Source organism: Flavobacterium zepuense (assembly GCF_007097145.1).
Classification (GTDB): domain Bacteria; phylum Bacteroidota; class Bacteroidia; order Flavobacteriales; family Flavobacteriaceae; genus Flavobacterium; species Flavobacterium zepuense.
On the sequence record NZ_VJVZ01000002.1, the window covers coordinates 461,371 to 519,041 of the forward strand.

Genomic DNA, 57,671 nt, shown 5'->3' on the forward strand with positions numbered 1-57,671 from the left:
GGTAATCACGGTAAGGTCTTTTTTACGGGAAGCCTCAAGGTTCTCCTCCATAACGGCCTTGTATTCTTTCTCCAGCTTGCCTACATAATCTTTATCTATAACACCGGCACCTAAGAGCACATCGGCATACAGGTCGCGCGGGTTTTTATGCTTGGCAATTAATTTATAAAGGTTAGGCTGGGTAAAACGTGGCTCATCGCCCTCGTTGTGCCCGTATTTACGGTAGCCTAAAAGGTCTATAAATACATCAGTACCAAACTCCATCCTGTATTCTAAAGCAAAAAGCATGGCATGTACCACAGCCTCGGCATCATCTGCATTTACATGCAGTACCGGAGACAAGGTTACCTTTGCCACATCGGTACAATACGTACTTGAGCGGGCATCAAGGTAATTGGTTGTAAAACCTACCTGGTTGTTAACCACTACGTGAATGGTACCACCTGTTTTATAACCGTCCAGCTTAGCCATCTGAACAATTTCGTATACAATACCCTGGCCTGCAACGGCAGCATCGCCATGCAGTGCTATAGGCAGTACTTTGCTAAAATCATCCGGGAAATATTTATCCTGTTTTGCACGGGCAATACCCTCTATAACCGCACCAACAGTTTCTAAGTGCGATGGGTTTGGCGCAAGGTTAAGGTTTATTTGCTTGCCCTCTTTAGTTACCTTATCGGCTGTAAGCCCAAGGTGGTATTTTACGTCGCCATCAAAAAGGGCGTCATCATCATAATCTTTACCGTCGAACTCGCTAAAAATATCTGAAGTTGACTTACCAAATACGTTAGCAAGCACGTTAAGGCGGCCCCTGTGTGCCATACCCATAACAAACTGCTCTACACCTTTAGAGGCTGCTGCTTCTATAAGCGCATCGAGCGCCGGTATAAGCGATTCGCCACCCTCTAACGAGAAACGTTTTTGGCCTACATATTTGGTATGAAGAAAGTTCTCAAAAGAAACTGCATCATTAAGTTTACCAAGGATATTTTTCTTTTGGTCGGCATTAAAATCAGGCTGGTTTTGGTTAACCGATAGCCTGTTTTGTATCCACTGCCTTGTTTTAGGATCGCGGATGTACATGTACTCTATGCCTATGTGGCCGCAGTACACCTTTTGCAGGTGCTCTACAATCTGGGCAAGGGTAGCATTTTCCAGGCCTACTTCTTTACCTGCATCAAAAACAGTGTTAAGGTCGGCATCGCTAAGGCCAAAGTTAGTCAGGTCCAGCGTGGGGCTAAACGTCCTGCGCTCCCTAACGGGGTTGGTCTTGGTAAAAAGGTGGCCGCGGGTGCGGTACCCCTCTATAAGGCTGATAACCTTAAATTCTTTTTGAAGTTTTTCGGGTACGCCCGAATAATCAGAAACCGGGGCAGAGGCAGTAGCCTTGGCGGTTTGTGGTTGCTGTTGCAGTGCAGAAGTTACTTCTGTTGCGCCGGTTCCGTAATCTGAAGCGGCAAAATCAAAACCCTGAAAGAACGCGCGCCAGCTTGGCTCTACGCTATCCGGATTTTCAATATATTGTTCGTATAAATCTGCAAAAAAAGCAGTATGTGCTGCGTTTAAAAAGGAAAACCTGTCCATACGTGTGTGTTTGTGACCGTGTTTTTAAAAAATTCAATGCAAAAGTACAATAATTGTAAACATCTTTCAACGATTTTTATATATTTATGCTTAGTAAATATACACAGCAGCCACTATGAAATCATACTTTGTATTTTCCTTAACAAAATTGCTCACAACAGCAGCCTTTGCGCTGGCCGTTAGCACTGTTAGCGCACAGGAAACCGACTTTTGGAGCCATGTGCGTTTTGGCGGTTCGCTGGGTGCGGGTTTTGGCAGCGGTTATACCGATGTTAGCCTTGCACCGGGCGCTATTTACCAGTTTAACGAGTATGTGGCTTTAGGCGCCGGTTTACAGGGTACCTATGTGCACCAAAAGAGCTATTATGATGCTTATTTATACGGCGGATCTGTAATAGGGCTTTTTAACCCGATACCGGAGGTGCAGCTATCGGTTGAAGTGGAGCAACTGCGCGTTAACCTTGATGTGGATGAGCGCTACGCCGAGTATTATGGCGACCTGAATTTTAAGGACCGTAATTTTTGGAATACTGCCCTGTTTGTGGGTGCAGGCTATGCCATGGATAATGTAACCATTGGCGTGCGCTATAATGTGCTTTTTAACGACCGCGACCTGGTGTACAGTGATGCCCTTATGCCTTTTGTACGGGTTTATTTTTGAGGAAGAATGGAACGCGGATTGCACGGATGCTGCGCAGGCGCGGGTTTGCACGGGTTTCTTTACGCCCCGTCATTGCGAGCGGAGTGCAACGGAGCGCGGCAATCTCACAGGTAGCTTAATAACGTTTTTCCATACCATTCTAAATTAGTTACGAATGAGATTGCCACGCTCCGTTGCACTCCGCTCGCAATGACGAACCGGATAAATTTCTTTTGGTAAGATAACATAAAAATTATCGTTTAATAAATCACAAAAGAAATTTTACAAATTTGCTTGCGAAACTTTGTAATTTGTTTTTTTAAATAACTTTTACAAAAAAGTGCGAAAGAAATTTCAGTTTTTATTGAAGAAAAAATTCCTGAAAAATCCCACTTTAAATTTAATTATGAAAAATAACCATCTCAAAGTCCAAAAGTGAAATATTAAGGCATTTGTAAGTTTAACGCTACTTATTATAGCGAAAAATCATGCTTTTTTAGGCAATCCAAAATCCAAAAGTGAAATATTAAGCCCTTTTTGGGATAAATTTTCCCATTTTAAGCAAAATTGAAAATCTAAACTGCAATCGAAAATCAATACTTATTCCTGAACCATACTTTTTGCCATTCCCTTTTTAAGATCAGGAACGAAACCTGCTCGGCAAGGTCGGCTATATCGCTGCCGTTTAAGGCTTTAATGTCTTTTTCGGGCACATCTATAATGTATAGCAGGTTAAGGTATTCGGCAAATTTATGCTGGATAAGGCTGTATATCTTATCCTGAAGCGTTAGTTTTAAGTTGATTGGCGAAATTTCTTCATCCATATCAACCGATTCGTTGGCCAACGTAAGGTCTTTATTTAGCTGCGCAACTAACTGAATATAAAGCTTTTCCTTTTGTGCTTCACTAAGCAGGAGGTCGGTATTGGGCGGTGGTGTAAATATCATACTTTTCTGAGCATCAGGTTCTCGCCAAATTTGCGGAGTAACTGTTTCTTATCGGATTCAATATCCATGCCATCTAATGTGGCGAAAGCTTTTAAAGTGTATTGTTCTATAGCACTGGTAGTTAGCTCATCGGCCCCCGTAGCGATAAAGATGTCTTTAACCGCTGCTATCTTAGTTGTATTGTCCTCAGGCTGAGTGGCAAACCATTGTAGTAAGTCGTTTTTATGTTGGTTATGCTCCAGTGCTTTTAGGTATAAATAGGTCTTTTTATTCTCTATAATATCGCCACCTACCTGTTTCCCAAAGGTTTCCGGGTTGCCAAAGGCATCCAGGTAGTCGTCCTGTAGCTGGAACGCTATCCCTAAATTAAGCCCAAAGTTGTAGATGCGCTCGCAGTTTTCCTTAGATGTACCGGCTACAATGGCCCCCATTTTCATAGCAGCACCTACTAAAACCGCTGTTTTGTACTCTATCATTTTAAGGTATTCCGGCAACGAAACATCGCTACGGGTCTCAAAATCAACATCCCACTGTTGGCCTTCACAAACTTCGAGCGCCGTTTTGCTGAATAATTTTGCCAGCTCTTTAAAGGTAGCAGGCTCATATTGTTCAAAATACTGGTAGGCCAATATGAGCATTGCATCGCCGGAAAGTATCCCCGTATTGATGTTCCACTTTTCATGAACCGTCTGATTACCACGCCTTAACGGGGCATCATCCATAATATCATCATGAACCAAAGAGAAATTATGAAAGATCTCTACCGCAACGGCGGCAGGCAAGGCAGCACGGCAATCGGCATTAAAGATCTCTGCAGCCATAAGGGTAAGCACCGGGCGCATCCTTTTACCGCCAAGCGATAAAATGTAATTTACTGGATCATAAAGGTTTGCGGGTTCTTTATTTATAGTTGCATTTGCAAAATAGTCTGTAATAACTTGCTGGTAGTGCCCAATGGGTTGCATGAAGTATTTTTTTGCTAAATTAAGTCATTCCAACTTCTTATCAAAAACTGCGCTGCTATTCTTAACACCAAACAGGGGTTTAAATAACTAACAGCCATAATTATTATACAAACGCCATTGGTATAATACCACAGTATTTTAGGCTGTTAACGAATACAAACTACCAATTTTGTATTGTTAAACATTTAAAATTTAATAAAAACTTTGGAAACTATTTAGGTTTTTAAAGTTTCCTTATTTACCTTTGCGCCTCAATTTGAGAACTATAATGAAAGAGACCATATTAATAAAAGCTACTGAAATGTTCCTATCGCTTGGTTTTAAAAGTGTGACAATGGATGATATTGCTGCCGAACTGGGCATCTCTAAAAAAACCATTTACCAGCACTTTGAAAACAAGAATGATTTGGTTGAAGCCACTGCTAATCATCTTTTTGAAACCATCTCTACAGGTATTGATGCCATTTGCCAGATAGACCAAAGCCCTATACAGGAGTTTTTTGTAGTTAGGCAGTATTTGCAGGGAGTATTAAAGAACGATACTGCATCGCCCGATCATCAATTGCAAAAATTTTACCCTAAAATTCATGCCTGCCTCCGTATCAAACAATTTGAAAAACTGCATGGCTGCATGTTAAACAATTTAGAGCGCGGTGTAAAGGAAGGGCTTTACAGAGCCGGCCTTAATATTGAGTTTGCAGCACGAATTTACTTTACCGGCCTTACCGGAATTAAGGATGACGAAATTTTCCCTAAAACCATGTATAACATGGAAACCCTTACAATTCAATACCTTGAATATCATTTACGAGGCATCGTTTCCGAAAGAGGACTGGCAGAGCTTACGAAAACCATTGCGGAAAATAATTTTAAAAAAAATTAAAATATTGATTTGCGTTTCGAAAAAAGCAATAATTTTGCATTTGACAATTATGTCAAACATTAATGTTAAACAAATATGTCAGCGAAAGCCACAGATACAGATACCGAGCAATTAATTAAAGACACCGCTAAGAAAGTGTTCTTTAGCGAAGGCCGCTTTAATGCTACCACCCAGGAAATTGCAGATGCCGCAGGAGTAAACCGCACACTGATAAACTATTACTTCCGCTCGCGGAACAACCTCTTTGATATTGTTTTTCAGGACGCACAGGTACAGGAGCATGACATGATGGAGAAAATTATTTTTTCTAACCTGTCATTCAAAGAGAAGCTGAGTCAGCACCTTGATGTGTTTTTTGAACAGACCAAAAAATACCCTTACCTGGAAATTTATATGGTTACCCAAATGAACCAGGGTAACTGCTATAAAGACAAGGAGCACATGAACATGCTACTGGATAAGTTTTACCTGGAAGTAGCTGTAGAAATGGAAAAAGGCAATATAGAGCGTATGAGGCCGGAGCAGTTTGTACTCAACTTTGTGTCGCTAATGTCGTTCCCGGTTTCTATGAGGCCATTGTTGCAGGAAACCATGGGCTTTACTAAAGAAGGCTACGACAAGCTTTTAGAAGAGCGTAAAGACGTGATTATGAATACCCTTTTTATAAAATAAATACATACATCAATTCAATTAACAACTGTTATTATACAATGAGAACCATCAATCAAAAAACGGGCAAAATCTTAAAGAGCATCGCATTGCTGATGGCTTTTTTAGCCGCCCCTACCCTACGGGCGCAGCAAGCCCAGGGGGAGGTGCTTACGCTAAAAGACGCCGTTAACTATGCGCTGAAAAATAAGGCCGATGCCAAAAAAGCAAAACTTGAGGTAGAGAATGCTGAGTACCAGATACAGGAAGTACGCGCACGTGCATTGCCTAACATTGCAGGTAGTGCAGGCCTTACCTATAATCCTATACTACAACAAAATGCGTTACCTGGCGACTTTTTTGGAGCGCCGGGCACTACCATACTTGCTCCGTTGGGGCAAAAATGGACCAGCAACGCCGGGGTAAACCTTACTCAGACAATTTTTGACCAGGCTGTGTTTACCGGCCTGCAGGCGGCACGTACCACCCGCGAGTTTTACCAGGTTAACGCCCAGCTTACTGAGGAGCAGGTTATAGAACGCGTGGCTAATAATTACTACCAGGTGTATGTGCAGCGCGAACAGCTAAGGGTTTTAGACAGTACCTATAAGAATACCGAGGAGGTGCGCAACGTGATTAAAGGCCAGTTTGATAACGGGCTTGCACGTAAAATAGACCTTGACAGGATGACGGTTAACCTTAGCAACATTAACACACAGCGCCAAACGCTTATCAATGCAGTAGCGTTACAGGAAAACACTTTAAAGTTTTATATGGGAATGCCTATAGAAACCCCTATCGTGATCCCGGATACGCAGTTTACGGTTACACCATTAAACTTGGAAGAAATGCCGGATACAACTATAAGATCAGAGTATCAATTGCTGAAAAAGCAGGAAAAATTGTACTACTATAACAGGAAAGCCATTGTTGCAGAGTATTACCCGTCATTATCTATGAGTGCAGGATATAACTATTTGGGTCAGGGCCCGGAAATGCCGTGGTTTAAAAAACCGGCAGATGGCGTATACTGGACCGATTATTCTACCATAAGCGCCAATCTTAAAATTCCTATTTTCAGCGGTTTTGGTACGCGTGCCCGTGTAAGGCAAGCTACTATAGACCTTAAAAAGACCGAAGAGGACATTAAGGATACTAAACTGTCTTTAGACAGGGACTATAAAAATGCGGCTACCCAGATTAAAAACAGCCTTATTACCATAAGCAACCAAAGGGAAAACGTAAAACTGGCTAAAGAAGTAATGGATGACACCCAAAACAACTACCAAAACGGGCTTGCCACACTTACCGACCTTTTAGATGCAGAAAACTCATATATAGAAGCCCAAAACAATTATACCAATGCACTGCTTGACTTTAAACTGGCCGAAGTGCAGCTTATAAAAGCCAAAGGCGAACTTAAAACACTAACTAATTAAATCCTTGTCATGAAAAAAGTATTATATATAGTTATAGGCGTTGCCGTAATAGGGCTAATTGCTTACATACTAACCAACAATAAAAAGAAGAACGAAGCCGAGACCGAACTTATCTCTAAAAAGAATGCTACGGTTGCGGTAAGGATAGCTACCGTTAAAAACGAAGTACCTAACCTTGATTATACAACTAACGGTACGTTTGCACCGTCACAGGAGTTAAGCTTTCCGGCAGAAAATAGTGGCCGTGTAATTAAAGTATTGGTAGATGAAGGCGACAGAGTGCGCATAGGCCAGGTGCTTGCGGTTATAAAAGGCGACCAGCTTAACATACAGCTTCAAAATACAAAAGCAGCTTACGAAAATGCAAAGGCAGATAGCCAGCGCTATGAAAATGCTTTTAAAACAGGTGGTGTTACAAAGCAACAGCTGGATCAGGCAAAATTATCACTTACCAATGCTAAGGCACAGTATGATGCAGCCCGTATTAACGTAGGCGATGCCAGCATAAAATCAAGCATTAACGGTATTGTAAACATGCGTAACATAGAGCCGGGTAGCGTAGTAGCTCCTGGTACTGTTTTGTTTGAGCTTGTAAATGTATCTACCCTTAAACTTAAGGTAAATGTAGATGAACAACACGTTGCAGGCCTTAAAGTAGGCAACACCATTAAGGTAAAAGCAAGTGTTTATCCTGATAAAGAGTTTAGCGGCAAAATTACGTTTATTGCCCCTAAGGCAGACGGTTCGCTTAACTTCCCAGTAGAAATTGAAGTTGCCAACAATCCTGACAACGAGCTTAAAGCCGGTATGTACGGAACAGCAACCTTTGGCAGTAATTCTGCTCAAAAAGCGGCTATTAAAACCATACCTCGCACTGCATTTGTTGGTGGTGTAGCAGGCAACCAGGTATTTGTAGTTAAAGACAGCACTGCGCGTATGGTTAAAATTGTATCAGGACGCATATTTGGCGACCAGGTAGAAGTGCTTAACGGCCTTAACGAAGGCGAAGTTGTTGTAACCAGCGGACAGATAAACCTAACCGACGGTACTAAAGTAAACACAATTAAATAACTGCCCCCTAACCCCCCAAAGGGGAATAAAAGTAGAAAATGAAAATAGCAGAAATATCCATAAAACGGCCAACGCTTATTATAGTGTTGTTCATTATACTCACGCTGGGAGGGCTTTTTAGCTACAGCAGCCTGAGCTACGAGCTTATCCCCAAGTTCGAGATCAATGTGGTAACTATTACTACCGTATACCCCGGTGCATCGCCCGGCGAGGTAGAAAACACCGTAACCAAAAAGATAGAAGATGCGGTATCATCGCTGGAGCTGGTTAAAAAGGTAGAATCTAAATCATACGAAAGCTTATCAGTTGTAATGGTAACGCTGGAGGCTGAAGCCGATGCCGACTACTCCCTTAACGATGCCCAGCGTAAGATAAACGCCATTGAGAAAGATTTACCGGAGGATGTAGACCCACCTTCGTTAAGTAAATTCTCCCTGAGCGACTTGCCTATCATTACTATAGGAGCAACATCTAAAATGGACGAGGTTGCCTTTTATGACCTACTTGACAAAAAGATTGAGCCTATACTTGCCCGTGTAAACGGGGTGGCACAGGTAAACCTTGTGGGTGGTGAAGAGCGTGAAATACAGGTAAGCCTGGATCAGGACAAGCTAAAAGGCTACGGCCTTTCGATACCCGAAGTACAATCGGCTATCATCAGCTCTAACCTTGATTTCCCTACCGGTAACATCCAAACGAGGGAAAACTCTATGCTGGTACGTTTATCCGGTAAATACAAAAATGTAGAAGAGATGCGCAGCCTTGTGGTATCGTCTAAAAACGGTATACAGATACGCCTCGGCGAAATTGCCGATGTGCAGGATTCGCAAAAAGAAGTAGAAAAAATATCGCGTGTAGACAGTAACGGCGCTATCATCCTCCAGATCATCAAACAAACTGATGCCAATGCCGTATCGGTAAGTGAGGAGATCCAGGCAGCGGTTAAAAAGATAGAAAAGGATTATGCAGCCAACGGCCTTAAACTTCAAATTGCCGATGATAGCAGTGAATTTACCCTTACTGCGGCAGATAATGTAATACACGATTTGTTCATTGCGGTGTTCCTTGTGGCCTTTGTAATGTTGTTCTTCCTTCACAGTATACGTAATGCGTTTATTGTAATGGTATCTATACCGGCATCGCTTATAGCAACATTTATAGGTATTTACCTTATGGGCTATACGCTAAACTTAATGAGTTTACTTGGCTTATCTCTTGTGGTAGGTATCCTTGTGGATGATGCCATTGTGGTACTGGAAAACATTTACCGCCACATGGAAATGGGCAAGAACCGTGTACGCGCCGCTTATGATGGTACTGCCGAGATAGGTTTTACCGTAACGGCCATTACCATAGTAATCATCGTAGTATTCCTGCCAATTGCAATGAGTACAGGCCTAGTATCTAACATTATATCGCAGTTTTGTGTCACCGTAGTAATTGCAACGGCGCTATCATTATTATCGTCGTTCACGCTTATACCGTGGCTTTCATCACGTTTTGGTAAACTGGAGCACTTAACCGGCAAAAATTTATTTGAAAGGATCATCCTTGGTTTTGAAAGAGGCCTTGACAAATTTACCCATTGGGTAACTGATATCCTTAAATGGTGTATTGCATCGCGCTCACATAAAGTGATTACTTTAATTATTGTAGTTGTAATGTTCTTTGGCTCTATAGGTCTTTTAATGGCTGGCTTTATTGGTGGTGAGTTCTTCCCTAAGTTAGACAGGGGCCAGTTCCTTGTACAAATGGAGCTGCCTAAAGATGCATCGGTAGAGCAATCCAACTTCATCGCTCAAAAAGCAGAAGAATACCTTAGAAACAAGCCGGAAGTTACAGGTGTTATTACAACCGTTGGGCAAACCAGCGAGGGTATGGGTGCAACGCAATCTACCGCTTACAAAGGCGAGATAAAAGTAACCCTTGTTGATGCCGAAGAGCGTGACGACAATACGTTTGTATTTGCCGCTAAGGTTAAACGCGACCTGGAGCAAAAACTGGTAGGTGCAAAAATTAAAACCGTACCGGTAAGTATAATGGGTGGTGCCGATGAAGCTCCTATCTCATTAACCGTAACGGGTCCGGATTTAGAATCTGCATCAAAATTCGCATCCGAAGCCGCTAAAAAGCTGGCTACAGTACCGGGTGCTACAGCAATTAAACTAACTAACGAAGGTGGTAGCCCAGAGGTTAACGTACAGGTAGACCGCGATAAAATGTCGTCTCTTGGCTTATCGCTTCAAACGGTAGGACTTACCATGCAAACTGCCTTTAATGGTAATACCGATGGTAAATTCCGCGCCGGGGAGTATGAGTACGATATCAACATCCGTTTTAACGAATACAACCGTTCTAATATTAACGATGTAAAAGACCTTGTATTTATTAATGATGCAGGCCAGCAGATAAAACTATCGCAGTTTGCCGATGTTACCGAAAGTTCGGGGCCGAGCTTCCTTGAGCGTAGGGATAAGAGTGCATCGGTAACCATACAGGCACAAACTGCAGGCCGCGCCAGTGGTACGGTAGCACAGGAATGGGAAGCCAATTATCTTGTAAAAATGCAAAAACCAACAGGCGTAAACTACGTTTGGGGTGGCGATATGGAAAACCAGAGCGAAGGTTTTGGTACGCTTGGTATTGCGCTACTTGCCGCTATTATATTGGTGTACCTTGTAATGGTAGGGCTTTATAACAGTTTTGTATACCCGTTTGTGGTATTGTTCTCAATACCGCTATCATTTATTGGGGCTCTGCTTGCATTAGCGTTAACAAACAACTCGCTTAACATCTTTACCATATTAGGGGTTATTATGCTTATCGGGCTTGTGTGTAAGAACGCGATATTACTTGTAGACTTTACCAACCACCGTAAGGAAGAAGGTGAAAGTACCTACAACGCTCTTATACAGGCCAACCACGCCCGTTTAAGGCCTATCCTTATGACAACTATTGCGATGGTTTTTGGTATGATACCAATTGCCCTTGCAACAGGTGGTGCCGCACAAATGAATAACGGGCTTGCATGGGTAGTTATTGGTGGATTAACAAGTTCACTCTTCCTTACCTTAATTATTGTACCGGTGGTGTACTCTATCTTTGACGGACTTATACGCAGGTGGAGCAAAAAAGATCCGCCTAAATATGACGAACTTATGGTTGCTGATTATAAGCATACCGAACTTAGTGATGACGGTTTTACCGCTAAACACTAAAATTATTAATTCAGTTCCTTCAAAAACCCCAACTCAGTTTGGGGTTTTTTCATTGATATAAGTAACTAATTGCATTAAAATTTTTAATGTATAAAATAATTTTAAGAAAATTTTAAGGCTTTCGCAAAACAGGCATTGATTCTTAATTTTATTTAGAATAATTAAAAATAGTATTGCGTAATACTATTTTGGTTTTTACATTTGTGCCACCATAAATCCACACAAATGAACACAAATATTTTAAAAAATGTAATTTTTAGTATAACCCTGCTGTTCTCATTGACGACATGGGCGCAGGACAGGGCTACGCTAACAGGTACTATTAACCTAAGCGGCAACACTCCGGCCGAAAATATTTCGGTAGCGCTTAAAGGCACTTCGCACGGTGCTATTACCAATGCACAGGGCCAGTATGAAATTAAAAATGTAAAGCCGGGCACCTATACCTTAAGGATTGCTGCCATTGGCATTACACCTGTAGAAGAAAGTGTAACGCTGGCTTCCGGCGAAAAACAAATAAAAGACTTTACCCTTTCCGAAAGTCAGGAACAACTTAATGAGGTGGTTATTAACGGTAACGCAAACAGGTTTGCAAGGACTAAAAGCGATATCGTTTCTAAAATGCCCTTAAAAGATATTGAGAATCCGCAAGTTTATAATACCGTTACTGCTGAACTTTTAAAAGAACAGGTAGTTACTAATTTTGAGGATGCCCTTAAAAACGTACCTGGCTTAGATAAGCTTTGGGAATCAACAGGCCGTGGCGGCGATGGCGCAGGTTACTTTTCACTTCGCGGTTTTGCCGTTCAACCAACTATGGTTAACGGTTTGCCAAGTATAACAAACGGTAGTCCGGATCCTCAGAATGTTGAACGTATTGAGGTTTTGAAAGGCCCATCGGGAACTTTATTTGGCGGTACGCTAACCTCTTATGGTGGCCTTATAAACATTACCACTAAAAAGCCTTATGATGCCTTTGGTGGAAATATATCGTACACAGGCGGTACCTACGGATTAAACCGTTACACTCTTGATGTTAATACACCATTAAACGAAGATAAAACAGCAGCGGTAAGGCTTAATGCGGCGTACCACACGGAGAATAGCTTTCAGGACGCAGGTTTCAGGAAATCGTTTTTCGTAGCACCATCCCTGTTTTACAAACCCAGCGAAAAGCTAACATTTTATGTAAATACCGAATTTTACAACAACAGGGGTACCAACCAGACAATGTTGTTCTTAGACAGGGGCGCCGAATTAAGGGTTCATAACATAGATGAGCTTAAATACGACAACAAGCGTTCTTACACAGGTAACGACCTATATATGAACACGCCTACTTTCAGCCTTCAGGCGCAAATGAATTACAAGATCAACGAGCATTGGACATCTCAAACAGTGTTTTCAAGAACATCGGCCAAATCAGACGGTTACTATTCATACCTTTATGAAGGTACACAGTATACCGATGTTACCGATGGTATCGTTCTTGGCCGCTACATAAGCAAACAAAACTCTGAAACATACGGAACCGATATCCAGCAGAACTTTATTGGCGACTTTAACCTAGGCCAGTTTAGGAACAGGATCATTGTAGGTGTTGATTACTTTAACCGCAACACCGTAAACAATAGTAGCAGCTATGTAGGTAACGGAAGCATTTATATAGGCGATAACCTGCAACAGTTTAATGAGCTTGTTCTTGGTATTACAGATCCTACCCAGTATGTAGATGAAACCGGAGTTCTTAACCAGGCAGGCACCGATGCTCTTATTGCAGGCACCCCTATCAGCCCATTAAAAACTAAAGAGGAGATATTTAGTGCTTATGCATCGGATGTATTTAACATTACACCGGCAATATCGGCAATGGCAAGTTTAAGGGTTGACCGTTTTTCTAACAAAGGCAACATCAACGTAAGCGAAGACGACTATAACCAAACGGCTTTTTCTCCTAAATTTGGCCTTGTGTATCAGCCAATATTAGATAAGGTGTCAATCTTCGCTAATTACATGAATGGCTTTAGCAATGTTGCACCTGTTATTACAGGTAGCCGTACCTTTACTTTTGAAGCAGAACAAGCCAACCAGTTTGAGGTAGGTACTAAATTAAACCTGCTAAACGACCGTATTACAGCTACATTTAGCTATTACGATATTAAGGTAGATAACACCGTATTAGAGATCATTCCGCAGGTTGAATATACACAGGGCGGTAAACGTTACAGCAAAGGTTTTGAAGCGAGCCTTGCGGCAAACCCTATAGATGGCCTAAACGTTATTGCCGGATACAGCTACAACGACAGCGAATTAACGGCGAGTACAGCTACCGACGAATTTGCTAACAGGAGGCCGGAAAGTGCAGGCCCGCAAAACCTTGTTAACTTTTGGGCAAGCTACAGGTTCCAGAATGCTACTTTAAAAGGTTTTGGACTTGGTTTTGGTGGTAACTATGCCAGCGAGAACAAGATATTTAACCGAACGCTTGCAGGTACCTTTACCCTGCCGGAATATACTGTGCTAAATGCATCGGCTTTTTACACTGAAAAAGCCTTTACCATTACACTTAAATTAGATAACATTACCGACAAGGATTACTACAAAGGCTGGTCTACTATAAGCCCGCAGAAACCACGCATTTTTGCAGCTAACCTTACCTACAATTTCTAATAAATTTAAGCTCCTTAATTATTAAGGGGCTTTTACAATTTACCGTATCTCAAATTTGTTAAATTGCAACAACATGAAAAAGTATCTTTTTTTATTGCTAATGATAGTTGCCTCAGGCAATGCTTTTGCCCATTTTATGTGGGTAGAAACCAACCCTACCGGCAAAATAAACCAAAAACAGGAAGTAAAGGTTTTCTTTGGCGAATATACCTACGGGCTTCAGGAAAAAGTTGCTGGGGAAGCGTTTGCTAAAATGAAAAATTTTGAAGTTTGGGCCGTGGCACCTAACGGTGAGAAAACCATTTTGCAATTACAGCCGGGCGAATTATACTATAGTGCCTACTTTATACCAAAAACTAACGGCACGTATACCATAGTGCTTAACAACAATAAAATTGATGTGATAGATTATACGCAGTATGATTTTGGCATCTTTAAAACGCATTACCATGCTACGGTAAAAACCGAGATAGGTGGCAAGCCAACCGAAACCGCTGCTGTAAATGCAGACGGGCTTACCGTTGTAGATGCTACTGCTAAAGAAGCTAAAGCAAAAGGAGAAACCACCCTTAAAATTTTATACAAAGGCCAGCCCATTAAAGAGGCAGAGGTAACTGTTTTTGTAGCCGACCAGTGGTCTAAAAAATTGTATACTGATGCTAATGGAGTTGTGAAATTCACAAAGCCCTGGGATACAAAATATGTAGTAGAAGTTACTAAAAAAGAACAAGTGCCGGGTAAATATAACGGTAAGGATTATCAGTTTATATGGCATTGTGCCACCTACACCCTACCTTTGGCTAAAAATTAGCAGCAGCCTATGACTACTAAGAAAAAGAAGAAAAAAGATTTTAAATACTGGGCAGGCAAAGCCCACTTATGGCTCGGATTAACCTCCGGGCTTATTGTTTTATTTTTGGCAGTAACGGGCTGTATCTATGTTTTTAGCCAGGAGATAAGCAATTGGGCACGCCACGACGAAATTTATGTCCCCAAGATTACGCCATTCCGCATACCGGTAACGCAATTGTGGCAACAGACACAAAAAGCTGTAGGCCCTATTACCATTACGGGAGTCACTACTTATAATGACCCGCAAAAGGCGGTAGTCTTTAACAGCTACAAAGCTGGCGAAGGATCCATTTGGTATTTTGGGAATATTGAGCAATATTATTCTATATATACCGATCCTTACACAGGTAAGGTATTAGGTGTTTATGATGAGGAACTCGACTTTTTTCATATCGTAAAAATGCTGCACTGGAGCCTGCTCCTGTCGCATCCTATTGGGCAGCAAATTACTGGATGGGCTACTTTTATATTTGTGATAATGCTAATTACAGGCATAATACTCTGGTGGCCTAAGAACAAAGCGGCACGCAAGCAAAGAATATGGTTTCAATGGAAAAGCACTACTAAATGGCGCCGTAAAAATTATGACCTGCATAATATACTGGGTTTTTACATAGCAACCATAGCATTGATTATCGCCTTAACAGGTATGGTTTGGGCATTTAGCTGGTTTCAGGCAATAGTGTATGTGGCAGGATCGGGTAGTATAACACCACCGGAAAACGTTCAGAAAAAATCGGTAATGATACAAAAAGTCGATAAGGATACTGCTATAGAAAACGCATACGTGGTAATTAAGAAAAAATATGCCGATGCAAGCGCTTTTTCTATGACGCCCGCTGCCGACAGTACGGCTGTTATAAGCGCCTATATTCAGCAATATGATGGGGTTTATTATGTAAACCACAGCCTTCAGTTTGACCAGTATACCGGCAAACTTTTACATGAACGCAGGCAGGAGGAAAAAAACTTTGGTGAGAAACTTATTACCGCAAATTACGATATTCACGTGGGTGCCATACTGGGCATACCCGGCAAAATAATTGCCTTTATAGCCAGTTTTGTGTGTATGCTGCTGCCTATATCGGGCTTTTTAATATGGTATGGGCGCACCTATAAAAAAGGTGCTGCTGCAAAAGCATAATACAAACAATTTATATACTAAAAGAGCGGCCCTTAGCCGCTATTTTTATTTCCTGAATTTCTCGGGGGTAACCCCATATTTCTTTTTAAAGGCTGTAATGAATGATTGCACATAGGCATACCCGCAATATTCTGAAATTTCAGAGATGCTCCTGCTGTTATCCAGCAATAGTTTTTGGGCGGTTTCCATACGCTGGGTGTGCAGGTAGCCAAATACGGTATCGCCATACACTTCTTTAAACCCCTTTTTAAGCTTAAAGTCGTTAAGCCCGGTTTGGCGCGACAATTCGGCTAAAGACCACGCAGTGCTAATATTACTGTCTAAAAGCAGCTTGGCACGGCGCAGTTTCTCAATATCATAATCTTTTATCTTTGGATGGTTTAGCCCACCAAAAACCATTTCAAATTGCTCGAACTGCAATTGCAGAAGCTTTAGTACACTGGTTTCTATAAACAGCTGTTTTATAATGCCCTCTTTTTCGCAATGCACTATATCATCCAGCACCGCATACATTTGTGGGGTAATCTTTAAATCAAAGCCGCTCAAAATTGAGAATTGCTTTTTACTTATATTCTCTATAAACGAGACTAAAAGCGGATGGTTTATTTGGGTAAAGCGGCTAAAATAAGCCTCGGTAAATTGTATTTGTAAAGTAATGTTCTCTTCATCGTTTATGGCAGGTTCAATATAAAATTCGGTATCGGGTATATAAAATAAGTTGTGGTGGCCACTGGCTACATTGCAGCGTGCAGCATTTTGCGTAAACACCATCCGGCGGCAGCCCGTGAGCGAAAAATACATCTCAACAAACGGCTCGGAGTTTTCTATCTTAACCGGAAACGGCTTTTTAAAACGCAGTTTGCCGTAAAGGAGCCTTACACCGCTAAAGCTTATTTTTTTAAACGATGTCCTGCCGTAGCCGTAGGTAAATGATATATCCCGTTCGGTCAATTCTTTAGGCGTACCTACATCTGCCGGAAGGTTAATCCGGCAAATTACTTCATCTATAAAAGCTGCTGTATCCATACCAATTTAAAAATATCCGTTTTACAAACATCAAAATCCGTTTATCAAACAACAGATTTTAATTAGTTTAAGAATTTTGCACAAATCTAACTATTATTATTTAGACTAAATACATATAGAGGCTATTAAAATGTTATAACTACTACTACAATAACAAAATTAATGGCTGTTGTTACGTACATAATCAATTTTAAATAATTCTATGAAACATTCTTTACTAAGTACAGCCAAAGCTATGGCCGTGCTCTTTATGCTTGCGTGCACGCCTGCGCCTGCACAGGATTGTGCAACACCCCAAGAGCTGACACTAAACGCCAGCGGTATGGCTCACGGCCTGTTTAACTGGACAGCCCCCGCCACTTTACCTGCCAACGGCTACGGCTGGGAAATTAAAGTTACAGGTACCGATACCGCCATACAGCAAGGCACGGCACAAACCAATAACCTGCTTGTATTAAACCTTACTACAGATACTGATTATACATTAACTGTACGCTCGCTTTGTGGTACGGAAGATACAAGTGAATGGGCTACACAAACGTTTAGCACACTCCCCTCTGCTACGCCTCATACCGTACAAATTGGTGAGGGTACCGGGCAGGATCTCTCGTTGTACGGCCCTGTAATGTATGTTATGGTAACTACAAGAAAAGGTGGTGTCTCTAACATGCTATACTCTGCTGAAGAATTGCAGGCAACTGAGATACCACAAGGCGCAATGATAACCGGAGTTGCCTATAACAAGGTAAGCAATGCATCCAGCGATGGTTTTGCACCGGTGCGTGTAAAGCTACTTGTAAAAAATTCTACCAATACAGCACCGCTGAGTATGGAGACAACATTAGCCGATATAGAAGTATCACATACCGAGGTATATGACAATAGCGAATTTACTTTGTCTGCCGCACAGGGCTGGGTTGATTTTAATTTTGAAGAGCCCATAGAATATACCGGCAACGGACTTGAAGTAGCATCTGTATTTTACCATACCAATTATCCCGCAGCGCAATTCAGCAGCTTTGTTGCATGGCAGTTTACACCGGGGTACAAAGATTACATGACCGGCGCATGGCCTTTGCCATCTATAGATATGGATGCTACCGAAACAATAATTCTAAACCACAATAGTGGTGGCGGACAGTTTAAAGACCGCCCAAACATTAAGATACACTACGAAGTTTCTAACATGGTTGAAGATGTAACCGTTGCTACTTTACAAGAAGCTGCACCGGAAATTACTGAAAACCTGGGCAGCCTGCCACTAACGGCTGTCGTTACACCGGTAAATGTAAGCCAGCTGGTTATATGGGAAATTGTATCAGGATCTGAATTTGCAACAATAGACCAGAACGGGCTTGTATTCGGCTTTGCTAACGGTACTGTAGTTGTTAGGGCAACATCTGCCGAGAACGGCAACATATTAGATGAAATAACCATCACTATAAGCAACCAGCATCCTTGCGAAGTAAGCTTCCCGGGTAACGTTGAGCCTATCACACTGGTTTCTTTTGGAGGGCTAAACAACCAGTCATCGGCTACAGTGGGAGGAACTACACCGGCACAGGAAGATTTTACAAACCTTATGGCAAATATAGCCCTTGGCGAAACACTACCAATAACCGTTAAAGGTAACACTAACGGTAATTTTACGCATCATATTACAGCCTATGCAGACTGGAACAGGAACAACAGCTTTGAAGACGAAGGCGAAATGTTTGAAGTTGGCACCATTACAAATTCAACCGGTGGCGATGCCATTACTGCAACGGGTTCTATTACTGCCCCGGCTGATGCCCCACTTGGCACAACAAGCCTGAGGGTAATTAAAAAGTTTAACGGCACAGCGCCATCCTGCAACTCATTAGGTTACGGACAGGCAGAAGACTACACTATAAACATTACCGAGGAAAGTACATCGGGCCTTGATGATATCTATAAAAACAGCCTTGCACTTTATCCTAACCCTACATTGGGCACTATAACTATTACACCCGCAGATGCCATTAACAGTTTAGAGGTTTACAACGCGTTAGGCCAAGTGGTGCAGTCTGTAAAAGGTAACACAGCAAGCCTCGAGGCATTTGGCAACGGTATTTATATGGTTAAAGCGAGCCTTGCTAATGGCAGTTCTAAAACATTTAAAGTAGTAAAGCAATAACCATTTAATGGCAGCTGCTTAATTTCTTATATTTTCTTTCAACATGAAAAAATTTGCTATATTATTCTTTCTACAAGCATTATTTGCCTGTAGTATATATGCACAGGGGTCTGAAATTTGCGACAACGGCATAGACGATGACGGTGATGGCCTTATAGACCTTAACGACCCGGAATGTACCTGCCAGTTGCCATCGCTTATCCTTAACTCTTCTTTCGAGAACCATTCGCAATGCCCCACGACCTACGGGCAAATGAGTTACAGCACGCCATGGGTATCGGGTAATTTGTTTACCAGCACCGATTATTATAATTCCTGTGGCTTTTTGCTGCAGGATTTCCCTGCTACAGGGCTATACCCCTTTCCGCATGGCGATGGTGTTGTGGGTGCCGCCTTTATAAACGATTATAAAGAGTACCTGGCTACCTGCCTGCCGTCCGATTTAATAGCGGGCACAAACTATACCCTTAAAATGCTGATTGCATGCTTTCCGCTAACTAATACATCATACCATCCGGCAGGCATAACCTGCGGCAATACACCGGATTATGAACCGGTAGAGGTTACCATATACGGGTCGGCTACCTGTACTAATCTGATGGTAGCCGGTGTTAATGCGCCTACACAAAATCTGGCATGGTTCGTTTTGGGGAGCGCAACCTACGACCCCGCTGTAGAGTGGTCGCAACTCACGCTCAACTTTACTCCGCCCACTAACATCAGGGCGATAAGCATTGGCCCTCCGGAAGGCATATTGCCTCCCAATTACCCTGTATTCACGTCGCTATATCCTCCAAACCAATGCTCACCCTACTTTTTGTTCGACAACCTTGTTTTGAATGAAACACCGATCTTTGAAGTAGACTACGGGGACATCTGCATTAACGGTAATGTACTTACAGCCACACCTGCGCAGCCTTTAAGCAACAACACCACTTACCAATGGTATTATCAGGGTATCGCAATTCAGGGTGCAACAGGGCCGCAATATACTGTGATAACAGGGAATGGTATTCAGGATTACGCTGTAAAAATTACCGATAATGGCACCTGTATGGTATTGTATCCTTTTACTGCGCCAATGGATACACCCGTAATAACACAAACCGATGCCTGTAATCCTGTTATTGCGGCAACACCGGGCATGGCACCTTACCAATGGTATTTTAACGGTATAGCTATTACGGGTGCAACGGAAGCTCAACATACACCTATTGCAACGGGTAACTATACAGTAACAGGTACTTTAGCATGTGGGCCTACAAATCAGTCGGATGCTGTGGCTGTAACGGTATGCAGCGATTTACAGATTATTAAAACCATTACCGATGTAGTAAACGGGCAAGTTACCTTTAAGTTAACCGCGAAAAATGCAGGCCCGCAAAATGACAACAATGTGGTTGTTACCGATGTGCTGCCTACAGGATATATTTATACATCGCATACTACAAATACCGGATCGTACGACCCAATCACAGGTTTTTGGAATATTGGCGATTTAGCAGTAAACAATGAAGATGAACTGTTTATAACGGCAACCGTAAATGTTAGCGGTGATCACACCAACACTGCTACCATAACCGGACTTAATAATGACATTGAACTGGCTAGTAATACATCATCAGTAACGCCTAACGGAGAATTGTATTTAAGCAAAGCTGCTGAATATACTACCTATTACAACGAAGGTGAAATTATAACGTATACACTTATACTTACTAATACAGGCAATATAACGGTACATGATATTGTTATTGACGACGATAACGCCGATGCAGGAAGTATAATTCCAAGTCAAATTGTGCAATTAACTCCCGGAGAAAGTATTACCATTACGGCCCAGCATACTATTACTCCCGCCGATGTTGCTGCAGGTGTTGTGGTTAACCAGGCTACCGTTATTGGCGAAACGTATAACGATATCTTTGTAAAGGCAAGTTCAGACGATCCGGCTACAGCCGAAGAGGAAGATGCCACTATAACTAATATTGTTGTAGAAGCCGACCTTCAGGTTACAAAAACCAACGATCAGGAGGTGTATCAGGCGGGAACTATCGTTACGTATACCATTACAGTTACTAATGATGGGCCATCTATAGCTTATAATGTTGATATCCATGATAACCTTCCAGCTGGTATAACTATTATGGAATGGACAGGCAGTAACGCAACTGCAGGTAGTAGCGCGCTTAATGAAACGGTAAATAACCTACTACCGGGCGAAAGTGTTACATACACCGTAACCCTTACGATACCGGATAATTTTGAGGGAAATCTTATTAATGTAGCTACAGCCGAAAGCGATATTTTTGATCCCGTTCTTGGTAATAATAAGGCTGTTGACACAGATACACCATGCCTTGACTGCGCTACCGGGCCGGAGCCGTGTACTACCTGCCCGCCGTTTTTTATACCAAAAGGTATATCGCCTAATGGTGATACCATGAATGATAGGTTTGACCTTACCGAATTGGGCACCATAAATAAGCTTGAGATATTTAACCGTTATGGCAGGCAGGTATACAGCCATACTAATTATACCAATCAGTGGGAAGGCCAGGACAACAGCGATAACGAACTACCTATCGGCACCTACTATTATATTGTTTACTTTGAAGAAAAAGCAGCCCAAACAGGTTGGGTTTACATCAACCGGAACAATTGATACTAAACAAAAACAGGCAGCCAATTGGCTGCCTGTTTTATTATAAAAGGGTAATTTTATTTATTCACTGCAATTGCATCTTTAGACCATTTTTTAACATCGGCTATCCTGCTGTTGTTATAATCTACTTCGTTAAGTACTGCGCCTGTCCAAAAGAACCATTTACCGGTTTTTTGCCCGTTTACATACTCTCCCATAGATTGCTTGGTGCCATCTTCATTATAGGCAACCCAGCTTCCGTGAAGCTTTCCGTCTTTATAGTATCCGGATTGCTTAACGTTGCCGTTATCGTAATAGTAAGTAGATTTTATAATATTGTTCTCTATTTCGTGAGTAGGCTTAACTGATTGGGCTGATAAAACACCTGCAAAAAGCAGCATTCCGGCAACAATAATCTTTTTCATATCTGTTTAGCGTTTAAGGTTATACATATTCTTAAAACAAATATATGTAAATTAATTTACACAAAAGACACGTTGGCTTAACAATTTGGTAACATTGAGAAAAACTTAACATTGAAAAAATCAAAAAACCCTGCGAGTGGCAGGGTTTATAAGGGTTTTAAGCGTTTTGCTTATTTTAGCAATTTATCAAGTTGTTCCTGTAACGCAGGGTCAGATGGGCGTTTAGCATCGGCTTCAACTACTTTACCTTGTGGGTCAATTAATATAAATCTTGGTATAGAGTTAACACCATAAGCCTGCGTAAATGCTGATTTCCAGTCGTTATCAGCAATAATTTGCACACCACCTAATTTTTTATCGCCTACCATTTTCTTCCATTTTTCATAATCTTTCTTGGTATCTATAGAAAGGCTTACAAACTCAATGTTCTTACCGTGGTATTTCTCTTCTACCTTTTGTAAAAAAGGTATTTCCTGGCGGCATGGCCCACACCAGGTAGCCCAAACATCAATATAAACATATTTACCTTTAAAATCTTCAAGCTTGGTTGTGCCGCCTTTAAAGTTTTCATAAGCAAATGTAGGCGATTGCTGGCCTTTCATCTTATTAGCCTGAATGCTTTGCAGCGCCATACCTTTTAGTTGCTCAGCCTCACCTTTAAGCTGCTGGCCCATCATGCTTTTAAAATTGGCATCAATATCTTTATCGTTAAGGGCAGCCTCGTATTTGGCAGTCCTTGCTGCAAGGTATTTATCTACAGCAGCTTCATCGCCGGCAGCGCCAACTTCAGCCAATATATTCTCATCACCAATCGTTTTTTGCGCAAGAAAATTGTTCTCTTTAGAGCCTGCACCTTTAAAGGCAATGGTTTCGTCAAACTTTTTAGCATCCATCGTCATGCTAAGGTCATAACCGTTTTTTAGGTAAAGGGTAGCATATTCAGTACCGTCAAACAACTGGTAAATGCCCGGCTGTGCTTCAAAAGAGTCGGTAAACACACCTTTTTTATCAGCAATTATGTTTTTTGTAAAGGCACGCGACCTTATAACAAGGGTATCGCTATTGCGGTTTTGTATCTTAGCCGTAAACTTTACTTTATCAGCCTGGGCATAAGTACCGGTAGCTGCAAGGAGTAACAGTAACAGGATTTTTTTCATATCAGTATTATTTTTTAATGAATGTAAAATTAAAGATTAGTATGACATATAACCACAAAATGCCTCAATTATTTTAGCTGCCGTCCTAAATACAAATAATGAAAAACAATTAGATTACTATAACATCTTACTTTATTGCTTTTTGTTACTTTAGTAGCTACAAACCAATCTCTTAAAAATGAAATTAAAATTACTTTTAGCCCCACTTGCCCTGTTGCTGTTCATATCGTGCGATGAAGGTACCCAAACCGTTAATATAGATGGCCGCTACCGTGTAGACCTGCCCTCTTTTTTAACTGAAGACAAAGAACTCCACGACGATGCGTCGTTAGAATATGCCAATACTTTTAGGGAGTTTTATATTATTGTACTGGATGAGTCTAAAGAAACGGTGCATGATAGTTTTGAAGAAAATGGCCTGGAATATACCTCTACCCTTAAGGGTTATGCCGATTTACTTGTTGACAATATGAAAGAGAGCAGCTCTATTACCACAGCTCCTGTGCTAAAAGAAACTAAAATCAACGGCCTTAATGCCATCGTTACTAGTGCAAGCGGCGTTGTAGATAAAATTCCGGTATACTGGCAGCTTGCTTTTATAGAGGGCAAGAACACGTATTACCAGATAGTGGTGTGGACGCTTGAAGATAAAAGAGAAGACAATCAGGAAAAAATGGCACAGATTATAAACACTTTTAAAGAAACTGATAAGGCTAAAAAACAGCCTTAAAAATGTTTTTGGGCAGCTCTTATACATTATTGGTAATAGTTACTAAATTTGCAGCACAAAAAATTACATGTAATGTACAGAAGCTACAATTGCGGGCAGCTTAATGCCTCGCATATTAACCAGGAAGTAACCTTAGCAGGATGGGTGCAAAAATCGCGTAACAAAGGATTTATGATATGGGTAGACCTACGGGATCGTTACGGTATAACCCAACTTATTTTTGATGAGCAGCGCACTCAAAAAGAGGTGTTAGAGTTAGCTACTACACTGGGCAGGGAATTTGTTATACAGGTTAAGGGCATTGTTATAGAGCGCGAAAGCAAAAACGCTGCTATGGCAACCGGAGATATTGAGATACTGGTAAGCGAGCTTACTGTACTTAACGCATCTATTACCCCGCCTTTTACTATCGAAGATGAGACTGACGGTGGCGAAGACATCCGCATGAAATACCGTTACCTTGATATTCGCCGTAACCCGGTAAAAAACAGCCTGCTGTTTCGCCACAAAGTAGCTATGGAGGTACGTAACTACCTTTCTGCACAAAACTTTGTAGAGGTTGAAACACCGATACTTATAAAATCTACCCCGGAGGGGGCACGTGACTTTGTAGTGCCAAGCCGTATGAACGAAGGCCAGTTTTATGCCCTGCCGCAATCGCCACAAACTTTTAAGCAGCTGCTTATGGTAGGTGGTATGGATAAGTATTTCCAGATCGTAAAATGTTTCCGTGATGAAGATTTGCGTGCCGACCGCCAACCGGAGTTTACACAAATAGACTGCGAAATGGCTTTTGTAGAGCAGGAAGATATTATACAAACGTTTGAAGGCCTTGCCAGCCACCTGCTTAAACAGGTTAAGGGTGTTGAAACAGGCCCATTCCCACGCATGACGTATGACGAGGCAATGAAAAAATACGGTAATGACAAACCGGACATCCGTTTTGGGATGGAGTTTGGAGAGCTTAACGCCGTTGCCCAACACAAAGACTTTACAGTATTTAATAACAGCGAGCTTGTTGTGGGTATTGCAGTACCTGGGGCAGCATCGTACACCCGCAAACAAATTGACGAGCTTATAGAGTGGGTAAAACGCCCACAGGTAGGTGCCAGCGGTATGGTGTATGCCAAATATGAAGCTGATGGTTCTATAAAATCATCCGTAGATAAATTTTATGATGCCGCTGATTTACAGCAATGGGCACAAATTACCGGCGCACAACCGGGCGACCTTATATTAGTACTAAGTGGTGATGCGCACAAAACCCGCACGCGCCTTAGCGCCCTGCGTATGGAACTTGCCACACGCCTTGGCCTGCGTAATCCGGAGGTTTTCGCACCGCTTTGGGTGGTAGACTTCCCGCTATTGGAGTGGGATGAGGAATCTGAGCGTTTTCACGCGATGCACCACCCGTTCACTTCCCCTAAACCGGAAGATATCGCCTTATTAGAGACCAATCCAGGTGCTGTACGCGCTAACGCTTACGACCTTGTACTTAACGGTAATGAAATAGGCGGCGGATCGATACGTATACACGATAAGGCTACCCAGGCACTTATGTTTAAATATTTAGGCTTTACAGAGGAGCAGGCAAAAGCACAGTTTGGCTTCCTTATGGATGCCTTTCAGTACGGTGCACCGCCACACGGTGGCCTTGCTTTTGGTTTTGACAGGCTTGTTGCCATACTGGGCGGCCAGGAAACCATACGCGATTTTATTGCCTTCCCTAAAAACAACTCCGGCCGCGACGTAATGATCGATGCACCATCTGTAATTGATGATGCACAGCTCAATGAGCTTCATATTAAATTAAAATAGCTTATAAAACAGCTATAAGTAGCCACGCCTGTAATTTATAAGCGTGGCTATTTTATTTAAGTTTGTTATCAATTATACACCTCAATAATAAATATCCATGAAAAACACTTTACACATTTTACTATGCGCCCTGTTTACAACATTAATTGTTGCTCAGGAAAAAGATAAGGTTAAAATAGGCATAAATGCAGGTGCTACCCTGGCTAATTTTACCGGCAACGATGTAGCAGATGAATACAAATACGGATTTGATTTTTTAGCCGGATTATCGTTAGAAGTACCCCTCAACAATAAATTTAGCGCCTTTATGAACATAAATTATGAGCGTAAAACACCAAAGGCTACGTTTATGGAATATGGTTATGATTACAACACTGGTTTTGAAGGTATGATGCGATACGAACAAAAGGTAATTTTACAATACATAACGGTTCCTCTAAATATTCGGTATTACATAGGATCCAAGAAAAACTTCTTTATAAATGCCGGTCCGTATGTAAGTTTTTACGTAGATGACATTATAAAGGTAAATGGCGAAACGATAAGAGAATGGAGAGGTTCAAGCGATTTTAAACCTGTAGACTTCGGGGTAAATCTGGGCGCAGGCACACGCTTAAAGGTTGGCAATACATCCGATATAAATATTGAGCTGAGAAATAATTTCGGATTATCTAATATAGACGACACTGAGGGATATTCAGATGTAATTAAGACAAACGCCTTCAACCTAATTGTAAACTGGGCATTTGAACTGTAATAATTTTTGCAACATAATAAAAAACAGGAGTTTAATTTAATTATTATTTAATTTTTTTAACGTTTCGCTTTGTAGTGTCAATATTAATTTTACCTTTGAAGCATTATTAATTATTTTTTTTATTGCATAATGCGAACAGGCAAAGTAAAATTTTTTATTGAATCTAAAGGTTTTGGATTCATTACAGACGACGAAACAGGCAAAGACATTTTTGTACACGCTACAGGACTTCAGGTTGAAGGCCTAAGAGAAGGTGACAAAGTGAGCTATGTTGAAGAAGACGGCAAAAAAGGTAAAGTAGCTGCTAAGGTAGCTGCCATTGACTAATATTCTATATATTTATCATTACCTCCAACGAATCAAGCCACCCAAACGGGTGGCTTTTTTTATTAAACGCTCCATAAAAGCATCTTTTTAATTGTTTTTTTAACAAATTGACAAACATTAAAAAAGTAATATAGTAAATCTGCATATAAGCCCTATTTCATTACGAAATCAGCTTTTATTTAGAACCAGTAAAAATTGGGGTTATATTCTTTTTCTCTCAACAAAACGTTGAATTTGTTTCATTATGACGTGTATATTTGTGAATTGTTTCACAAAATTAAACATCTGTTTATGCAAACAAGTCAGGTAGATTACTTCCCTATATTAATGCAAACGCTGCTGGCAGTAGGTTTTGTAGTAGGAACCATCTTTGTATCAGGACTTTTGGGCCCTAAAAGAAACTCACTAAACAAGGATAAAAACTTTGAGTGCGGTATAGAATCTGTAGGTAATGCACGTATTCCTTTCTCTGTAAAATATTTTCTTGTAGCCATACTTTTCGTTTTGTTTGACGTAGAGGTTATATTTATGTACCCGTGGGCGGTTAACTTCCGTGCGATGGGTTTTGAAGGATTAATGAAAATGGGCATATTTATGTTCCTGCTTATTGTAGGCTTCTTCTACGTTATGAAGAAAAAAGGCCTTGAGTGGGAATAAAGAAAGAGCTATTGGGTATGCTTATTGCATTATATACCTGATAATCAAAAACTAAATTACAATGAGCAATTCAAAAGATATTAAAATAGTTGATGCCCCTCCGGGAGTGGAAGGGAGCGGCTTTTTTGCCACCAAGCTTGATACCGTTGTAGGTATGGCACGCGCCAACTCGCTTTGGCCATTGCCTTTTGCAACATCATGCTGCGGTATAGAATTTATGGCTACCATGGCATCGCATTATGATGTGGCCCGTTTCGGGTCGGAGCGTATGAGCTTTTCTCCACGCCAGGCCGATATGCTTTTGGTAATGGGTACCATTGCTAAAAAAATGGCCCCTATTTTACGTCAGGTGTATGAACAAATGGCCGAACCACGCTGGGTTATTGCCGTAGGTGCGTGTGCATCATCGGGTGGTGTGTTTGATACGTACTCTGTACTACAGGGTATCGACAAAGTTATCCCGGTAGATGTTTATGTACCAGGATGCCCGCCAAGGCCGGAGCAGATACTGGATGGTATCATGACGCTTCAGGACATTGTAAGGAGCGAATCGGTTCGCCGCAGGAGTTCGCCGGAGTATCAGGAATTAATGGCTTCTTATAACATAACATAATGGCTTTAGAGACATCTGTAATAGAAGAAAAGCTTACCGGCAGGTTTGGCGACAAAGTTACCGGCTTTATACAGCTTAACGATATATTTTCATTTGAGGTAGAATCAGGATCAATGGCCCAGGTAATGGGTTATCTTAAAGAAGACCCTGTACTGCGTTTTAATTTTCTTACCGATGTTTGCGGTATACATTATCCTGATAATGATATAGACAGGCAGTTTGCCGTGGTATACCACATGCACAACTGGTATGATAACGCAAGGATCCGTTTTAAATGTTTCCTTAACGGAGAAACCCCTGAGATAGAAACTGCTACCAACCACTTTTTAAGCGCTAACTGGCAGGAACGCGAAACGTATGATTTTTACGGAATCATATTTAAAGGCCACCCGCAGCTTAAAAGGATCCTTAATATGGATGAGATGGTATCGTTCCCTATGCGTAAGGAGTTTCCGCTGGAAGATGGCGGCCGTACCGATAAAGATGACCGTTTTTTTGGCCGCAAGCCGGATAACGTAAACAATAATTAACCGGGAATAAATTTTTATATAAAATGTCAGACCTGTTATTACCACCAGAGCACCGCTATGCCAAGATGATTGAGCAAAAGCAGAATGAAGACGGCAGCGAACTCTCTATATTAAACCTTGGGCCCACACACCCAGCTACACACGGTATCTTTCAAAACATCCTTTTAATGGATGGCGAAAGGATACTTGATGGCGAAGGTACCGTAGGCTACATACACCGCGCTTTTGAAAAAATTGCCGAAAACAGGCCATTTTACCAAATAACCCCGCTTACCGACAGGATGAACTATTGCTCATCGCCTATTAATAATATGGGCTGGTGGATGACTTTAGAGAAAACCCTGAATATTGAAGTTCCTAAACGTGTGCAATACCTTAGGGTAATTGTTATGGAGCTTGCCCGTATTGCCGATCATATCATCTGTAACTCGGTACTTGGTGTAGATACAGGCGCATTAACCGGTTTCTTATACGTTTTTCAGTACCGCGAAAAAATATACGAAATATATGAAGAGATATGCGGCGCCCGCCTAACTACAAACATGGGCCGCATAGGCGGTTTTGAAAGGGACTGGAGCCCTGCCGCATTCAAAAAAATAAATGACTTTTTAGACGAATTCCCTAAAATATGGCAGGAGTTTGAAAACCTGCTAATGCGTAACCGTATTTTTATGGACCGTACTATTGATGTAGGCCCTATATCTGCCGAAAAGGCAATGAGCTACGGTTTTACCGGCCCTAACCTTAGGGCTGCCGGTATAGATTATGATGTGCGTGTAACAACGCCGTACAGCTCTTATGAAGACTTTGAATTTGATGTTCCCGTAGGGAAATCAGGCGATACATATGACAGGTTCTGCGTGCGCAGTGCCGAAGTATGGGAAAGCCTTAAAATTATAAAACAGGCGTTAGAAAAACTGCCCGAAGGGCCTTTTCACGCTAATGTGCCTGATTATTACCTTCCTCCAAAAGAAGAGGTATACAACAACATGGAGGCGCTTATTTACCACTTTAAAATTGTAATGGGCGAAGTACCTGTACCAAAAACCGAAGTATACCATGCGGTAGAAGGCGGTAACGGCGAGCTTGGCTTTTACCTTATTACAGATGGTAGCCGCACGCCATACAGGCTGCATTTCCGCAGGCCATGTTTTATATATTACCAGGCCTTTAACGATATGGTAAGGGGGCAAATGCTTTCTGATGCCATTGCAACATTATCCAGCCTCAATGTTATTGCAGGCGAATTAGACGCTTAACGATTATGGAAATTAGTAACGCAAAACAGGTTATAAATATTGATGCAGCCCTAACCGCACGCATTGATGAGCTTTTAAGCCACTACCCTGCAGATAAAAGAAAATCGGCACTGCTGCCCATACTTCACGAAGTACAGGATGCACACGATAACTGGCTTAGCATTGAACTTCAGGATAAAGTTGCCGAGATCATTGGCATTAAGCCTATAGAGGTGTACGAGGTGGTATCTTTTTACACCATGTATAACCAAAAGCCTATCGGCAAATATATGTTTGAATTTTGCAGGACTTCATGCTGCGCCATCCGCGGATCTGAAGACCTGATGGAATATACCTGTAATAAACTGGGTGTTAAAGAGGGTGAAACCACAGCAGACGGACTGTTTACCGTTGTGGGCGTAGAGTGCCTTGGTGCCTGTGGCTATGCACCTATGCTGCAACTTGGCGATCATTACAAAGAGCACCTTACTAAAGATAAGGTAGATGCGCTTATAGATGATTGCAGGGCAGGAAAAGTAGAATTACATAAACTGACCATTACTGAATAACAATGGCAACAAAGATATTATTAGAACATGCAAATGTTCCCGGCATAAAAACCTACGAAGTGTACCGCCAAAATGGTGGTTACCGCTCTGTAGAAAAAGCACTTAAAGGCATGACGCCCGATGAAGTGGTTGAAGAGGTTAAAACCAGTGGCCTTCGTGGCCGTGGTGGTGCCGGTTTCCCTACGGGTATGAAATGGAGTTTTATAGACAAGAAATCAGGTAAGCCGAGGCATCTTGTTTGTAATGCCGATGAGTCGGAGCCCGGTACCTTTAAAGACCGTTACCTTATGGAGTACATTCCGCACCTTTTAATAGAGGGAATGATCACTTCAAGCTATGCATTAGGCTGTAATTTATCGTACATCTACATACGTGGCGAATACATGTGGGTTTTCCACATCTTAGAAAAAGCAATTAAAGAAGCTTACGCTGCCGGTTGGCTGGGTAAAAATATATTAGGTACGGGCTGGGATCTTGACCTTCATGTTCATTGTGGTGCAGGCGCTTACATTTGTGGCGAAGAAACCGCACTTATTGAGTCGTTAGAAGGTAAAAGAGGTAACCCACGCATCAAGCCACCATTTCCCGCTGTTAGCGGTTTATGGGCTAACCCTACCGTGGTTAACAATGTTGAGTCCATCTCGGCAGTGCCGTGGATCGTTAACAACACTGGAGCGGAATATGCTAAAATTGGCGTAGGCCGCAGTACCGGTACAAAATTGTTCTCGGCTTCAGGCCATTGTAAAAACCCTGGTGTTTACGAGATTGATATGGGTATGACGGTTTATGAATTCATGAATTCTGATGAATACCTTGGCGGAATGATGAACGACAGGCCTCTTAAGGGCTTGATTCCCGGAGGTTCATCGGTGCCTATATTACCGTCACACCTTATTTACAAAACAGCAGCAGGAGAAGACAGGTTAATGACCTACGAATCGCTTGCCGATGGTGGTTTTGCAACAGGATCTTCATTAGGTTCAGGTGGTTTTATAGTGTATAACGATACTACTTGTGTAGTTCGTAATACCTGGAACTTTAGCCGCTTTTACCACCACGAAAGCTGTGGGCAGTGCTCACCGTGCCGTGAAGGTACTGGCTGGATGGAAAAAGTACTGCACCGTATAGAGAACGGCCACGGCCGCGAAGAAGATATTGATTTGCTTTGGGATATCCAGCGTAAAATAGAAGGCAACACCATCTGTCCGCTTGGCGATGCAGCAGCATGGCCGGTGGCAGCAGCCATACGCCACTTTAGGGATGAATTTGAATACCATGTTCGTTTTCCTGAAAAGATTAAAGACAGAAACCACTTTGTAAACGAGCCTTTTGAAAAGGTTAAGCACCTGGTGGTAAAACAAGGTAGTGTAAGTAAGTCATAAAGTTTAAAAGTTAAAAGTCATAACGCTACGCATAAAACCGTGCAAAGGCTTTAAAATATAGTTTGTAACGTTTTTGATGTAAGGTGCCTTTTGGCAACCTGAAACCTGAAACCTGAAACTTTCAAACAAAAAATTACAATGAAAGTAACAATAGACGGCCAGGAAATAGACGTAGAACCGGGGACCACCATCCTGCAGGCTGCGCGAATGATAGGCGGCGAATCAGTTCCGCCAGCCATGTGCTATTACTCCAAACTTAAAGGTAGCGGTGGTAAATGCCGTTGCTGCCTTGTAGAGGTTTCTAAAGGTAGTGAGGCCGACCCTCGCCCTATGCCTAAACTTATGGCATCGTGCGTAACCGGTGTTATGGATGGTATGGAAGTGAAAAGCATCTCATCTGAAAGGGTTGTAGATGCCCGTAAATCGGTTACTGAATTCCTTTTGATCAACCACCCGCTGGATTGCCCTGTTTGCGACCAGGCTGGTGAGTGCGACCTGCAAAACCTTAGCTTTAAGCACGGTGCTGCTAAAACGCGCTTTATTGAAGAGAAAAGGACTTTTGAACCCGAAAATATTGGCGACAAGATTCAGCTTCACATGAACCGCTGCATCCTATGCTACCGTTGTGTAATGACTGCTGACCAACTTACCGATAACCGTGTACACGGTGTATTGAACAGGGGTGACCATTCGCAAATTTCTACTGCAATATCTAAAGCTATCAACAATGAGTTTTCGGGTAACATGATCGATGTTTGCCCCGTTGGAGCGCTTACCGATAAAACTTTCAGGTTTAAACAAAGGGTATGGTTCAACAAACCGTACAACGCTCATAGAAACTGTACTAAATGCTGTGGTAAAACCACGCTTTGGATGTTTGGTAACGAGATACAAAGGGTTACTGCCCGTAAAGACGTTTACCACGAAGTGGAAGAGTTTATTTGTAACGAATGCCGTTTTGACCATAAAGACACGGCAGACTGGGTAATTGAAGGGCCTCGTAAATTTGAGAAAGATTCGGTTATTAACCAAAATAACTATACAAGGGAAATTCAGCCTGTTAAGATAGAGACCGAGCATAACATTTTGTTAGGCCGCGACCAGGACCGTAAAAAAATAAGTATGCCAGCTGTTCCGCTTAAGCGCGAAGAGGCCGAAATTTATAAAGAAGGAAACGTATAACTATGGATCAGGCAATAATTATAGAGAAAGGTATTTTTATAGTGGTGATCTTTGCCATTACAATGCTTTTTGCAATGTACGAAACATTAGCCGAGCGTAAAATTGCAGCTTGGTTCCAGGACCGTATAGGCCCTAACCGTGCGGGCCCGGGTGGTATTTTACAACCCCTTGCCGATGGTTTAAAGCTGTTCTCTAAAGAAGAGTTTTTTCCTAATACCGAGAACAGGTTCCTGTTTATTGCAGGCCCGGCCATATCTATGACCACTGCCTTAATGACCAGTGCCGTTATACCCTGGGGCGATAAGCTAAGCATTTTTGGCCGCGATGTTGTACTTCAGGCTACCGATATTAATATTGGCATGCTATACGTTTTCGGCGTGCTATCTGTAGGTGTTTACGGCATCATGATAGGCGGATGGGCATCAAACAATAAATTCTCGCTGATGGGTGCCATGCGTGCTTCATCACAAATGATATCGTATGAGGTTGCAATGGGTCTTGCCATCGTTTCGTTAGTAATGATGACGGAAAGCCTTAGCCTTGGCGAAATTGCTGCCGGCCAACACAGCTGGAGATGGAACGTGCTTTACCAGCCTGTGGGCTTTTTGATATTCCTCGTGTGCTCTTTTGCAGAGACCAACCGTACACCTTTTGACCTTGCCGAGTGTGAGGCCGAGCTTATTGGCGGTTACCACACCGAATATTCGTCTATGAAAATGGGCTTTTACCTATTTGCAGAGTACGCAAGTATGTTTATATCATCAACCATATTAGCAATATTGTACTTTGGTGCTTACAACTACCCTGGTATGGATTGGGTTGAGAGCGTTATAGGTTCTAATGGCGCTAATATCATCGGTATAATAGTGCTTTTCGCTAAAATTTGCTTCTTCATCTTCTTTTATATGTGGGTTAGATGGACAATACCAAGGTTCCGTTATGACCAGTTGATGAAATTAGGATGGAAGATGCTTATACCGCTTGCCATTGCAAACATTATTGTAACCGGTATTATAATATTACTGGCAGACCAAAACCTTTAGAATAAAGACAACACCTGGATTTCAGGTTTAAAGAATAATACAATGTCAATAGAAACCATATCATTATCCGGCCGTAAAAAGGAGGTTTCCAACAAAAAGATGACCTTTTTGGAGAGCCTATACCTTGTAGCTATTGCAAAAGGCTTATGGATTACCCTTGGGCATTTATTTACCAGGAAGGTTACCATCAAGTACCCGGAACAAACCCGTGAGCTTAGCCCTGTTTACCGTGGCCAGCACATGCTTATGCGCGACGAAGAAGGCCGCGAGCGTTGTACTGCCTGTGGTTTGTGCGCCCTTTCGTGCCCTGCAGAGGCTATCACGATGAAATCTGAAGAGCGTAAGCCGGAGGAAAAACACCTGTATAGGGAAGAGAAATATGCTTCTATTTACGAGATAAACATGCTGCGCTGCATTTTTTGCGGCCTGTGCGAAGAGGCGTGCCCTAAACAGGCTATCTACCTTACAAAATCGCGCGTAATGGTAAAATCTAACACTAACAGGGAAGATTTTATTTACGGAAAAGAAAAACTTGTTATGCCATTGGATATGGCTATAAGAAATACCCAAATGCAAACGGCTAACTAAACATGCTAACACTATTTTACATCTTATCGGCCATTACCTTAGGTACAGCGTTTTTAACTATCCTAAGCAAAAACCCTATTCACAGTGCTATTTATTTGGTTCTTTGTTTTTTCTCTATAGCCGGGCATTATTTAATGTTTAATGCACAATTCTTATTCATAGTACACATCATTGTATATTCAGGCGCTATCATGATCCTGATGCTCTTTACGATAATGCTTATGAACCTTAATAAGGCCGACGAAAAGAACAAACCTATATTATCGCGTGTGGCGGCTGCCGTATCTTTTTGCCTTGTGGCATTAATACTATTGGCTACCTTTATCAAATCGCAGCCGGTAATAAACGAGTACAAAGTATCAGGGCAGGATTACCAGTCTATTAAAGTGTTGGGGCAGGTATTGCTAAACAACTATATGGTGCCATTTGAGTTTGCATCGGTACTGTTATTAGTATCTATGATTGGTGCGGTACTATTGTCTAAAAAAGAACACATCAATAATTAGTATGGAAAATATATTACAACAAGTTGGCATAGACAACTACATTTACCTTTCTACCCTGCTGTTTTGCGTAGGGATCTTTGGGGTATTGTACCGCCGTAATGCCATTGTTATGTTCATGTCTATAGAAATTATGCTAAATGCCGTTAACCTGTTGCTGGTAGCTTTTTCTACCTACCACCAGGATGCAGCAGGGCAGGTTTTCGTGTTCTTCTCGATGGCCGTTGCCGCTGCCGAGGTTGCCGTAGGCCTTGCCATATTGGTAGCAGTATACCGTAACCATAATGGTATTGACATTGATAATTTAAAGAAACTAAAAGGATAACGCCTGATGGAGACAAATTTGGCCTTACTATTACTATTTGCCCCATTTGCAGGGTTTTTAATTAATGTTTTCTTCGGGAAAAAATTAGGAAGGAATGCTTCGGGCATTCTTGGCACACTTGCCGTTACCGTATCTTTTGCGGCTACCCTATTCTTCTTTTTGCAGGTAATGAACACAAAGGTACCCGTAATGGTAAACCTTTTTGAGTGGCTTAAACTGGCTAACTTTACCGTAAACTTCAGCTTTCAGTTAGACCAGCTTTCGCTGTTGTGGTTAATGTTCGTTACCGGTATTGGTACGCTTATCCACATGTACTCTATAAGCTACATGCATGATGATGAGAACATGCACAAGTTCTTTGCTTACCTAAACCTGTTTGTTTTCTTTATGATAACGCTTGTAATGGGCAGCAATCTGTTAATAATGTTTATTGGATGGGAAGGTGTTGGGCTTTGCTCGTACCTGCTTATCGGCTTTTGGTATAAAAACCAGACTTATAACGATGCTGCCAAGAAAGCATTCATCATGAACCGTATTGGCGATTTAGGTTTCCTTATCGGGATCTTTATACTGGGTTACCTTTTCCACACAGTGGAATACGATATGATGAAAACCGAGCTTACCAACGGCTGGCCAGTAGATAAAACATGGTTAGGTATTGCAATGCTGTGCCTGTTTATAGGTGCCTGTGGTAAAAGTGCCCAGATACCTTTATACACCTGGCTGCCTGATGCAATGGCAGGGCCTACCCCGGTATCGGCGTTAATACACGCGGCTACCATGGTAACGGCGGGTATCTTTATGATAACGCGCTTAAACTTCCTATTCAACTTAACGCCTGATGTTCTTGAAATAATTGCTGTAGTGGGTGCTGTAACCTCATTGGTTGCTGCTTCTATAGGTTTGGTTCAGAATGATATTAAAAAAGTACTGGCCTACTCTACCGTATCGCAATTAGGTTTAATGTTCCTTGCCCTTGGGCTTGGTGCTTACGAAATTGCAGTATTCCACGTAATAACACATGCTTTCTTTAAAGCCTGTTTATTCCTGGGTTCAGGATCTGTTATCCACGCGCTACACGGCGAACAGGATATGCGTAATATGGGCGGACTTAGAAAAGTAATGAAGATAACTTTTATCACATTCCTTATATCAACCCTTGCCATATCAGGCTTACCACCGTTCTCGGGCTTTTTCTCTAAAGACGAGATCTTAATGACGGCTTTCCACCATAATAAAGTGCTTTGGATCATCGGGTCACTGGCTTCTATTATGACGGCATTTTATATGTTCCGCCTTTTATACCTTACGTTTTACAAAGACTTTAGGGGTACTGAAGAACAGAAACACCATTTGCATGAATCGCCATCCCTTATCACCTTCCCGCTTATCGTTTTAGCCATACTTGCTTTAGTAGGTGGCGCTATAAGCTTACCGGGAATGAGCTGGCTTAATGAGTACCTTGCCCCTGTAATGGCAAAACCGGCAGAGCACCATCATTTGGGTAATACCGAGTATATGCTTATGGGAATTGCAGTTGTGGGTGCGCTTATTGGTATTGGTATTGCGTATGCCAAATACATTAAAAAAGGCGAAGTACCACCTGCCGATGCCGAAATTACCGGTGTTACCAATGTACTGTACAACAAATATTATGTAGACGAAATTTATACAGCCATAATTGTAAAACCTATTTATGCCATAGGCAGCTTCTTTAAAAATGTTATTGAGGTGGCGTTATCGGGCTTTGTTTTTGGCCTTGGCAGGGCAGCAACACTGCTTGGCAACGAAGGCAAAACCATACAGAACGGAAGCGTAGGCTTTTACCTGCTGGTTTTTGTTTTAGGCGTTTGCTCTATTTTAGGTTATATATTTCTGGTAAAATAATTCATACTGATGGACGTATCTTTTATACTTGTTATCTTATTATTTGGGGCGGGAGCCACATGGTTTGTAGGCGATAAACTTGCTAAAACAGCAGCGCTTATATTTAGCGCAGCAGCCCTGGCGGCAACGCTTTATGTAATATACCGCTATAACTTGGGCCAAAAAGTAAGCTTTATTTACCTTTGGAATCAGTCGCCGCGTATATTCCTTGGCTTTCAGGCAGATGGGCTATCCTTAACCATGACATTGCTTACCACAGCGCTGACACCTATAATTGTGTTATCTTCTTTTGGTAACCTTTTTCCTAAATCGAGGGCATTTTATGCACTGATCCTGTTTATGGCTTTTGCCATGGTAGGTACTTTTTTAAGCGTAGACGGCCTTATTTACTACGTATTCTGGGAACTATCATTAATACCTATATACTTTATCGCCCTTATCTGGGGTAACGGCGACGCTGAAGAGCGTAAAAAAGCCGTGATAAAATTCTTCATCTACACTTTTGCAGGATCATTGTTCATGTTGGTTGCTTTTGTGTACCTGTATCAAAAAACAGGCTCGTTCCTTAACCTGCACTTATATAAAGCAATGCTTAGCGCTAAAGAACAAACCTGGATTTTTGCAGCATTTTTCTTAGCGTATGCTATTAAAACGCCTATTATACCTTTTCACACCTGGCAGGCTAATGTGTACCAAAAAGCACCTGCTGCAGGTACCATGTTATTATCAGGTATTATGCTTAAAATGGCATTATACAGCATCATCAGATGGCAATTGCCTATTACACCTTGGGCAGCCAATGAGTACAAATATATTGTTATAGGTCTGTGTCTTGCAGGCGTTATATACGGTTCTGTACTGGCCCTCAAGCAAACCGACCTTAAAAAACTATTGGCTTACTCATCATTAGCTCACGTTGGGCTTATTGCTGCGGGTGTTTATACGCTTACGCTTGATGGGCTTCGTGGCGCTGTATTACAGATGGTAGCCCACGGTTTTGTCGTGGTAGGCCTGTTCTTTGCAGCTGAAGTCATCAATCGCAGGTTTAACACTGGCGAAATTACACAGATGGGTGGTATAAGGGTACAATCGCCTAAATTTACCTCTATGTTTATGATACTGGTACTGGCTTCTGTAGCACTACCGGGAACCTTTAACTTTGTTGGTGAATTTGAAGTATTGTACAGCCTTGCACAAGCTAACATCTGGTTGGCAGTAGTGGGTGGTACTACTATAATACTGGGTGCTTTTTACATGCTCAGGATGTTTCAGCATGTTATGCTCGGTGAAAAGAACGAGAAATTCTTTGCCGATGTTACCGTTACCGAAGGTGCTGTGTTTGTAATTATACTGGCCGTGTTATTGTTTTTTGGATTATATCCTAAACCTATAACTGAATTTGTAACGCCGGAGCTGGAAAAAGTATTAGTCTTTATAAACCGATTTAATAAATAATGGATATTTTAATAGCTGTTGCTATATTAGGCATTTTAAGCCTTATAGCTGAAATTTTTAACCTGAGGAAAGCCATAGTGCCGGTAACTGTTATTGGCCTTATAGCTGTGCTTGGCCATGCTGTTTACAAAGCTATGTATGGCACTACCTTGTTAAATTGGGAGTTAGACGAAAGCCAGTATTTTAATATGGTTCAGAGTACTAAGTACGGCCTTGCCTTTTCGAGCCTGTTTATATTGCTTACCATATTTTTGGTTACCTTAAGCGCCGATTTCCACAAAAACCACCAACCTAAAATATCCGACTTTGTTGCCATTAAGCTATTCCTTTTAACGGGAGCTATTGCAATGGTAACTTTTGGCAATATGGCTATGTTCTTTTTAGGTATAGAGATCCTTTCTATTTCATTATATGTATTGGCTGCCAGCGAACCTAAAAACGTAAAAAGTAACGAGGCCGGTATGAAATACTTCCTTATGGGGGCATTTGCATCGGGTATATTGTTGTTTGGTATCGCACTTATTTATGGCGCTACCGGCACTTTTGATATCCCTACAATAATGTCTTTAAACAATGCTAATTTGCCATCATGGTATACTATAGGATCGGTTTTAATTGCAATTGGCCTGTTGTTTAAAATAGCGGCAGTACCTTTCCATTTTTGGGCACCCGATGTATACGAAGGATCTCCTGCGCTTACAACAGCTACCATGAGTACTTTGGCTAAAGTTGCGGCAATGGCATCATTCTTTAAACTAATTACAAGCCTTAATCCGCATTTACCCGGTTTCCTTACCACAATAAACATCGTTGCTGTCCTTTCTATGATAGTAGGTAATCTTATTGCTTTAAGACAGATAAATGTTAAGCGTATGCTTGCATTCTCCGGTATTGCGCATGCCGGTTACATGATGCTTGCTTTCCAGTTTTTAGATTATACCAATGCACAGGCCAACCTGTTTTACTATGCAGCAGCCTATGCCCTGGCAGGTATTGCAGCGTTTGCAGTAGTGTTAAGTGTGTGTGGCAATAAAGGCAACGAAGAAATATACAACTTTAACGGGCTTGGTAAAACCAATCCGCTTTTGGCTGGCATATTAACCTGTGCGCTTTTAAGCATGGCAGGTATACCTATATTCTCAGGTTTCTTTGCTAAATTCTTCCTGTTTGACCAGGTATTAGATAAAGGCCGCCTTATACTTGTAATCTTTGCCGTAATAAGCTCTATTATAAGCGTAGGTTACTACTTTAAGCTTATCCTCGCTATGTACACAAAAGAAAGTACAGAAGAAGTACAGCCCGTTCCTGTAGCTTATACAACTGTAGCCGTAGCTTCAATAGCATTAAATATAATCATTGGCCTTGTACCATCATTTGTTATGAGCCTTGTGAGATAACAAAATATTAAACTATAAAAAAGGCGCATGATTTGAACAGCGCCTTTTTTATTTTACCAACCCTCTTTTAATCCGTCTTTCAGGGCTGCCTTGTACTTATCAAGATTAAACCTGTAAAGATTGGGTGCTTTATGTGCACCGCCTTTACGGGGCTCGTCCAGCTTATCCAGGATATCATAGCCTGTCATCTTTCGGTAAAAGTTGCCCCTGTTAAGCTTTTTATCTAAAATTATCTCATATAGCTTCTGTAGCTCGGGCATTGTAAATTCCTCAGGTAAAAGGCTATAGCCAATAGGCTTGTAATTTAACTGCCTTCGTAATGTAACCAGTGCTTTATCAAATATCTCACGATGGTCCATCATCATTTCCGGAAGGGTATTAATATCTACCCATTCACATGCATCCGATAACTCATCAATAACAGGCTCAACATCAGTATAATTTACTAATGCATAAAATCCAACTGTAAGGAAACGCTGCTTGTGCCAAAGTGTGTCATCATAATCTTTAAAAAAATCTTCCGACCTGTTTAGCTTAGAAAATACCTTAAACTGTTGGAGGTAAATGTTTTCAGCACCGGTACGTTCATTCAATATTCTTGCCGCCGCATCTTTAAGCTCTTCCTTTTTTCCCATATATCCACCCGGCAATGACCACAGTGGCTGATCTTTTAAACGTACAAGCAATACTTTTAAAGACGAATCATGAAACCCAAACACCACGCAATCTATAGATACGCTTGGCATATTTGCCTTCCAGGCAATATCTGATCGTTCTTCAAACAATTTTTTTAAACTCATTTTCTTTTTTCTTAGAATACAAAAGTAATTATTTACTGTTTTATGTGCTAATGCACACAACTTTATTCTCTTATGTTAAAAAAGGCATCTCAATATCCAACAAAAAAAGCTGCTCCGGTAAAGAAACAGCTTGCAAAGTAAGGGTATCTGAAAATTAAATTATTGTATAACCACCATCGGCAATAACATAGCTGCCTGTGGTAAAAGACGATCTGTCAGAACTTAAAAAAGTAACCAGTTCGGCTATTTCCTGTGCGGTGCCCAGGCGATTCATAGGCGCTTTTGCCTCAAGGGCTTTCAGCATATCTTTATTAGAATGTGCAGTAAGCAACGGGGTTTCAATATAGCCCGGGCCTACAGCGTTGCAGCGTATGTTTTTAGTACCGTATTCAGCTGCAATATTCTTTGTAAGTCCTACCACACCGTGTTTAGCAGCAGTATACGCCACACTGTTTGGCGCCGCCACTGTACCATGAATAGAAGCAATATTTACAATACTGCCACCACCATTTTTTTCCATTTGCTCTAACTGGTAACGGCAGGCATAAAATACACCGCTAAGGTTAAGGGCAATAACTTTATCCCAGGCATCTATTTCATATTCGCCTGTAAGGGCAGCGGGGCCACCAATACCGGCATTATTACAGGCAACATCAAGTCGGCCGTATTTAGCCACAACAGCTTCTACTAATTTCTTATTTTCTTCGGGTAAAGAGGAGTCGGCCTTCACAAAAAAAGCATCTCCACCGGCATCCTGTATGGCTTTTACGGTCTCTTCGCCGTGTTCTGTGCTAACATCTGCAACTACTACTTTTGCTCCCTCGCGGGCGTATGTTTCGGCTATGGCGCGGCCTATTCCCGATCCTGCGCCGGAAACAACAGCCACTTTGCCTGCTAATAAAGACATATGTTCTATTTTTTAGAATTTATATCATAAAGTTAGCGAATAACATCTTTCTATTGACTCAAAAAGAAGCATTTGTAATAAGTTTAACACTCAAATAAATATAACCCACATTTACCTATATTTGAAATGTAAACGCCAAACCCATCTATGTTTGAAGATTTTAAAAATTACCTTTTGGATAAGGTCACTCTGACTGATGAAGAACTGGCGCAAATTGAGGCTGTGAGCGCTATTAAAAAGCTGCGCAAGCGTCAGATGCTATTGCAGGAGGGCCAGGTATGGCAGTACAACGCCTTTGTTTGCAAAGGACTTACGCGAACCTTTTCTATAGATGCTAAAGGTAACGAACGCATTGTGAATTTTGGCCCCGAGAACTACTGGACAGGCGACCTTGAAAGCCTTATGGCGGGCACACCCGCAAGGTTTAGCATAGATGCGCTGGAAGACACTGCGGTACTGCTGATACAGCATGAAGATTTTAAAAATCTGTGCAGTACGATTCCTAATTTTAACAACCTTATTAATACGCTGGTACAAAAAAGCCTTGCCGTATCGCAAAAGCGTATTAATGATAGCATTAGCCTTTCGGCAGAAGAACTTTACAATGCCTTTCTGCAAAAGCATGCACTGGTAGCCAACAGGATTCCGCAGCACATGATAGCCTCATACCTGGGCATAACGCCCGAAACCATTACCCGCATAAGGCGTAACGCCTCTAAAAAACGTTGATGCACATCAATGGTTTTTTCAAACAAATGTCAACGTAATTTAGCCCTTTCCCGTCGCAACTTTGTCATGTAATAATTAAACAATTAGAAATCATGAGCAAAGTAATTTTTATAACAGGAACAAGCACAGGCTTTGGTAAATTAACCGCTTTAACCCTTGCAAATGCAGGCCACACCGTAATTGCAGGCATGCGCAATACTAAAGGATCTAACCAGGCAGTAGCTGCCGAATTATCATCAATCCCTAACATTGATGTAGTAGACATAGACATTACCAGCGATGCCTCGGTAAAAACCGCATTTGATTATACACTTACCAAATACGGCAAAATAGATGTGCTGGTTAACAACGCAGCCGTATCGGGCTTTGGATTATTTGAAGCTTATAGTATAGATGAGATCCGTAACATGTTCGAAGTCAACTTTTACGGCGTAATACGCACGTACCAGGCCGTGCTTCCGGCTATGCGTAAAGAAAGGTCGGGCCTTATTATTAATCTTACCTCCGGTGCCAGTGGCCACACCCTGCCGTTTATGGTGCCTTATCTTGCTTCTAAATTTGGTGTGGAAAGCATTACCGAGGGCCTGCAGGATGAGTTGGCGCAGTTTGGTATAGACAACGTATCGATACAACCCGGCGTATACCCTACCGAGATGAACAACGGCAGCAAAGCGGGTGTAAATGCTAATAACCAGGAAATTACTGCGGCTTATGACCCCATTGCTACAGAAATGTTTAACAGCATAGGCACCGCATTGTTTGGTAAAATGGCACAGTTTGATATGAACCCTCAGGTAATTGCCGATGGCATACTGCACTTAATAAATCTGCCACAAGGCAAGAGGCCGCTTCGCTTACCGCTGGATGCCATTGCACAGGGTACCGATATTGAGTTTATAGAGGCTCGTGCCGCCATTAAAGCAAAATGGCTTGAAAAGTATACTGCTTAATAATTTCTGCCCACTTAACATCCCTGTATTTAATAAAATGCAGGGATGTTTTGCATTGTACAGAGCACGTTAAAAAATGACAGTCAAATACAAAATCTGCTACCTTTGCAGTATGTATGCCCTGATTGACTGCAACAATTTTTACGCTTCGTGCGAACGGGTTTTCCAGCCTAAGTGGCAGGGTAAGCCTGTTGTTGTATTGTCTAATAACGACGGCTGTATTATCTCGCGCAGCGAAGAGGCCAAGGCATTAGGCATTGGCATGGCTGTTCCGGAGTTTAAGATCCGCGATATGCTGAGGGATAACGGTGTAGGTGTATTTTCGTCTAACTATTCCCTGTATGGCGACCTTAGCCAGCGCGTTATGGGCATCATGAAGATGTTCTCTCCTAATGTAGAAGAGTACAGTATAGACGAAGCCTTTGTAGACTTTAACGGTGTGGATGTGGAAGACTACCACAGCCGCGGACTCGAAATGCGTAACCGTGTTTTAAACTGGCTTAGCCTGCCCATTTGTGTGGGTATTGCACCAACCAAAACACTATCTAAAGCAGCCAACCGTATTGCTAAAAAATACCAGGACCATACCCAGGGCGTATACGTTATAGATACTGATGAGAAACGCATTAAAGCCCTCAAATGGCTTAAAATAGAAGACGTTTGGGGCATAGGTTACCGCACCGCCCGCAAGCTTAAAGCCCGTAATGTGGTTACGGCTTATGATTTTACGCTTCCGCACATAACCGACTGGATCAAAAAAGAAATGGGCGTGGTAGGCATGCGCATCAAAATGGAACTGGAGGGCACCCCCACACTGGGAGATGGCGCCGTACCCGACCAGAAAAAGAGTATTGCCACCACCCGCAGTTTCCCTAAACAACTAACCGATTATGATTTACTTCGGGAGCGCGTAAGCACCTTTGCTACTGTTACTGCCGAGAAGCTTCGCAAACAAAACTCTATGTGCCACACGGTTATTGTAATGCTTGTGGCGGATAAGCACAGTATAGACATCCCTAAATATCACTATAGCAAGGCAGTTACCATTCCGTTTGCTACAAATTCGGCCATAACCATAAACAATGCTGCCATACAGCTTTTAAAAGACCTGCTACAAAGCACTGAAACCATTAAGTTTAAAAAAGCAGGCGTTATTGTAAGCGAACTGGTGCCTGATAATACCAAGCAATTTAACCTATTTACAGATGAAGATCCCCGCCATGCCGCGCTTATGAAGGCTATGGACCATCTGAACAAAAAGAACGGAGCCCGCATTGTGCGTTTAGGTGCCCAGGCCAAAAAAACCTGGGACATGAAGCAGGAAATGCGTTCTAACCGTTATACTACCGATATTAACGATATACTTGTTGTACAATGCCAATAGATAAGAACAACAAGCCTAAATTAACCTTTTACAGCCCTGATTTTGATAAGGATACAGGATTACCGCTCGTAGATCATAGTATAAAGGCGGGATTCCCCTCGCCTGCGCTGGATTTTATGGAGCATGCAATAGACCTTAATAAGCACTTGGCACGCAATCCGTTAGCAACCTTTTATATTAAAGTAGACGGCAGCTCTATGACCGGTGCCGGGATTGATGATGGCGACATGCTGGTTACCGACCGTAGCCTGGAACCTGCCGATGGCCGCATTGCCATTTGCCTTATAGATGGCGAGTTTACCGTAAAACGCCTTAAACTGCAAACCGACTGCCTGTACCTAATGCCCGAAAACCCTGCCTATCAGCCCATAAAGGTTAATGAAGATAACCAGATCATTATTTGGGGTATTGTTACGTATGTTATCAAAAAAATAGGGTAGCGATACATGTAATCGCAGCTTTTTTGTGTTTTTTAACGTACTTTACCAAAGCGTTTCGCCGTTCCACCAATAAAGAACATTTTTACCCGAATGAGAAAATTTACCTCCTCTATAATTTTGATTTTATATTTTACTGCTGTGGCTCAAAATCCCGCAATTAAAAGGGCAGCTACTATAACAAATAGCGCGGAGAACCCTTTTACCAGCAAAGATCTTACAGTGGTAAACACCATTGCAGATATGCAAAAACTAACCCTTACTGCCAACGCAAATAACAAACTTATATACGTTAAGGGTTACTTTGAGCCCGGAGACGATGGAGGCGGACTTTTTATTTATAAACATGGTAATGAGCAGCCTACCAACATGGGTACTATATTTGATGCCAAAACAGGGCGCTGGCTGCGCCAATATTCCGGATATATGAATGTGGCTTACTTTGGGGTGCTAAGAGCATGGGAGCAGAAAGGTGGCATATCAGTTTCCGACAGAATACAGAACATGATCGATTTTGCATCGGCAAACAGCATCTATAGTGAGCAAAGTGATGTAACCATTTATTTCCCTAACGGCCAGTATTTTATAGATAAGCCACTGATTATTAAAGACAGGGTTAAGCTTTTGGGCAGCCCCGGTACACTGCTAACCAATAAAGGCGACAAGTACGACTATATGTTTACCCTTGATAAAGGACCCGTTACCCATGTAAGGATGGAAAACTTCCATATAAACTGCAACAAGCAAAAGGGAGTTGGAGGCATGCATTTTAAAGCTGCATTTACTAAAGAAGGTATGCAGCATGGAGGGCTATGGGATGCCGTTTTTAAAAACATATTTATTACAGAAGCCTCAAATCCAGGCATTTATTTGGAAGGTGGTGAAGCATCGCAGGGTTTTAACCTGCCCCACCAGTTCATCATCTTTGAGAATGTAAGGGTAACCCGCATTAACCCTAAAGAGCCATCGCTTAAAATGACTGGCTATAACGCTAACATGACCTTTACCAACTGCGAGTTCAGGAATGCCGATACTATGCCTACCCCCGCAGAAAACTGCATAGACGGGGCCTGTATACTCATAACTTCTAACGATATGCCCCCTACACAGGAGGGGTCTTATGCTATATCATTCATAAATTCGGGCTTTGGGGGTTATTCAAGATACGGAGCGGTAATCACAAACTCTAAACAAATTACGTTTGATACCGGCTTTTACGAAGGCATGGATACAGCTTTTAAGATACTGAACTGCAAGCACATACAAATTATAAACAACCGTTTTGCCAATGCCGCGGGGGCGGGGTCTTTAAACGAAAGCTTCTCGCACACAGGCAATTCCGGGTCACTTTTCGAGATAGAAAACAGCAACGTTACCATTGCAAACAACCACCATGATGTATCGCAAATCGACTATCCTTCGCTGCCAAATCAGTACTTTATTATAGGCAACGGTAACGATAATACTATTGATAATCAGAATAATACATTCAGGATTCCGGAGCTTGGCAAGACAAAAGGCACCCTGCAAACCATACAGCCGGTGTATCAAACGTTAGATGTTGGTAGTAAGAAAGTTGTGCAGGTAACCTCATCAAGCTACGGTACGGTAGATATTTCAACTATTTATGGCGATATCGCCACCGGCGAAACCCTATTTATACAGGTAAGTGGCTGTAAATTAAGGTTTTTGTCTTCCGATACCGGAAACAGCGGCGGCAACCTTATGCTCAACGGCGAGGGATCGCTAACTGTTAACGATGGGCAATCGGTAATGTTTATAAAGGTGGAAAACAACTTTCAATTGGTACGGTAGTAGCCAAAAAAGGGCTTAATATTTCACTTTTGGATTTTGAAATGGGCAAACTTGGGTCAAAAATCAGGGCTAAAAAAGCCAAAAAAGCATAATATTTCACTTTTGGATTCTGAGTTTCCAACATTCCTATATCGAAAAATTATTCAAGTTACGTTCCAACAGCAAATCTTCAAAACCGGTTGAAATTTTTCACGATATATCGTTATTTACGAAAACGCAAAAAATCAGAAAGAAAATTTTAAAAATAACAGCATTGTAAATCTCGACACAAATTTCACAAATTGGCACGAATTCAAAAAATCCATAAATTTGAGAAAATTCGTAAAATTCGTGAAATTCGTGTCGACCTTTTTTCATCAGCAAAAATCATAGCAAAAATTTTCATGATACAAATTCCACAAATTTGGACGGATCAAAATCCATCAATCTGAGAAAATTCGTGAAATTCGTGTCGTCATTCTTAATCCTGAAAATCTACAACAAAATAACCTCGTCATACCGCTAACTGCCCATTATTCCCGAAATTTGCCCCCATGAATACATCTATTACAAAAACCCAAATAACGGTTATGAGTGTGGCGGCAGGTATTTGTGTGGCTAACATTTACTACAACCAGCCCATCTTAAAAGATATAGCGCTAAATTTCAAAGTAACCGAAAGCAAAGCCGGCATCATATCGGTACTGGCGCAGGCCGGTTACGGACTGGGACTGTTCTTCCTTACGCCACTGGGCGACAAGGTAAACCGCAAAAAACTTATCCTTACCCTCATGATCGCCTTAGTAGCGGTGCTGGTGGGCATTACCTTTGTGCAAAACTTCTTCTGGCTGTGCATCTTTAGCCTGCTCACGGGCCTGCTGGGCGTTGCCGCGCAGGTTATACTGCCCATGGCTGCAAGTATGGATAGCCAAAACCGGGGCCGCAATGTGGGCATCATTTTTACAGGAATATTGGTAGGCATTCTTGCCGCACGGGTGTTTAGCGGCTTTATTGCCGAATGGCTCAACTGGCGCTACGTGTACGGAATTTCGGCGGGTATGGTGGTTGTAAGCACGGTTATGATACAACTGGCGCTGCCCAACGTAACCCCCGGCTTTAAGGGCAACTACGGCAGCCTGCTAAGCAGCACCCTTTACCAGTTTAAGCGTTTCCCGCTGCTGCGCAAAACCGCCCTGCTGGGCGCACTGGCCTTTGGCATCTTTTGCTCGTTCTGGACAACCCTCACGTTTCAGCTTGGGGCCAGCCCGTTCAACTTTAAGTCAGATGTTATAGGGCTCTTCGGCATCCTTGCCATAGCCGCCGCATTGTTGGCACCCCTGTTTGGCAAACTGGCCGATAAAGGCAATCCTGCCCGTGCACAGCTTATATCGATAAGTTTAGTATTGGTAAGCATCGTGTTAGTAAAAGTCTGCCCCACATCGGTAGCCGCGTTTATTGTAGCGGTATTGCTGTTAGATGTTGGCGTACAGGCCACGCAGGTAACCAACGTTGCTACTATTTATACGCTGGATGAAACCGCGCACAGCCGCATTAACACCGCCTACATGACCACTTATTTTATAGGCGGCGCACTGGGCAGCTTTGTAGGCATACAATGCTGGAACGCCGGGGGCTGGCAAATGGTAACATGGCAGTTGCTGCTGTGGTGTGTGCTGGCGTTGGGGATTGTGGTGTGGGGAGCAACACAAGTAAACGGCAGGAAATCCGGAGTTTAAAAAGCCTCAACTATTTTCCGAAAGGAATTGATACTAATCAACCAAAAAGTCGGGGGGGGGTAACTACTCAAAAGTAGTTACTTAAAAAATATTGCCTTTCCTAAAAATCTTCAACTACATGAACTTTTAAGTTCAGGATTGTTCATTCATTTGTAATGTGTTGTAAACACGCACAAATTCAGAATGAAGTATAATTTTTATAAAAGGAAAATGATAAAACTACCTAACTTTACAGCAAACGATGGCCCGGTAACAATGGTTAACCTCTTAAAATATAATGATAAAGAGTATTACTTTAATACGTACATACCTGCCTTTGAGAAAGTGACACAACAACTTGGCATTACCGGGGTTAAAGTTGTACTGGCTAACAAGGTAATTGCACCGGTTTTGGCTCCCGAAGATGTGTACTGGGATGCTATAGTATTGGTAGAATACCCCAGTGCCGATGCGTTTAAAAGGATTGCCGAAAGCGAACTATACCATGAAATTGCCGACCCGCACCGCCTAAAAGCAACAAAAGAGCTGCACTTGTTTATGACACAACCCATGTGATTTAATAGCTGATTTTATGTACGACCTGATTTTATCTAATTTTGCAATGCACATTAAGCTCTCGGCAGAAGAAGAGCAGTATGTAGTTGCAAAGATTAAACATAAAACAGTTACAAAGCGCACAACATTACTATCACCGGGCGAGGTTAACCGTTATATTTACTTTGTTAACAAAGGTTGCCTGCGTGTTTTTTATACCGATAAGAACGGCCTTGAGCACAACCTTAACTTTTGCCCGGAAAATTGGTGGGCTTGCGATATTGTAAGCTTTTTTAAGGAACGCCCCGCTGTAAACGCCATTCAGGCGCTTGAAGACACCGAACTTTTTTGTTTTAGCTTTTCTCAAATAGAGGAGATTTTTAACGACATACCAAAGTTTCAGCGTTTTTTCCTGGTTTTAACGCAAAACGGCTACGACCTTTTACAGCGGCGTATTACCTATAACCTCTCACTTACTGCCCAAGAACGCTACATGAGGTTCCGGAAGCAGTACCCCGGCCTTGAACAGCGCATTGCACAAAAACATATTGCTGCTTTTTTGGGTATTACTCCCGCTTTTTTAAGCATGATGCGTAAAGAAAAAGGTATATAATGCAGTACGAAAATTCATTAGGTGTTACGTAGCCAGCCGCTTGCGTAGTCAGCGGAATACTGTAGGCTATACCCGGATGGCTAATAACATAAAATGGCTTAGGTAAAATGGGAGGGTAAAGTTGACTGCTACCAAGTATTTTGTTGCTTTTTCAACACCTTACGAATATCACTCTTTAATATAGTTTTGACCACATGTAAATAATCTGTCACCAGTTCTTGTAGCTTAATAGGGCGTGTAGGTACAAAGTCAAGATAATGGTAACTATTTTTACTTTTTAAATTGAGTTCAACTTTAAATTCGTGGTAGTCCTCAAAATGTAATGTTTCTAAATATTGAATTATATCATTGAAATCACTTCTCGATTTGGAAATTCTTATTGTAAGCCTGGAATCAAACATTGCATCTCCAAAAGGAAATAAGCCAGAACCAAAAACATAGGTAGCAGTTGCATTAAATTTAGCATCCCAAAATTTGTTTTCAAAAGCATCTAATATTTTTCCAACTTGATACTCATTGAAAAATATAGTTTTTTCGGTAATATTCTGAGTTATTTTGTTCGATTGCTCTTTAGCAATCTTCTTTACATCAACAATATACCTATTAACAAAATCTACTAATTCTTTGCGCTCGTGTTTTGCCTCCGTTTTATAGGCGATGTCAATCGAATTTATATCAGAGTATAGTAAAAGATTGAGTGATGTTACAATACCATAATCATCATTAATATAAACCTTTGCATGTAAATCATCAATAAGTATCGGATGAATACCAATGCTCGTTAAGAAAGACATATCCTGTTTTGCATTTCTACGAGCAATAAATGTGATCTTAAGCCCTCTTTCAACAGCTTTTTGAAGACACTTTCGCATCTTATCCCACTTAGATAGATCAACGTAAGGAGACACAATTATTACCTCCTTATCGGCATCCTGTATCAAGGTCATAATTTTAGAAGCTATCTCTAATGGCGGAATAAAAATCATAAAGAAATGGTTTACAAGTCGCAGCCAAATATAATATTTTAACAAACATCTAATAATTATAATTTAAACTTCATTTATGAAATGATGTCCCCACCCCAAAAACCTAAACAACATCCCCAAAAACCTAAAACAAAAGTCTGTGCCGCGTTAGGGTAAGAAATGTTTGTGGCGTATCTTTACTACGCCTAAACAACACCGCTTCATGGATAATTTAGATGCAGCCCGAATGCAAATGGCATTCACCCTCATTTTTCATATTGTTTTTGCCTGTATAGGTATGGTAATGCCCTTTTTTATGGTCATTTCGCACTACAAATGGCTAAAAACCCGCAAGCCCCAATTTTTAACCCTAACCAAATCCTGGCAAAAAGGCGTAGCCATATTTTTTGTTACGGGTGCAGTATCCGGCACCGCACTTTCGTTCGAGCTCGGCCTGCTGTGGCCTAACTTTATGAAGTACGCCGGGCCCATCATCGGCATGCCGTTTTCGTTAGAAGGTGCCGCCTTTTTTATAGAGGCCGTGGCACTGGGCTTTTACCTGTACGGGTGGAACAAAATACCCGAACGCTTTCACCTGCTCACAGGTGTAATCGTAGGGCTCTCCGGGGTGCTTTCGGGTATACTGGTGGTTTCGGCCAACAGCTGGATGAATTCCCCCAGCGGATTTGACTACATTAACGGGCAGTTTATTAACATAGACCCCGTTGCTGCCTTTTTAAACGACGCCTGGTTTGCACAGGCCCTGCACATGACGCTCGCTGCCTTTGCCGCAACATCATTCGCCGTGGCAGGCATACACGCCTGGCAAATTTATAAGGGCAGGAACACCCTTGTACACAAAACCGCTTTTAATATTGCCATAGTATTTGGCGCTGTAGCCGCACTGTTACAGCCCCTTAGCGGCGACTATTCCGCCAAGGATATTGCCGAACGCCAGCCTGCCAAGCTCGCCGCCCTTGAGGCGCACTACGAAACCGAGAAAGGCGCACCGCTGTACATAGGCGGTATCGTGAACGAAGAAACCCACGAGGTTACCCATAAAATAGAAATCCCCAAAGCCTTATCATTCTTAGCGTTTGGCGACTTTGATGCCGAGGTGAAGGGCCTTAACGACTTCCCTGAACAGGACCGCCCGCCGGTTGCCATTACGCACTACGCGTTTCAGGTTATGGTGGGGCTGGGCACGCTGCTTATGCTGGCCTCTGCCATATACCTTATAAGCCTTAAAAAGCGCAAATGGCAGGACAGCAAACGCTACTGGCTGTACTTTGCCGTTATGGCGCCCGTTGGCTTTTTAGCCCTCGAAGCCGGCTGGATCGTAACCGAAGTTGGCCGCCAGCCCTGGATCATCCATAACGTTATGCGCACTAAAGATGCCGTTACACCCATGCCGGGCATGATATACAGTTTTTACATGTATGTGGTGCTGTATGTTATCCTGTCCATCTCGGTTACCTGGCTTATGGCGCGCCAGATAAAAGTGCTTAACACCACCCAAAACTCATAAATTATGCTGTATGTAGTGTTGTTTTTTACCGTATTGTCGTTCTTCTTGTACGTGCTTTTGGGTGGCGCCGACTTTGGTGCGGGCATACTCGAAATGTTCTCGGCCCCCGACCATAAAAAGTCGATTAAAAAGACGGTGTACAGTGTATTAGGCCCCGTTTGGGAAGCCAACCACATCTGGATCATTATCCTTATCGTTATTTTGTGGATAGCCTTTCCGGCATTTTACAACGTGGTAATTATTTACCTGCACATTCCGCTTACACTGGTGCTATTGGGAATCACGCTGCGCGGGGTAGCATTTGTTTTTCGCCATTATGATGCCGTTAAAGACAAAAGCCAGCATCTGTACGACCGTATGTTTGAGTTTTCGTGCCTGGTTACCCCTATTTTCCTGGGGATGACGTTCGGCACCCTCCTGCACGGCGACATAATGTTATTGGAAGACTCCCCCAAAGCTGACTTCTACGCCCTGTACGTACACCCGTGGCTGCAACCGTTTCCCATACTAACGGGGTTCTTTTTCAGCGCGCTGTGTGTGTTTCTCTCTGCTACGTTTTTAATAGGTGAAGCTAAAGATTATGAGAAACGCATGTACATGCGCAAAGCGGCCTTTGCAACCGTTGTGGTAGTGGTATTGGGTATGGCAACTATACTTTCAGGCTACGTAGCGGGTAACAATTTTACACAGGAGTTTCTCTCCAACTACTACGCCATTGGTGCCGTGGCACTCTCCGGATTGCTGCTTTACCCTTTGTGGAAGAGCATTCGCATAGGCAGAATCATCTGGTGCCGCTTTTTTGCAGGGTTACAGGTGCTGCTTATATTGTTTGCAGCCATTGGTACGCACTTTCCTAACCTCATCATTACAAGAAGTGGCGAGATTAGCCTGCTCGCCAACCGTGCCCCCCAAAGCGTTATCAGCGTTTTGGGCATCTCGTTAATCATTGGGGGACTATTAATTATTCCCGGATTACTGCACCTTTTAAAATCTTTCAGGATGATAAAAATATTGGAGGAAAGGGATTAATTTAAACGCACATCTGGAGGAATATCGAGTGGCAAAACAATCGCACTTTTAGGGGTACGCACTTTTGGGCCTTCTAAAAAGCTCATCATGAAATTATTGCGGTTAAGCCCGTCAGTAACATATAGTTTACTGATGCTGAGTATATGCGCCAGAATTTTTTTGAGTTCTAAAAAATCGCTTGGCTTTTTTACATATATATTAGCACCCGCAATAAAAGTATCTTCAAGGTCGGTGGCAGAGGCCGATGTAGAGTATATTGCCACAGCTACCTCCCTAAACTTTGGGTCGGCCCTAATTTCTTTCAGGCATTCCTTACCCGATTTTCCGGGCATGTTAAGGTCCAGGAAAATAATATCGGGGAATTCCGTTGCATTTTCAAGATACTGCATCAGGGCATAACCGTCATCAACCATATCTAAAGTGTGCCCAATACGCACCTGGTTAAAGGCGTCTTCAAAAATCATGCGGTCATCATCATCATCATCCGCCAGTACAACATGTAGCCGGTTAGCCATTATTAGTTGGGCCTAACCAATTACCGGTTTAAGAACGTGTGTACAAATGGTTAAGCCAATAAAGGTAGTCCTAATAAAATGAAAGAAACTACTTAATCGTATAAATCTGTTTTTCAGTAAATTATAAGTTTATCATATATCCCAGCCCTTCGCCAATCTTGTCCTCACCCCCAGCCCCTCTCCAAAGGAGAGGGGAGCCTGGAACGGGAACAGTTTGCATTTTTCATAACGATTATAGCGTTTGAGTGAAGCTGCCCCATTTTAAATCCGAACTGTTTGATAACCTCACCCCCAGCCCCTCTCCGAAGGAGAGGGGAGCCAGGAACGGGTACCGTGCGGCAATTTGCAGGTGATAGTACAATCATTCATTTCCGATAAGTAGAGTTGCCTTTTCCGTCTCAAGCTACCTTAATAGTCTTCTCCCCCAACCCCTCTCCGAGGGACAGGGGAGCTTGGAACGGAAACAGTTCGCAATTTTTCATGACGATCATAGCGTTTGAGTGAAGTTGCCCCTCTCCTTCGGAGAGGGGTTGGGGTGAGGACTGTAAGCCAAGGAAGAGTATTTATAAAAAAAGGAGCCGTTGACAGGCACAGTAGGAGTAAGCAACATCCGAGTGTAGCTTCCCCCTCTCCTTCGGAGAGGGGCCGGGGGAGAGGACCAACATGTTGGTAAGAGTTAAGGTGAATCAATATTTATACAAACCATTAGCAAGAATTCCGTAAATTGCTTCAACAGCAAATTGCAATTTTAAATATAACCTGAGGGGTAACTACAACGTTTTCTTTATTTATATTTGCACCTCAAAATATTGGTTTATGAACACTACGTACCATGTTACAGTAAACAACAGCAACAGTTTTGAGCTATCGGCAGATCAAATTGCCGACTTTGATGCTATTGCCACCTCACCAGATAACTATCACATCCTTACAGAAAATATTCCGTACAAAGCCACCATTATAGCGCAGGATTTTTTCGCAAAGACCTATACGGTTTCGGTTAACAACACGTCTTATACCGTGCATATTGCCGATGCTATGGACCAGCTTATTAAAAATATGGGCTTTGAGGTAGGCGCTACAAAACAGGTTAACGAAATTAAGGCACCAATACCGGGGCTTATATTAGAAATTAATGTAACCGTAGGCCAGGAGGTTAAAGAAAACGACCCGCTACTGATACTGGAAGCCATGAAAATGGAAAATACCTTTAACTCGCCACGCGCCGGGGTTATAAAATCTATTGCGGTTACAAAGGGCGCAGCGGTAGATAAGGGTCAGCTTTTAATTGAATTTGAATAAGTACATGAAAAAAATTCTTGTTGCAAACAGGGGCGAGATTGCCATTAGGGTAATGCAGACCGCAAAAAAAATGGGCATTAAAACGGTGGCGGTTTACAGTGCTGCCGACAGGAACGCCCCACACGTAAAATTTGCCGACGAGGCGGTTTATATAGGCGAAGCGCCATCATCTCAAAGCTACCTTTTGGGATATAAAATTATCGAGGCGGCTAAAACCACCGGTGCCGATGCCATACATCCCGGTTACGGCTTTTTAAGCGAGAACGCCAATTTTGCCGAAGAGGTAGAAAAAAGCGGACTCACATTTATTGGCCCGCGCCCCGATGCCATCCGCATTATGGGCAGCAAGCTGGGCGCTAAAGATGCTGTTAAGGCCTACAACATACCAATGGTGCCGGGCGTAGATGAAGCCATTACCGATGTGGCTAAAGCCAAAGCAATTTCTGCCGAAATTGGCTTCCCTATTTTGATAAAAGCTTCGGCCGGGGGTGGCGGTAAGGGCATGCGTATTGTAGAAAACGAAGCCGAATTTGAGTCGCAAATGGACCGTGCTATAAGCGAGGCTACCTCAGCCTTTGGCGATGGATCGGTTTTTATAGAAAAATACGTTGCCTCACCAAGGCATATCGAAATACAGGTAATGGCCGATAGCCACGGCAATGTACTGTACCTTTTTGAAAGGGAGTGCAGCATACAGCGCCGCCACCAAAAGGTGGTGGAAGAAGCACCTTCTTCGGTACTTACCCCGCAAATACGCAAGGCTATGGGCGAGGCTGCCGTTAAGGTGGCTAAGGCCTGCAATTACCTTGGTGCCGGTACGGTGGAGTTTCTGTTGGATGAAAACCTCAACTTTTACTTCCTTGAAATGAATACCCGCCTGCAGGTGGAGCATCCGGTAACGGAAATGATAACGGGGCTGGACCTGGTAGAACTCCAGATAAAAATTGCCCGCGGCGAGGTTATGGATATAAAGCAGGAAGACCTGCACATTAAAGGCCACGCTATGGAGCTTCGCGTATATGCCGAAGACCCGGTAAATGACTTCGCGCCAAGCGTAGGGCATTTAAGTACCTACAATATCCCGGTAGGCGAAGGCATCCGTGTAGATAACGGTTTTGAGCAGGGTATGGATGTGCCTATTTATTACGACCCCATGCTGGCCAAGCTTATTACCTACGGTAAAAACCGCGAGGCCGCCATACAGTTAATGATAGAGGCTATTGCCAATTACCATATAGAGGGCGTTGCCACTACCCTGCCCTTTGGCACATTTGTAATGGAGCATGAGGCATTTAGGTCGGGTAATTTTGATACGCACTTTGTAAAGAAATATTACGACAGCGCTGCCCTAAAGGCCAAGGCCGATACCGAAGCCGAAATTGCCGCTTACATTGCCCTGAAGCATTACCTTGAAGACCGCAAAACATTACGATTACCAAAAAAGTAAGCCATGGAAAATAAGATACAGGCCCTTAACGATAAAATTGCATTAGCAAAGCTGGGCGGCGGCGAAAAGCGAATTGCCACACAGCACAGCAAAAAGAAACTTACTGCCCGCGAGCGTGTGGAGTACCTGCTGGACGAAGGCTCTTTTGAAGAGACCGGCATGCTGGTTACCCACCGCACTACCGATTTTGGCATGGATAAAGAAACCTACTATGGCGATGGTGTTATTACCGGCTACGGCACAATAAACGGCCGTGCGGTGTGCATTTTTGCGCAGGATTTCACGGTTTTTGGCGGTGCTTTATCCGAAACACATGCCGAGAAAATATGCAAGGTTATGGATATGGCCATTAAAACCGGCGTACCTATGATTGGGTTAAATGACAGTGGCGGTGCCCGTATACAGGAGGGCGTACGCTCGCTTGGCGGGTATGCCGATATTTTCTTCCGTAATGTGCAGTCCAGTGGGGTAATACCGCAAATAAGCGCCATTATGGGCCCGTGCGCGGGTGGTGCGGTATACTCACCGG

52 protein-coding genes (2 of these 52 only partly in view) are annotated in these 57,671 nt (G+C 42.3%); 42 read left to right on the plus strand and 10 right to left on the minus strand.

Annotated features, from left to right (window positions below):
- On the minus strand, positions 1-1,584 hold the 5' portion of the coding sequence (locus FMM05_RS04875) for a 2-oxoglutarate dehydrogenase E1 component (protein WP_143372211.1). Its footprint begins 1,224 nt before the window's first position; only the first 1,584 of its 2,808 coding nucleotides appear in the window; its start codon is at positions 1,582-1,584; its stop codon lies off the left edge, out of view.
- Between the two features lie 115 nt (positions 1,585-1,699).
- Between FMM05_RS04875 and FMM05_RS04880 the strand changes: the two genes are divergently transcribed.
- The gene (locus FMM05_RS04880) at positions 1,700-2,245 is read left to right on the plus strand and encodes a hypothetical protein (protein WP_143372212.1); all 546 of its coding nucleotides are present in this window, start codon (positions 1,700-1,702) and stop codon (positions 2,243-2,245) included.
- 572 nt (positions 2,246-2,817) lie between these two features.
- On the opposite strand, the gene FMM05_RS04885 is transcribed toward FMM05_RS04880, so the two are convergent.
- Both FMM05_RS04885 and FMM05_RS04890 read right to left on the minus strand, forming a co-directional pair.
- Positions 2,818-3,171, minus strand: a complete 354-nt coding sequence (locus tag FMM05_RS04885) for a hypothetical protein (protein ID WP_143372213.1) — start codon at positions 3,169-3,171, stop codon at positions 2,818-2,820.
- A complete protein-coding gene (locus FMM05_RS04890) occupies positions 3,168-4,136 on the minus strand; it encodes a polyprenyl synthetase family protein (RefSeq protein WP_143372214.1) in 969 nt (322 codons plus the stop codon). Before FMM05_RS04890 ends, FMM05_RS04885 begins: the two co-directional genes overlap by 4 nt.
- 268 nt (positions 4,137-4,404) lie before the next feature.
- Here FMM05_RS04890 and FMM05_RS04895 point away from each other — a divergent pair, with 268 nt between their 5' ends.
- The 8 genes from FMM05_RS04895 to FMM05_RS04930 all read left to right on the plus strand — a co-directional run bounded on the left by FMM05_RS04895 (position 4,405) and on the right by FMM05_RS04930 (position 16,061).
- Complete coding sequence (locus FMM05_RS04895) at positions 4,405-5,019, plus strand: TetR/AcrR family transcriptional regulator (protein WP_143372215.1); 615 nt, start codon at positions 4,405-4,407, stop codon at positions 5,017-5,019.
- A 75-nt stretch (positions 5,020-5,094) separates the two neighbouring features.
- Positions 5,095-5,691: a TetR/AcrR family transcriptional regulator gene (locus FMM05_RS04900; protein ID WP_143372216.1), complete on the plus strand. Its 597-nt coding sequence runs from the start codon at positions 5,095-5,097 to the stop codon at positions 5,689-5,691.
- 38 nt (positions 5,692-5,729) lie between these two features.
- Positions 5,730-7,106 carry a TolC family protein gene (locus FMM05_RS04905; protein ID WP_394345143.1) on the plus strand — a complete coding sequence of 459 codons (1,377 nt, stop codon included), beginning with the start codon at positions 5,730-5,732 and terminating at the stop codon, positions 7,104-7,106.
- A gap of 9 nt (positions 7,107-7,115) precedes the next feature.
- Positions 7,116-8,177 (plus strand): efflux RND transporter periplasmic adaptor subunit, encoded by a 1,062-nt coding sequence (locus FMM05_RS04910; RefSeq protein WP_143372217.1) that lies wholly within the window; start codon positions 7,116-7,118, stop codon positions 8,175-8,177.
- Positions 8,178-8,215: 38 nt separating this feature from the next.
- Positions 8,216-11,395: an efflux RND transporter permease subunit gene (locus tag FMM05_RS04915; protein ID WP_143372218.1), complete on the plus strand. Its 3,180-nt coding sequence runs from the start codon at positions 8,216-8,218 to the stop codon at positions 11,393-11,395.
- Between the two features lie 225 nt (positions 11,396-11,620).
- Positions 11,621-14,065: a TonB-dependent receptor gene (locus FMM05_RS04920; RefSeq protein WP_143372219.1), complete on the plus strand. Its 2,445-nt coding sequence runs from the start codon at positions 11,621-11,623 to the stop codon at positions 14,063-14,065.
- Positions 14,066-14,138: 73 nt separating this feature from the next.
- On the plus strand, positions 14,139-14,876 hold the full coding sequence (locus FMM05_RS04925; RefSeq protein ID WP_143372220.1) for a DUF4198 domain-containing protein: 738 nt from the start codon (positions 14,139-14,141) through the stop codon (positions 14,874-14,876).
- Positions 14,877-14,885: 9 nt separating this feature from the next.
- Complete coding sequence (locus tag FMM05_RS04930) at positions 14,886-16,061, plus strand: PepSY-associated TM helix domain-containing protein (protein ID WP_143372221.1); 1,176 nt, start codon at positions 14,886-14,888, stop codon at positions 16,059-16,061.
- Positions 16,062-16,106: 45 nt separating this feature from the next.
- Here FMM05_RS04930 and FMM05_RS04935 read toward each other — a convergent pair whose 3' ends face one another.
- On the minus strand, positions 16,107-17,087 hold the full coding sequence (locus FMM05_RS04935; protein WP_143372222.1) for a helix-turn-helix domain-containing protein: 981 nt from the start codon (positions 17,085-17,087) through the stop codon (positions 16,107-16,109).
- A gap of 202 nt (positions 17,088-17,289) precedes the next feature.
- Between FMM05_RS04935 and FMM05_RS04940 the strand changes: the two genes are divergently transcribed.
- Both FMM05_RS04940 and FMM05_RS04945 read left to right on the plus strand, forming a co-directional pair.
- Complete coding sequence (locus tag FMM05_RS04940; RefSeq protein ID WP_143372223.1) at positions 17,290-19,245, plus strand: GEVED domain-containing protein; 1,956 nt, start codon at positions 17,290-17,292, stop codon at positions 19,243-19,245.
- 43 nt (positions 19,246-19,288) lie between these two features.
- Positions 19,289-21,910 carry a DUF7507 domain-containing protein gene (locus FMM05_RS04945; RefSeq protein ID WP_143372224.1) on the plus strand — a complete coding sequence of 874 codons (2,622 nt, stop codon included), beginning with the start codon at positions 19,289-19,291 and terminating at the stop codon, positions 21,908-21,910.
- Positions 21,911-21,966: 56 nt separating this feature from the next.
- Here the strand turns inward: FMM05_RS04945 and FMM05_RS04950 are convergent, their stop codons facing one another.
- Complete coding sequence (locus tag FMM05_RS04950; protein WP_143372225.1) at positions 21,967-22,314, minus strand: toxin-antitoxin system YwqK family antitoxin; 348 nt, start codon at positions 22,312-22,314, stop codon at positions 21,967-21,969.
- A gap of 170 nt (positions 22,315-22,484) precedes the next feature.
- Positions 22,485-23,471 carry a TlpA family protein disulfide reductase gene (locus FMM05_RS04955; RefSeq protein ID WP_143372226.1) on the minus strand — a complete coding sequence of 329 codons (987 nt, stop codon included), beginning with the start codon at positions 23,469-23,471 and terminating at the stop codon, positions 22,485-22,487.
- Positions 23,472-23,649: 178 nt separating this feature from the next.
- Here FMM05_RS04955 and FMM05_RS04960 point away from each other — a divergent pair, with 178 nt between their 5' ends.
- The 18 genes from FMM05_RS04960 (at position 23,650) to FMM05_RS05045 (ending at position 40,472) form a co-directional block, all read left to right on the plus strand.
- The gene (locus FMM05_RS04960) at positions 23,650-24,201 is read left to right on the plus strand and encodes a hypothetical protein (RefSeq protein ID WP_143372227.1); all 552 of its coding nucleotides are present in this window, start codon (positions 23,650-23,652) and stop codon (positions 24,199-24,201) included.
- A gap of 72 nt (positions 24,202-24,273) precedes the next feature.
- Positions 24,274-26,019, plus strand: a complete 1,746-nt coding sequence (gene aspS, locus FMM05_RS04965; protein ID WP_143372228.1) for an aspartate--tRNA ligase — start codon at positions 24,274-24,276, stop codon at positions 26,017-26,019.
- Between the two features lie 97 nt (positions 26,020-26,116).
- Positions 26,117-26,776 carry a porin family protein gene (locus FMM05_RS04970; RefSeq protein WP_143372229.1) on the plus strand — a complete coding sequence of 220 codons (660 nt, stop codon included), beginning with the start codon at positions 26,117-26,119 and terminating at the stop codon, positions 26,774-26,776.
- Between the two features lie 129 nt (positions 26,777-26,905).
- The gene (locus tag FMM05_RS04975) at positions 26,906-27,103 is read left to right on the plus strand and encodes a cold-shock protein (protein WP_143372230.1); all 198 of its coding nucleotides are present in this window, start codon (positions 26,906-26,908) and stop codon (positions 27,101-27,103) included.
- A 291-nt stretch (positions 27,104-27,394) separates the two neighbouring features.
- Positions 27,395-27,760 carry an NADH-quinone oxidoreductase subunit A gene (locus FMM05_RS04980; protein WP_143372231.1) on the plus strand — a complete coding sequence of 122 codons (366 nt, stop codon included), beginning with the start codon at positions 27,395-27,397 and terminating at the stop codon, positions 27,758-27,760.
- Between the two features lie 61 nt (positions 27,761-27,821).
- Positions 27,822-28,373, plus strand: a complete 552-nt coding sequence (locus FMM05_RS04985; RefSeq protein ID WP_143372232.1) for an NADH-quinone oxidoreductase subunit B — start codon at positions 27,822-27,824, stop codon at positions 28,371-28,373.
- Positions 28,373-28,903, plus strand: a complete 531-nt coding sequence (locus tag FMM05_RS04990) for an NADH-quinone oxidoreductase subunit C (protein ID WP_143372233.1) — start codon at positions 28,373-28,375, stop codon at positions 28,901-28,903. Before FMM05_RS04985 ends, FMM05_RS04990 begins: the two co-directional genes overlap by 1 nt.
- A gap of 23 nt (positions 28,904-28,926) precedes the next feature.
- On the plus strand, positions 28,927-30,162 hold the full coding sequence (locus FMM05_RS04995; protein WP_143372234.1) for an NADH-quinone oxidoreductase subunit D: 1,236 nt from the start codon (positions 28,927-28,929) through the stop codon (positions 30,160-30,162).
- 5 nt (positions 30,163-30,167) lie between these two features.
- Positions 30,168-30,710: an NADH-quinone oxidoreductase subunit NuoE family protein gene (locus tag FMM05_RS05000; protein WP_143372235.1), complete on the plus strand. Its 543-nt coding sequence runs from the start codon at positions 30,168-30,170 to the stop codon at positions 30,708-30,710.
- A 2-nt stretch (positions 30,711-30,712) separates the two neighbouring features.
- On the plus strand, positions 30,713-32,092 hold the full coding sequence (nuoF, locus tag FMM05_RS05005) for an NADH-quinone oxidoreductase subunit NuoF (protein WP_143372236.1): 1,380 nt from the start codon (positions 30,713-30,715) through the stop codon (positions 32,090-32,092).
- A 138-nt stretch (positions 32,093-32,230) separates the two neighbouring features.
- Entirely contained in the window at positions 32,231-33,274 is a 1,044-nt protein-coding gene (locus FMM05_RS05010) for a 2Fe-2S iron-sulfur cluster-binding protein (protein WP_143372237.1), read from the plus strand.
- Positions 33,275-33,276: 2 nt separating this feature from the next.
- Positions 33,277-34,317: an NADH-quinone oxidoreductase subunit NuoH gene (gene nuoH / locus FMM05_RS05015; RefSeq protein WP_143372238.1), complete on the plus strand. Its 1,041-nt coding sequence runs from the start codon at positions 33,277-33,279 to the stop codon at positions 34,315-34,317.
- 42 nt (positions 34,318-34,359) lie between these two features.
- On the plus strand, positions 34,360-34,905 hold the full coding sequence (locus tag FMM05_RS05020) for a NuoI/complex I 23 kDa subunit family protein (protein WP_143372239.1): 546 nt from the start codon (positions 34,360-34,362) through the stop codon (positions 34,903-34,905).
- A gap of 2 nt (positions 34,906-34,907) precedes the next feature.
- Positions 34,908-35,411: an NADH-quinone oxidoreductase subunit J family protein gene (locus tag FMM05_RS05025; protein WP_143372240.1), complete on the plus strand. Its 504-nt coding sequence runs from the start codon at positions 34,908-34,910 to the stop codon at positions 35,409-35,411.
- 1 nt (position 35,412) lies between these two features.
- Positions 35,413-35,733 carry an NADH-quinone oxidoreductase subunit NuoK gene (gene nuoK / locus FMM05_RS05030; protein ID WP_143372241.1) on the plus strand — a complete coding sequence of 107 codons (321 nt, stop codon included), beginning with the start codon at positions 35,413-35,415 and terminating at the stop codon, positions 35,731-35,733.
- A gap of 6 nt (positions 35,734-35,739) precedes the next feature.
- Positions 35,740-37,620 (plus strand): NADH-quinone oxidoreductase subunit L, encoded by a 1,881-nt coding sequence (nuoL, locus tag FMM05_RS05035; protein WP_143372242.1) that lies wholly within the window; start codon positions 35,740-35,742, stop codon positions 37,618-37,620.
- Between the two features lie 9 nt (positions 37,621-37,629).
- Positions 37,630-39,075 (plus strand): complex I subunit 4 family protein, encoded by a 1,446-nt coding sequence (locus FMM05_RS05040; RefSeq protein ID WP_143372243.1) that lies wholly within the window; start codon positions 37,630-37,632, stop codon positions 39,073-39,075.
- Positions 39,075-40,472, plus strand: coding sequence for an NADH-quinone oxidoreductase subunit N (locus tag FMM05_RS05045; protein WP_143372244.1), 1,398 nt, complete (start codon positions 39,075-39,077; stop codon positions 40,470-40,472). Before FMM05_RS05040 ends, FMM05_RS05045 begins: the two co-directional genes overlap by 1 nt.
- Before the next feature lie 53 nt (positions 40,473-40,525).
- On the opposite strand, the gene FMM05_RS05050 is transcribed toward FMM05_RS05045, so the two are convergent.
- Both FMM05_RS05050 and FMM05_RS05055 read right to left on the minus strand, forming a co-directional pair.
- Positions 40,526-41,272: an NUDIX hydrolase gene (locus FMM05_RS05050; protein WP_143372245.1), complete on the minus strand. Its 747-nt coding sequence runs from the start codon at positions 41,270-41,272 to the stop codon at positions 40,526-40,528.
- Positions 41,273-41,426: 154 nt separating this feature from the next.
- Positions 41,427-42,179, minus strand: a complete 753-nt coding sequence (locus FMM05_RS05055; RefSeq protein WP_143372246.1) for an SDR family NAD(P)-dependent oxidoreductase — start codon at positions 42,177-42,179, stop codon at positions 41,427-41,429.
- A 147-nt stretch (positions 42,180-42,326) separates the two neighbouring features.
- Between FMM05_RS05055 and FMM05_RS05060 the strand changes: the two genes are divergently transcribed.
- From FMM05_RS05060 to FMM05_RS05095, 8 genes are all read left to right on the plus strand, one after another.
- On the plus strand, positions 42,327-42,908 hold the full coding sequence (locus FMM05_RS05060; protein WP_143372247.1) for a Crp/Fnr family transcriptional regulator: 582 nt from the start codon (positions 42,327-42,329) through the stop codon (positions 42,906-42,908).
- Positions 42,909-43,000: 92 nt separating this feature from the next.
- The gene (locus FMM05_RS05065) at positions 43,001-43,858 is read left to right on the plus strand and encodes an SDR family oxidoreductase (RefSeq protein ID WP_143372248.1); all 858 of its coding nucleotides are present in this window, start codon (positions 43,001-43,003) and stop codon (positions 43,856-43,858) included.
- A gap of 76 nt (positions 43,859-43,934) precedes the next feature.
- Positions 43,935-45,242 carry a Y-family DNA polymerase gene (locus FMM05_RS05070; RefSeq protein WP_317129559.1) on the plus strand — a complete coding sequence of 436 codons (1,308 nt, stop codon included), beginning with the start codon at positions 43,935-43,937 and terminating at the stop codon, positions 45,240-45,242.
- Positions 45,233-45,682, plus strand: coding sequence for a LexA family protein (locus FMM05_RS05075; protein WP_143372249.1), 450 nt, complete (start codon positions 45,233-45,235; stop codon positions 45,680-45,682). Before FMM05_RS05070 ends, FMM05_RS05075 begins: the two co-directional genes overlap by 10 nt.
- 90 nt (positions 45,683-45,772) lie before the next feature.
- On the plus strand, positions 45,773-47,494 hold the full coding sequence (locus FMM05_RS05080) for a glycosyl hydrolase family 28-related protein (protein WP_143372250.1): 1,722 nt from the start codon (positions 45,773-45,775) through the stop codon (positions 47,492-47,494).
- A 533-nt stretch (positions 47,495-48,027) separates the two neighbouring features.
- Complete coding sequence (locus FMM05_RS05085; RefSeq protein ID WP_143372251.1) at positions 48,028-49,209, plus strand: MFS transporter; 1,182 nt, start codon at positions 48,028-48,030, stop codon at positions 49,207-49,209.
- Positions 49,210-49,419: 210 nt separating this feature from the next.
- The gene (locus tag FMM05_RS05090; protein WP_143372252.1) at positions 49,420-49,764 is read left to right on the plus strand and encodes a hypothetical protein; all 345 of its coding nucleotides are present in this window, start codon (positions 49,420-49,422) and stop codon (positions 49,762-49,764) included.
- Positions 49,765-49,780: 16 nt separating this feature from the next.
- On the plus strand, positions 49,781-50,356 hold the full coding sequence (locus tag FMM05_RS05095; protein WP_143372253.1) for a Crp/Fnr family transcriptional regulator: 576 nt from the start codon (positions 49,781-49,783) through the stop codon (positions 50,354-50,356).
- A 128-nt stretch (positions 50,357-50,484) separates the two neighbouring features.
- Here the strand turns inward: FMM05_RS05095 and FMM05_RS05100 are convergent, their stop codons facing one another.
- A complete protein-coding gene (locus FMM05_RS05100) occupies positions 50,485-51,342 on the minus strand; it encodes a phospholipase D-like domain-containing protein (RefSeq protein WP_143372254.1) in 858 nt (285 codons plus the stop codon).
- Between the two features lie 202 nt (positions 51,343-51,544).
- Between FMM05_RS05100 and FMM05_RS05105 the strand changes: the two genes are divergently transcribed.
- On the plus strand, positions 51,545-52,849 hold the full coding sequence (locus FMM05_RS05105; protein WP_143372255.1) for a cytochrome ubiquinol oxidase subunit I: 1,305 nt from the start codon (positions 51,545-51,547) through the stop codon (positions 52,847-52,849).
- Positions 52,850-52,852: 3 nt separating this feature from the next.
- Entirely contained in the window at positions 52,853-53,878 is a 1,026-nt protein-coding gene (locus FMM05_RS05110) for a cytochrome d ubiquinol oxidase subunit II (RefSeq protein WP_143372256.1), read from the plus strand.
- Here FMM05_RS05110 and FMM05_RS05115 read toward each other — a convergent pair.
- A complete protein-coding gene (locus FMM05_RS05115; protein ID WP_143372257.1) occupies positions 53,875-54,393 on the minus strand; it encodes a response regulator in 519 nt (172 codons plus the stop codon). The genes FMM05_RS05110 and FMM05_RS05115 overlap by 4 nt on opposite strands.
- Before the next feature lie 816 nt (positions 54,394-55,209).
- Between FMM05_RS05115 and FMM05_RS05120 the strand changes: the two genes are divergently transcribed.
- The 3 genes in view from FMM05_RS05120 to FMM05_RS05130 are tightly spaced (at most 4 nt apart) and all read left to right on the plus strand, a layout consistent with a single transcriptional unit that may run on beyond the window.
- Positions 55,210-55,695 carry an acetyl-CoA carboxylase biotin carboxyl carrier protein subunit gene (locus FMM05_RS05120; protein ID WP_143372258.1) on the plus strand — a complete coding sequence of 162 codons (486 nt, stop codon included), beginning with the start codon at positions 55,210-55,212 and terminating at the stop codon, positions 55,693-55,695.
- Positions 55,696-55,699: 4 nt separating this feature from the next.
- Complete coding sequence (gene accC, locus FMM05_RS05125) at positions 55,700-57,142, plus strand: acetyl-CoA carboxylase biotin carboxylase subunit (RefSeq protein WP_143372259.1); 1,443 nt, start codon at positions 55,700-55,702, stop codon at positions 57,140-57,142.
- A gap of 3 nt (positions 57,143-57,145) precedes the next feature.
- Positions 57,146-57,671, plus strand: the 5' portion of a protein-coding gene (locus FMM05_RS05130) for an acyl-CoA carboxylase subunit beta (RefSeq protein ID WP_143372260.1). 1,016 nt of this gene lie beyond the right edge of the window; the window shows 526 of its 1,542 coding nt (coding positions 1-526); it begins with the start codon at positions 57,146-57,148; its stop codon lies beyond the right edge, outside the window.

Excerpts from the sequence above, each read along its gene's own strand:
- FMM05_RS04880 (WP_143372212.1), top strand. The coding sequence starts at position 1,700 with ATGAAATCATACTTTGTATTTTCCTTAACAAAATTGCTCACAACAGCA.
- FMM05_RS04885 (WP_143372213.1), bottom strand. The coding sequence starts at position 3,171 with ATGATATTTACACCACCGCCCAATACCGACCTCCTGCTTAGTGAAGCA.
- FMM05_RS04890 (WP_143372214.1), bottom strand. The coding sequence starts at position 4,136 with ATGCAACCCATTGGGCACTACCAGCAAGTTATTACAGACTATTTTGCA.
- FMM05_RS04895 (WP_143372215.1), top strand. The coding sequence starts at position 4,405 with ATGAAAGAGACCATATTAATAAAAGCTACTGAAATGTTCCTATCGCTT.
- FMM05_RS04900 (WP_143372216.1), top strand. The coding sequence starts at position 5,095 with ATGTCAGCGAAAGCCACAGATACAGATACCGAGCAATTAATTAAAGAC.
- FMM05_RS04905 (WP_394345143.1), top strand. The coding sequence starts at position 5,730 with ATGAGAACCATCAATCAAAAAACGGGCAAAATCTTAAAGAGCATCGCA.
- FMM05_RS04910 (WP_143372217.1), top strand. The coding sequence starts at position 7,116 with ATGAAAAAAGTATTATATATAGTTATAGGCGTTGCCGTAATAGGGCTA.
- FMM05_RS04915 (WP_143372218.1), top strand. The coding sequence starts at position 8,216 with ATGAAAATAGCAGAAATATCCATAAAACGGCCAACGCTTATTATAGTG.
- FMM05_RS04920 (WP_143372219.1), top strand. The coding sequence starts at position 11,621 with ATGAACACAAATATTTTAAAAAATGTAATTTTTAGTATAACCCTGCTG.
- FMM05_RS04925 (WP_143372220.1), top strand. The coding sequence starts at position 14,139 with ATGAAAAAGTATCTTTTTTTATTGCTAATGATAGTTGCCTCAGGCAAT.
- FMM05_RS04930 (WP_143372221.1), top strand. The coding sequence starts at position 14,886 with ATGACTACTAAGAAAAAGAAGAAAAAAGATTTTAAATACTGGGCAGGC.
- FMM05_RS04935 (WP_143372222.1), bottom strand. The coding sequence starts at position 17,087 with ATGGATACAGCAGCTTTTATAGATGAAGTAATTTGCCGGATTAACCTT.
- FMM05_RS04940 (WP_143372223.1), top strand. The coding sequence starts at position 17,290 with ATGAAACATTCTTTACTAAGTACAGCCAAAGCTATGGCCGTGCTCTTT.
- FMM05_RS04945 (WP_143372224.1), top strand. The coding sequence starts at position 19,289 with ATGAAAAAATTTGCTATATTATTCTTTCTACAAGCATTATTTGCCTGT.
- FMM05_RS04950 (WP_143372225.1), bottom strand. The coding sequence starts at position 22,314 with ATGAAAAAGATTATTGTTGCCGGAATGCTGCTTTTTGCAGGTGTTTTA.
- FMM05_RS04955 (WP_143372226.1), bottom strand. The coding sequence starts at position 23,471 with ATGAAAAAAATCCTGTTACTGTTACTCCTTGCAGCTACCGGTACTTAT.
- FMM05_RS04960 (WP_143372227.1), top strand. The coding sequence starts at position 23,650 with ATGAAATTAAAATTACTTTTAGCCCCACTTGCCCTGTTGCTGTTCATA.
- aspS (WP_143372228.1), top strand. The coding sequence starts at position 24,274 with ATGTACAGAAGCTACAATTGCGGGCAGCTTAATGCCTCGCATATTAAC.
- FMM05_RS04970 (WP_143372229.1), top strand. The coding sequence starts at position 26,117 with ATGAAAAACACTTTACACATTTTACTATGCGCCCTGTTTACAACATTA.
- FMM05_RS04975 (WP_143372230.1), top strand. The coding sequence starts at position 26,906 with ATGCGAACAGGCAAAGTAAAATTTTTTATTGAATCTAAAGGTTTTGGA.
- FMM05_RS04980 (WP_143372231.1), top strand. The coding sequence starts at position 27,395 with ATGCAAACAAGTCAGGTAGATTACTTCCCTATATTAATGCAAACGCTG.
- FMM05_RS04985 (WP_143372232.1), top strand. The coding sequence starts at position 27,822 with ATGAGCAATTCAAAAGATATTAAAATAGTTGATGCCCCTCCGGGAGTG.
- FMM05_RS04990 (WP_143372233.1), top strand. The coding sequence starts at position 28,373 with ATGGCTTTAGAGACATCTGTAATAGAAGAAAAGCTTACCGGCAGGTTT.
- FMM05_RS04995 (WP_143372234.1), top strand. The coding sequence starts at position 28,927 with ATGTCAGACCTGTTATTACCACCAGAGCACCGCTATGCCAAGATGATT.
- FMM05_RS05000 (WP_143372235.1), top strand. The coding sequence starts at position 30,168 with ATGGAAATTAGTAACGCAAAACAGGTTATAAATATTGATGCAGCCCTA.
- nuoF (WP_143372236.1), top strand. The coding sequence starts at position 30,713 with ATGGCAACAAAGATATTATTAGAACATGCAAATGTTCCCGGCATAAAA.
- FMM05_RS05010 (WP_143372237.1), top strand. The coding sequence starts at position 32,231 with ATGAAAGTAACAATAGACGGCCAGGAAATAGACGTAGAACCGGGGACC.
- nuoH (WP_143372238.1), top strand. The coding sequence starts at position 33,277 with ATGGATCAGGCAATAATTATAGAGAAAGGTATTTTTATAGTGGTGATC.
- FMM05_RS05020 (WP_143372239.1), top strand. The coding sequence starts at position 34,360 with ATGTCAATAGAAACCATATCATTATCCGGCCGTAAAAAGGAGGTTTCC.
- FMM05_RS05025 (WP_143372240.1), top strand. The coding sequence starts at position 34,908 with ATGCTAACACTATTTTACATCTTATCGGCCATTACCTTAGGTACAGCG.
- nuoK (WP_143372241.1), top strand. The coding sequence starts at position 35,413 with ATGGAAAATATATTACAACAAGTTGGCATAGACAACTACATTTACCTT.
- nuoL (WP_143372242.1), top strand. The coding sequence starts at position 35,740 with ATGGAGACAAATTTGGCCTTACTATTACTATTTGCCCCATTTGCAGGG.
- FMM05_RS05040 (WP_143372243.1), top strand. The coding sequence starts at position 37,630 with ATGGACGTATCTTTTATACTTGTTATCTTATTATTTGGGGCGGGAGCC.
- FMM05_RS05045 (WP_143372244.1), top strand. The coding sequence starts at position 39,075 with ATGGATATTTTAATAGCTGTTGCTATATTAGGCATTTTAAGCCTTATA.
- FMM05_RS05050 (WP_143372245.1), bottom strand. The coding sequence starts at position 41,272 with ATGAGTTTAAAAAAATTGTTTGAAGAACGATCAGATATTGCCTGGAAG.
- FMM05_RS05055 (WP_143372246.1), bottom strand. The coding sequence starts at position 42,179 with ATGTCTTTATTAGCAGGCAAAGTGGCTGTTGTTTCCGGCGCAGGATCG.
- FMM05_RS05060 (WP_143372247.1), top strand. The coding sequence starts at position 42,327 with ATGTTTGAAGATTTTAAAAATTACCTTTTGGATAAGGTCACTCTGACT.
- FMM05_RS05065 (WP_143372248.1), top strand. The coding sequence starts at position 43,001 with ATGAGCAAAGTAATTTTTATAACAGGAACAAGCACAGGCTTTGGTAAA.
- FMM05_RS05070 (WP_317129559.1), top strand. The coding sequence starts at position 43,935 with ATGACAGTCAAATACAAAATCTGCTACCTTTGCAGTATGTATGCCCTG.
- FMM05_RS05075 (WP_143372249.1), top strand. The coding sequence starts at position 45,233 with ATGCCAATAGATAAGAACAACAAGCCTAAATTAACCTTTTACAGCCCT.
- FMM05_RS05080 (WP_143372250.1), top strand. The coding sequence starts at position 45,773 with ATGAGAAAATTTACCTCCTCTATAATTTTGATTTTATATTTTACTGCT.
- FMM05_RS05085 (WP_143372251.1), top strand. The coding sequence starts at position 48,028 with ATGAATACATCTATTACAAAAACCCAAATAACGGTTATGAGTGTGGCG.
- FMM05_RS05090 (WP_143372252.1), top strand. The coding sequence starts at position 49,420 with ATGATAAAACTACCTAACTTTACAGCAAACGATGGCCCGGTAACAATG.
- FMM05_RS05095 (WP_143372253.1), top strand. The coding sequence starts at position 49,781 with ATGTACGACCTGATTTTATCTAATTTTGCAATGCACATTAAGCTCTCG.
- FMM05_RS05100 (WP_143372254.1), bottom strand. The coding sequence starts at position 51,342 with ATGATTTTTATTCCGCCATTAGAGATAGCTTCTAAAATTATGACCTTG.
- FMM05_RS05105 (WP_143372255.1), top strand. The coding sequence starts at position 51,545 with ATGGATAATTTAGATGCAGCCCGAATGCAAATGGCATTCACCCTCATT.
- FMM05_RS05110 (WP_143372256.1), top strand. The coding sequence starts at position 52,853 with ATGCTGTATGTAGTGTTGTTTTTTACCGTATTGTCGTTCTTCTTGTAC.
- FMM05_RS05115 (WP_143372257.1), bottom strand. The coding sequence starts at position 54,393 with ATGGCTAACCGGCTACATGTTGTACTGGCGGATGATGATGATGATGAC.
- FMM05_RS05120 (WP_143372258.1), top strand. The coding sequence starts at position 55,210 with ATGAACACTACGTACCATGTTACAGTAAACAACAGCAACAGTTTTGAG.
- accC (WP_143372259.1), top strand. The coding sequence starts at position 55,700 with ATGAAAAAAATTCTTGTTGCAAACAGGGGCGAGATTGCCATTAGGGTA.